At 63.2% G+C, this 56,772-nt stretch carries 52 protein-coding genes and 1 tRNA gene (2 of these 53 cut by a window edge); 22 read left to right on the top strand and 31 right to left on the bottom strand.

The window, feature by feature from the left end; translation table 11 throughout:
• From GEV02_RS15740 to GEV02_RS15780, 9 genes are all read right to left on the bottom strand, one after another.
• Nucleotides 1–1,079 carry the start of a sensor histidine kinase gene (locus GEV02_RS15740; RefSeq protein WP_152838877.1) on the bottom strand. It extends 1,897 nt beyond the left edge of the window, so 1,079 of the gene's 2,976 nt are visible here — the first part of the coding sequence; its start codon is at nucleotides 1,077–1,079; its stop codon lies beyond the left edge, outside the window.
• Between the two features lie 56 nt (nucleotides 1,080–1,135).
• Nucleotides 1,136–2,761 (bottom strand): oleate hydratase, encoded by a 1,626-nt coding sequence (locus GEV02_RS15745; protein WP_408014853.1) that lies wholly within the window; start codon nucleotides 2,759–2,761, stop codon nucleotides 1,136–1,138.
• Nucleotides 2,762–2,881: 120 nt separating this feature from the next.
• On the bottom strand, nucleotides 2,882–4,171 hold the full coding sequence (gene fucP / locus GEV02_RS15750) for an L-fucose:H+ symporter permease (protein WP_152838879.1): 1,290 nt from the start codon (nucleotides 4,169–4,171) through the stop codon (nucleotides 2,882–2,884).
• 22 nt (nucleotides 4,172–4,193) lie between these two features.
• A complete protein-coding gene (locus GEV02_RS15755; RefSeq protein ID WP_152838880.1) occupies nucleotides 4,194–6,719 on the bottom strand; it encodes a glycoside hydrolase family 3 protein in 2,526 nt (841 codons plus the stop codon).
• 99 nt (nucleotides 6,720–6,818) lie between these two features.
• Nucleotides 6,819–8,183 (bottom strand): GH1 family beta-glucosidase, encoded by a 1,365-nt coding sequence (locus GEV02_RS15760; RefSeq protein WP_152838881.1) that lies wholly within the window; start codon nucleotides 8,181–8,183, stop codon nucleotides 6,819–6,821.
• A complete protein-coding gene (locus GEV02_RS15765; protein ID WP_152838882.1) occupies nucleotides 8,180–9,502 on the bottom strand; it encodes a glycoside hydrolase family 5 protein in 1,323 nt (440 codons plus the stop codon). Before GEV02_RS15765 ends, GEV02_RS15760 begins: the two co-directional genes overlap by 4 nt.
• A gap of 77 nt (nucleotides 9,503–9,579) precedes the next feature.
• Nucleotides 9,580–10,605 (bottom strand): LacI family DNA-binding transcriptional regulator, encoded by a 1,026-nt coding sequence (locus GEV02_RS15770; RefSeq protein WP_328595825.1) that lies wholly within the window; start codon nucleotides 10,603–10,605, stop codon nucleotides 9,580–9,582.
• Between the two features lie 75 nt (nucleotides 10,606–10,680).
• Complete coding sequence (locus GEV02_RS15775; RefSeq protein WP_152838883.1) at nucleotides 10,681–11,934, bottom strand: ABC transporter substrate-binding protein; 1,254 nt, start codon at nucleotides 11,932–11,934, stop codon at nucleotides 10,681–10,683.
• A gap of 255 nt (nucleotides 11,935–12,189) precedes the next feature.
• On the bottom strand, nucleotides 12,190–12,561 hold the full coding sequence (locus tag GEV02_RS15780) for a VOC family protein (protein WP_152838884.1): 372 nt from the start codon (nucleotides 12,559–12,561) through the stop codon (nucleotides 12,190–12,192).
• Nucleotides 12,562–12,731: 170 nt separating this feature from the next.
• On the opposite strand from GEV02_RS15780, the gene GEV02_RS15785 reads away from it, so the two are divergent.
• The gene (locus tag GEV02_RS15785) at nucleotides 12,732–14,195 is read left to right on the top strand and encodes a pilus assembly protein TadG-related protein (RefSeq protein WP_152838885.1); all 1,464 of its coding nucleotides are present in this window, start codon (nucleotides 12,732–12,734) and stop codon (nucleotides 14,193–14,195) included.
• Nucleotides 14,192–14,761 carry a TadE family protein gene (locus GEV02_RS15790; protein WP_152838886.1) on the top strand — a complete coding sequence of 190 codons (570 nt, stop codon included), beginning with the start codon at nucleotides 14,192–14,194 and terminating at the stop codon, nucleotides 14,759–14,761. Before GEV02_RS15785 ends, GEV02_RS15790 begins: the two co-directional genes overlap by 4 nt.
• A 4-nt stretch (nucleotides 14,762–14,765) precedes the next feature.
• On the opposite strand, the gene GEV02_RS15795 is transcribed toward GEV02_RS15790, so the two are convergent.
• Nucleotides 14,766–15,089: an energy transducer TonB gene (locus GEV02_RS15795; RefSeq protein ID WP_152838887.1), complete on the bottom strand. Its 324-nt coding sequence runs from the start codon at nucleotides 15,087–15,089 to the stop codon at nucleotides 14,766–14,768.
• Between the two features lie 261 nt (nucleotides 15,090–15,350).
• Between GEV02_RS15795 and GEV02_RS15800 the strand changes: the two genes are divergently transcribed.
• Nucleotides 15,351–16,064, top strand: coding sequence for a substrate-binding periplasmic protein (locus tag GEV02_RS15800; protein ID WP_152838888.1), 714 nt, complete (start codon nucleotides 15,351–15,353; stop codon nucleotides 16,062–16,064).
• Here GEV02_RS15800 and GEV02_RS15805 read toward each other — a convergent pair.
• From GEV02_RS15805 to GEV02_RS15815, 3 genes are read right to left on the bottom strand one after another with little or no spacing between them, the layout of a single operon-like run.
• Nucleotides 16,061–16,474, bottom strand: coding sequence for a MarR family winged helix-turn-helix transcriptional regulator (locus tag GEV02_RS15805; protein ID WP_152838889.1), 414 nt, complete (start codon nucleotides 16,472–16,474; stop codon nucleotides 16,061–16,063). The two genes, GEV02_RS15800 and GEV02_RS15805, sit on opposite strands and share 4 nt — an antisense overlap.
• Before the next feature lie 46 nt (nucleotides 16,475–16,520).
• Entirely contained in the window at nucleotides 16,521–16,886 is a 366-nt protein-coding gene (locus GEV02_RS15810; RefSeq protein WP_152838890.1) for a DMT family transporter, read from the bottom strand.
• Between the two features lie 14 nt (nucleotides 16,887–16,900).
• The gene (locus tag GEV02_RS15815) at nucleotides 16,901–17,218 is read right to left on the bottom strand and encodes a DMT family transporter (protein WP_152838891.1); all 318 of its coding nucleotides are present in this window, start codon (nucleotides 17,216–17,218) and stop codon (nucleotides 16,901–16,903) included.
• A 225-nt stretch (nucleotides 17,219–17,443) separates the two neighbouring features.
• Here GEV02_RS15815 and GEV02_RS15820 point away from each other — a divergent pair, with 225 nt between their 5' ends.
• Complete coding sequence (locus GEV02_RS15820; RefSeq protein WP_152838892.1) at nucleotides 17,444–18,217, top strand: flagellar brake protein; 774 nt, start codon at nucleotides 17,444–17,446, stop codon at nucleotides 18,215–18,217.
• A gap of 146 nt (nucleotides 18,218–18,363) precedes the next feature.
• Here the strand turns inward: GEV02_RS15820 and GEV02_RS15825 are convergent, their stop codons facing one another.
• Together GEV02_RS15825 and GEV02_RS15830 are read right to left on the bottom strand one after the other, a co-directional pair.
• Nucleotides 18,364–19,596 (bottom strand): hypothetical protein, encoded by a 1,233-nt coding sequence (locus GEV02_RS15825; RefSeq protein ID WP_152838893.1) that lies wholly within the window; start codon nucleotides 19,594–19,596, stop codon nucleotides 18,364–18,366.
• Nucleotides 19,597–19,662: 66 nt separating this feature from the next.
• The gene (locus GEV02_RS15830; RefSeq protein WP_174999108.1) at nucleotides 19,663–20,019 is read right to left on the bottom strand and encodes a hypothetical protein; all 357 of its coding nucleotides are present in this window, start codon (nucleotides 20,017–20,019) and stop codon (nucleotides 19,663–19,665) included.
• Nucleotides 20,020–20,565: 546 nt separating this feature from the next.
• Here GEV02_RS15830 and GEV02_RS15835 point away from each other — a divergent pair.
• The 12 genes from GEV02_RS15835 (at nucleotide 20,566) to GEV02_RS15885 (ending at nucleotide 29,266) form a co-directional block, all read left to right on the top strand.
• Nucleotides 20,566–21,879 carry a tyrosine-type recombinase/integrase gene (locus tag GEV02_RS15835; protein WP_152838894.1) on the top strand — a complete coding sequence of 438 codons (1,314 nt, stop codon included), beginning with the start codon at nucleotides 20,566–20,568 and terminating at the stop codon, nucleotides 21,877–21,879.
• 13 nt (nucleotides 21,880–21,892) lie between these two features.
• Nucleotides 21,893–22,258 carry a superinfection immunity protein gene (locus tag GEV02_RS15840; protein WP_174999134.1) on the top strand — a complete coding sequence of 122 codons (366 nt, stop codon included), beginning with the start codon at nucleotides 21,893–21,895 and terminating at the stop codon, nucleotides 22,256–22,258.
• Between the two features lie 1,091 nt (nucleotides 22,259–23,349).
• Complete coding sequence (locus tag GEV02_RS15845) at nucleotides 23,350–23,568, top strand: hypothetical protein (RefSeq protein ID WP_152838895.1); 219 nt, start codon at nucleotides 23,350–23,352, stop codon at nucleotides 23,566–23,568.
• Nucleotides 23,569–23,580: 12 nt separating this feature from the next.
• The gene (locus GEV02_RS15850; protein WP_152838896.1) at nucleotides 23,581–23,958 is read left to right on the top strand and encodes a hypothetical protein; all 378 of its coding nucleotides are present in this window, start codon (nucleotides 23,581–23,583) and stop codon (nucleotides 23,956–23,958) included.
• A gap of 408 nt (nucleotides 23,959–24,366) precedes the next feature.
• Nucleotides 24,367–24,579 (top strand): hypothetical protein, encoded by a 213-nt coding sequence (locus GEV02_RS32915; protein WP_174999136.1) that lies wholly within the window; start codon nucleotides 24,367–24,369, stop codon nucleotides 24,577–24,579.
• A 38-nt stretch (nucleotides 24,580–24,617) separates the two neighbouring features.
• Nucleotides 24,618–25,040: an HNH endonuclease gene (locus GEV02_RS15855; protein WP_174999137.1), complete on the top strand. Its 423-nt coding sequence runs from the start codon at nucleotides 24,618–24,620 to the stop codon at nucleotides 25,038–25,040.
• 356 nt (nucleotides 25,041–25,396) lie between these two features.
• Nucleotides 25,397–25,921 carry a hypothetical protein gene (locus GEV02_RS15860; RefSeq protein WP_152838898.1) on the top strand — a complete coding sequence of 175 codons (525 nt, stop codon included), beginning with the start codon at nucleotides 25,397–25,399 and terminating at the stop codon, nucleotides 25,919–25,921.
• 535 nt (nucleotides 25,922–26,456) lie between these two features.
• Nucleotides 26,457–27,020 carry a recombinase family protein gene (locus GEV02_RS15865; protein WP_152838899.1) on the top strand — a complete coding sequence of 188 codons (564 nt, stop codon included), beginning with the start codon at nucleotides 26,457–26,459 and terminating at the stop codon, nucleotides 27,018–27,020.
• Between the two features lie 368 nt (nucleotides 27,021–27,388).
• Nucleotides 27,389–27,910 carry a hypothetical protein gene (locus GEV02_RS15870; RefSeq protein ID WP_152838900.1) on the top strand — a complete coding sequence of 174 codons (522 nt, stop codon included), beginning with the start codon at nucleotides 27,389–27,391 and terminating at the stop codon, nucleotides 27,908–27,910.
• A 34-nt stretch (nucleotides 27,911–27,944) separates the two neighbouring features.
• On the top strand, nucleotides 27,945–28,328 hold the full coding sequence (locus GEV02_RS15875) for an antA/AntB antirepressor family protein (RefSeq protein ID WP_328595828.1): 384 nt from the start codon (nucleotides 27,945–27,947) through the stop codon (nucleotides 28,326–28,328).
• 129 nt (nucleotides 28,329–28,457) lie between these two features.
• Nucleotides 28,458–28,649, top strand: a complete 192-nt coding sequence (locus GEV02_RS33810; protein ID WP_174999138.1) for a helix-turn-helix transcriptional regulator — start codon at nucleotides 28,458–28,460, stop codon at nucleotides 28,647–28,649.
• Nucleotides 28,650–28,732: 83 nt separating this feature from the next.
• Complete coding sequence (locus GEV02_RS15885) at nucleotides 28,733–29,266, top strand: hypothetical protein (protein WP_152838903.1); 534 nt, start codon at nucleotides 28,733–28,735, stop codon at nucleotides 29,264–29,266.
• Nucleotides 29,267–29,378: 112 nt separating this feature from the next.
• Here the strand turns inward: GEV02_RS15885 and GEV02_RS15890 are convergent.
• Nucleotides 29,379–29,455 (bottom strand) — tRNA-Pro (locus tag GEV02_RS15890).
• Nucleotides 29,456–29,578: 123 nt separating this feature from the next.
• Between GEV02_RS15890 and GEV02_RS15895 the strand changes: the two genes are divergently transcribed.
• The gene (locus tag GEV02_RS15895) at nucleotides 29,579–30,427 is read left to right on the top strand and encodes an SIR2 family NAD-dependent protein deacylase (RefSeq protein WP_152838904.1); all 849 of its coding nucleotides are present in this window, start codon (nucleotides 29,579–29,581) and stop codon (nucleotides 30,425–30,427) included.
• A 16-nt stretch (nucleotides 30,428–30,443) separates the two neighbouring features.
• Here GEV02_RS15895 and GEV02_RS15900 read toward each other — a convergent pair whose 3' ends face one another.
• The 5 genes from GEV02_RS15900 to GEV02_RS15920 all read right to left on the bottom strand — a co-directional run bounded on the left by GEV02_RS15900 (nucleotide 30,444) and on the right by GEV02_RS15920 (nucleotide 37,765).
• Nucleotides 30,444–31,151, bottom strand: coding sequence for a fumarylacetoacetate hydrolase family protein (locus tag GEV02_RS15900; RefSeq protein ID WP_152838905.1), 708 nt, complete (start codon nucleotides 31,149–31,151; stop codon nucleotides 30,444–30,446).
• Nucleotides 31,152–31,237: 86 nt separating this feature from the next.
• The gene (locus tag GEV02_RS15905) at nucleotides 31,238–31,855 is read right to left on the bottom strand and encodes a TetR/AcrR family transcriptional regulator (RefSeq protein WP_152838906.1); all 618 of its coding nucleotides are present in this window, start codon (nucleotides 31,853–31,855) and stop codon (nucleotides 31,238–31,240) included.
• 122 nt (nucleotides 31,856–31,977) lie between these two features.
• Complete coding sequence (locus GEV02_RS15910) at nucleotides 31,978–33,414, bottom strand: efflux transporter outer membrane subunit (RefSeq protein ID WP_152838907.1); 1,437 nt, start codon at nucleotides 33,412–33,414, stop codon at nucleotides 31,978–31,980.
• 2 nt (nucleotides 33,415–33,416) lie between these two features.
• Complete coding sequence (locus tag GEV02_RS15915) at nucleotides 33,417–36,551, bottom strand: efflux RND transporter permease subunit (RefSeq protein ID WP_152838908.1); 3,135 nt, start codon at nucleotides 36,549–36,551, stop codon at nucleotides 33,417–33,419.
• A 20-nt stretch (nucleotides 36,552–36,571) separates the two neighbouring features.
• Entirely contained in the window at nucleotides 36,572–37,765 is a 1,194-nt protein-coding gene (locus GEV02_RS15920) for an efflux RND transporter periplasmic adaptor subunit (protein WP_152838909.1), read from the bottom strand.
• Between the two features lie 198 nt (nucleotides 37,766–37,963).
• Between GEV02_RS15920 and GEV02_RS15925 the strand changes: the two genes are divergently transcribed.
• The 3 genes from GEV02_RS15925 to GEV02_RS15935 all read left to right on the top strand — a co-directional run bounded on the left by GEV02_RS15925 (nucleotide 37,964) and on the right by GEV02_RS15935 (nucleotide 43,282).
• The gene (locus tag GEV02_RS15925; RefSeq protein ID WP_152838910.1) at nucleotides 37,964–40,117 is read left to right on the top strand and encodes a diguanylate cyclase domain-containing protein; all 2,154 of its coding nucleotides are present in this window, start codon (nucleotides 37,964–37,966) and stop codon (nucleotides 40,115–40,117) included.
• A 142-nt stretch (nucleotides 40,118–40,259) separates the two neighbouring features.
• Nucleotides 40,260–41,750, top strand: a complete 1,491-nt coding sequence (locus GEV02_RS15930) for an ATPase domain-containing protein (RefSeq protein ID WP_152838911.1) — start codon at nucleotides 40,260–40,262, stop codon at nucleotides 41,748–41,750.
• Nucleotides 41,751–41,755: 5 nt separating this feature from the next.
• Complete coding sequence (locus tag GEV02_RS15935; RefSeq protein ID WP_152838912.1) at nucleotides 41,756–43,282, top strand: hybrid sensor histidine kinase/response regulator; 1,527 nt, start codon at nucleotides 41,756–41,758, stop codon at nucleotides 43,280–43,282.
• A gap of 13 nt (nucleotides 43,283–43,295) precedes the next feature.
• Here GEV02_RS15935 and GEV02_RS15940 read toward each other — a convergent pair whose 3' ends face one another.
• The 8 genes from GEV02_RS15940 to GEV02_RS15975 form a co-directional block, all read right to left on the bottom strand.
• Entirely contained in the window at nucleotides 43,296–44,039 is a 744-nt protein-coding gene (locus tag GEV02_RS15940) for a hypothetical protein (RefSeq protein WP_235922792.1), read from the bottom strand.
• 101 nt (nucleotides 44,040–44,140) lie between these two features.
• Nucleotides 44,141–46,054 (bottom strand): MFS transporter, encoded by a 1,914-nt coding sequence (locus GEV02_RS15945; protein ID WP_152838913.1) that lies wholly within the window; start codon nucleotides 46,052–46,054, stop codon nucleotides 44,141–44,143.
• 173 nt (nucleotides 46,055–46,227) lie between these two features.
• Nucleotides 46,228–47,790, bottom strand: a complete 1,563-nt coding sequence (locus GEV02_RS15950; protein WP_152838914.1) for a PepSY-associated TM helix domain-containing protein — start codon at nucleotides 47,788–47,790, stop codon at nucleotides 46,228–46,230.
• On the bottom strand, nucleotides 47,787–48,056 hold the full coding sequence (locus GEV02_RS15955) for a hypothetical protein (RefSeq protein ID WP_152838915.1): 270 nt from the start codon (nucleotides 48,054–48,056) through the stop codon (nucleotides 47,787–47,789). The genes GEV02_RS15950 and GEV02_RS15955 overlap by 4 nt, the downstream gene beginning before the upstream one ends.
• Nucleotides 48,046–48,312 carry a hypothetical protein gene (locus GEV02_RS15960; RefSeq protein ID WP_008450782.1) on the bottom strand — a complete coding sequence of 89 codons (267 nt, stop codon included), beginning with the start codon at nucleotides 48,310–48,312 and terminating at the stop codon, nucleotides 48,046–48,048. Before GEV02_RS15960 ends, GEV02_RS15955 begins: the two co-directional genes overlap by 11 nt.
• Nucleotides 48,313–48,323: 11 nt before the next feature.
• Nucleotides 48,324–50,468, bottom strand: a complete 2,145-nt coding sequence (locus tag GEV02_RS15965; RefSeq protein ID WP_152838916.1) for a TonB-dependent receptor — start codon at nucleotides 50,466–50,468, stop codon at nucleotides 48,324–48,326.
• 90 nt (nucleotides 50,469–50,558) lie between these two features.
• On the bottom strand, nucleotides 50,559–51,830 hold the full coding sequence (locus GEV02_RS15970; protein ID WP_152838917.1) for a sensor histidine kinase: 1,272 nt from the start codon (nucleotides 51,828–51,830) through the stop codon (nucleotides 50,559–50,561).
• A gap of 16 nt (nucleotides 51,831–51,846) precedes the next feature.
• Nucleotides 51,847–52,485 (bottom strand): response regulator transcription factor, encoded by a 639-nt coding sequence (locus GEV02_RS15975; RefSeq protein ID WP_328595826.1) that lies wholly within the window; start codon nucleotides 52,483–52,485, stop codon nucleotides 51,847–51,849.
• A gap of 152 nt (nucleotides 52,486–52,637) precedes the next feature.
• Between GEV02_RS15975 and GEV02_RS15980 the strand changes: the two genes are divergently transcribed.
• Both GEV02_RS15980 and GEV02_RS15985 read left to right on the top strand, forming a co-directional pair.
• Entirely contained in the window at nucleotides 52,638–53,270 is a 633-nt protein-coding gene (locus GEV02_RS15980) for an energy transducer TonB (protein WP_152838918.1), read from the top strand.
• A 134-nt stretch (nucleotides 53,271–53,404) separates the two neighbouring features.
• Nucleotides 53,405–53,962 (top strand): outer membrane beta-barrel protein, encoded by a 558-nt coding sequence (locus GEV02_RS15985; protein ID WP_152838919.1) that lies wholly within the window; start codon nucleotides 53,405–53,407, stop codon nucleotides 53,960–53,962.
• Between the two features lie 49 nt (nucleotides 53,963–54,011).
• On the opposite strand, the gene GEV02_RS15990 is transcribed toward GEV02_RS15985, so the two are convergent.
• Nucleotides 54,012–55,082: an ABC transporter ATP-binding protein gene (locus GEV02_RS15990; RefSeq protein ID WP_152838920.1), complete on the bottom strand. Its 1,071-nt coding sequence runs from the start codon at nucleotides 55,080–55,082 to the stop codon at nucleotides 54,012–54,014.
• A gap of 27 nt (nucleotides 55,083–55,109) precedes the next feature.
• A protein-coding gene (locus tag GEV02_RS15995) for an ABC transporter permease (protein WP_152838921.1) crosses the window boundary here: on the bottom strand, nucleotides 55,110–56,772 show its 3' portion. 113 nt of this gene lie beyond the right edge of the window; the window shows 1,663 of its 1,776 coding nt (coding positions 114–1,776); the start codon falls outside the window, past its right edge; it ends in the stop codon at nucleotides 55,110–55,112.

Here is a 56,772-nt window from a genome sequence, read left to right on the forward strand (position 1 = left end):
AAGGCGCCTTGCGTCTTGAGGTTGTTAATCCAGACCATGCCATCGCTGCCGGCCACCACGCTGGGCGCGTCCATGCCGACCGGCAGATCGATCGCCGTCAGCCGGGTCTCCCGTATGCGGTTGATACCGGCCTCGGTGGCCAGCCACATATTGCCTTCACGGTCGTCGAGCATGGAGCTGAAGCCCTTGCCCACCAATCCCTGCGCGGGCGTGAAGGTCTTTTGCGGACGCTGGTCGCGGTCGAGCAGCTGCACTCCGTTGCCGATGCTGACCCACAGCGCGCCGCGCCGGTCGATGGCAAAACCCTGCATCGGCAACTGGCCGTTGTGCAGCGCGAACGGCGCTACCGTACCCTTGGCCGGATCGAACAGCTGCATGCCGTGCAGCTGGCTGTTGATGACCAGCGTGCCGTCCGGCCGCAACTCGCCGCCCTCGACGCCGGGCTGCTCCAGCACGCGCCGGAAGCGGTGCGACTCCGGCTCGCTGCGGTATATCCCATCGGGGAAGTAGACCAGCAGGCTGCCGTCGGGCAGCACGTTGAATGCACTGGTCTGGCCTTCCGGCAGGCCGTCCTGCGGGCCGGCTTGGCGCCAGCGCTCGCCGTCGAGCCAGTGCATGCCCTGGCTGCTGGAGAACCACATCGCGCCCTTCGGCGTTCTGCCGAAATGATGGATGGAGCCTGCCGGCACGCCCTGCGCCTCCCGATAGTGGCGCGCCTTGCCGTGTTCGAAGACGCTGACGCCGCCGAACTGGTAGCCCACCCACAGCGCGTCGCCGTAGGCATCCACGCATAGCGTCACCGGCGACAGCAGCGGATTGCCATCGACGCGGTCGGCGCGCTCGAAGCGGGCGCCGTCGAAGTGATACAGGCCGTCGCGGGCGGCGAACCACAGCACGCCCGCGCTGTCCTGGGTCATCGAATAGACCGAGGACGGCGCGCCGTCCTTCTTGCCCCATCCGGTTTGCAGCAGGCCTGTGCGCCAGTAAGGCAAATCGGCGGCGATGGCGTGGGTGCAGGCGGCCAAGGCCAGTAAGGCGATCGCGCCGGCACGGGCGATACTGCGGAGTTGAACGGGCATTGAAAATTTCTATTCGGGGAAACGCCGAATTTACCACACGCCCGCTCAGTTGTGGCCTACCTGAAGGCCTTCACCAGCGCGTCGAGCTTGACCTTGAGCGACTGGTCATGGTGGCTGACCGGCGGTATCTCGCGCTTGACGTCGAGCAGCTGGTACACCGCCATCTGCGCCGCGCGCACCGAGTATTCGACGGTGAACACCACGTCCTCCGGCACTTCGACGAACTGGCTGACAAAGGCCAGGTTGCGCGAATTGAGCGGCACCGGCAGCGGACGATCGCTGTGATGGCGCGGCATGAACATGCTGGTGATGTAGGGCATGCGGCAAGGGATGCAGTTGGCCTTGGCCATGATCTCCATGTCGAAGTTCAGGTGGCCGCACAACTCGCGCAGGATCTCTTCACCGCTGCAATCGGCCATGGGCTTGGCGACGAAATTGCCGATGCGGTCGGGGTGCAGCGCATAGCCCCAGAATACCTGCACGCCTTCCGGCTGGCCGGCGAAGTGCGGCTGGTGCGCCAGCACGATCGACATCAGCCAGTTCGAATCCTTGAACGTGACCAGGCCACCGGTGCCGGCGACGTTGCCGCTGAACTGCTCCATCTTGTTGAAGAACGCTGGGTCTTTCAGCGTGACGGTGAAGGACTCCCACCACGATTCCGGGATGCTGGAATTGAAGGCGGCCGGGTTGCCGAACTGAGGACGGTCCACCGCCAGCTTTTCCCACAGCGCCCAGCCCTGGCTGTCGCGTTTGTCCAGCTTGGGCGGCGCGCTGTGCATGCTGCCGTGGCTGGAGGCGTCGGTCATCGAGCCGTTCTGGAAGAACACCAGATCCTGGGGGGCGACGGCGACGGTGGTGGCTTCGCCGTTGCGGGTGCAGCGCAGCGCGGTCACGGTCAGCACGCCGCCTTCCTCCATCAATTCGATGTCGTCGACCTTGCAGTTGTGGATGACCTGTACGCCCTGCTGCTGCAGCCAGTGCTGCAATGGCCGCACCAGCGAGTCGTACTGGTTGTAGACAGTGCGCTTGACGCCCGCCAGCGTTTCGATACGCGAGAACTCCATCATGAAGCGGTGCAGGTAGCGCTTGAATTCCACGGCGCTGTGCCACGGCTGGAAGGCGAAGGTGGTGGCCCACATGTACCAGAATTTGGTGTCGAAGAATTCGGGCGACAGCCAGTCGGTGATGGCGCTGTTGCCCAGCTTTTCCTCGTCCGCTTCGGCCAGGGCCAGCAGCTCGGTGCGGTCCTGCATGGTGAAGCCCATCGATGTGACGTTGACGCGGAAGCGGTTGCGGTCCACCAGGCGGGCCTGCGAGTGCGATTTGTGCATGGCGTTGAAGGCGGCGGTTTCGTCGTAGACGCTCTGGCCTTCGTGCTCCAGCGAGGGGATGGACTTGAACAGGTCCCAGGTGCATTCGTAGTTGTCGGTGGTGAGCATGCGGCCGCCGCGCAGGGTGTAGCCGCTGTCGGCATCGCCGCCGCCATCGAGGCTGCCGCCGGCCAGCGGCATGGCTTCGAAGATGGTGATGTTGCGGCCGTCGACGCCGGCGTCGCGGATCATGAAGGCCGCTGCCGACAGCGAACCGATGCCGCCGCCGACCAGATATGCTTTGATAGATTTGCTCATGGCGCTGTCCTTTTCCTTGGAAAGAAGTTGCCATGATAGTGCGGGATTTGTTATCAAAAATGCTGTACGTTACGCTAAAGCACTACTTCCATGCGCTAGATCAAAAATCCAAAAAATATAACTGGTAAAAAAAAAGGGCTCCCCGCAGGGAGCCCGGTCTTACACGACGCGCGCTTACTTGTCCGAATACATGCCGGCGTATTTCAGGCCGAAGTACAGGATGAAGGTGTAGCAGACCGCAGGCACCAGGAAGGACATCTGCAGGCTGATGGTGTCGGCCAGCAGGCCTTGCGCGAACGGCACCAGCGCGCCGCCGACGATGGCCATGCACAGCACGCCCGAGCCCTGGCCGGTCAATGGTCCCAGCTTGTTGAGCGCCATCGAGAAGATGGTCGGGAACATGATGGAGTTGAACAGGCCAACAGCCAGCATCGCCCACATCGCCACGTGGCCGCCGCTGAAGATGGCGGTCAGCACCAGCACGATCACGGCCGCCGAGTTGAAGGCCAGCGCCTTGCCCGGGCTGACGTAGCGCATCGCGGCGAAGCCAATGAAGCGGCCCACCATCGCGCCGCCCCAGTAGTAGCTGACGAACGGCGCCGCGTCGGCGGCCGACAGGCCCGCCACTTTCGGATCGCCCATGAAGTTAATCAGGAAGCTGCCGATACTGACTTCCCCGCCCACGTACAGGAAGATCGCCAGCGCGCCCAGCACCAGATGACGGTGCTGCAGCACGGCCGACCAGCCGGCGCTCTCGCCGTCGGCCTGTTCGGCGTCGACGATCTTCGGCAGGCGCGCCAGCGCGAACAAGACCGCCAATGCCAGCAAGGCCGCAGCCAGCACCAGGTACGGGCCCTGCACGCTGGCCGCCTGGGTCGCGTGGTAAGCCGACAGCTGTTCGGTGGTCAGCTTGGCCAGGTCGGCGGAGCTCATCACGCCGCCGGCCAGGATCAGCATGCCGCCCAGCGCAGGCGCCACGGTCGTGCCCAGCGAGTTGAAGGCCTGGGTCAAGGTCAGGCGGCTGGACGCCGTCTGCGGATCGCCCAGCACCGTCACGTAAGGATTGGCCGCCACCTGAAGAATGGTGATGCCGCCCGCCAGCACGAAGAAGGCGATCAGGAACAGCGTGTAGCCGCTGGTGGCCGCTGGATAAAACAGCGCGCAGCCGGCCGCCGCGATGGTCAGGCCGGCGACGGCGCCGTTCTGGTAGCCGATCTTCTTGATGAGCATACCGGCCGGCAGCGAGACGATGAAGTAGGCGCCGAAGAAGCAGAACTGCACCAGCATCGCCTGCACATAGGTCAGCGTGTAGACCGCCTTCAGGTGCGGGATCAGCACGTCGTTCAGGGAGGTCAGCAGACCCCACATGAAGAACAGGATGGTGACGATAATCAGCGGACCGGTATTGCCGCCGGTCTGCGTCTGGCCGCCCTGCATCGGGACGGCTTGCGAATAGTGTTCCATGCTTTAAGAGTCTCCTGATGTTTTATTTAAAGTCGCCGCACGCCAGCGCATCTTTGTCTTTGGCGGCGCCGCCAACGATCTGGATGTTGGCGAACGTCGCCGCGAACGGCGCATCGGCGGACACGCTGAACGGCGTGCTCAGTGCCGCCATCGACAAGCCCTTGGCGCTGAAGCAGGCCAGCGGGATTTTAACCGTCTGCTTGCCCTTGCCCGCCAAACGCTGGAACACGGCGCTGGCATCCAGCTCCACGGTTTCGATGCCGACGCCGACCTTGCCCTGCGGCGCAGCCGACACGATAGCATCAAATTGCAGCGCGCCGTCAGCCGACGCGAACGCCGGCAGCTTCTGCGCCTGGGACGCCTGCGCTTCCAGTTTGGCCGGGCCGCTCCAGGTCAGGCGCTTGGCGTCCTGCTGGGTGTTGATCTGCGCGGTTTCGACTTTGACGGTCGGCAGATTGAAGACGGCGTTCAGGTCCGCGCCCAGCGCCACCCGCTTGCCGCCGCTGTGGACGTACAGCGCGTAGGTCGAGCGGTCTGCCGGCGCATACACCGGCACCGAGGTGGCCTTGCCGCAGCCGCCGGCCGGATAGCTTGCGTCCAGCAGCGGCAAGGCGCCCTTGCTTGCCGCACCTGCGTAGGTCAAGCCGTAACCATATTTGAACAGCGGATCGTAGGCCGCATCGCCGACGTTGAGCGGCGACTGGCAGGCCGACTTCGGCCACGAGAACGACAGCTTGCCGTGGAAGTCCACATTGACCTTGCCGTCCGCCTTGCGGAACAGGACATCGGACACGCCCTTGCCTTCGGTGCCCGGCAGCCAGGCCGAGACGAAGCTGTCGGACAGGTTGAGCAGGTCGTTGACGAACAGCGGACGGCCGGTCATCAGCACCGTCACCACCGGCTTGCCCTTGCCCGACACGGCCTGCAGCACGGCCAGATCCTCGGGATGGCGGCCGGACAGGCGCAGCGTGCCGGATGGGCCGATGTCGCCATCGCCTTCCGCATACGGCGTCTCGCCGATGACGGCGATGACGGCGTCGAACTTGCTGACATCGACGCCGGCGGCGTTTTCGCTGAAGGTGACGTTGTCCTTGCCGGCGGCATCCTGGATGCCGGCAAGAATGGTGTCGCTGACCGGGTAGTCGCTGTTCTTGTTGTCGGTGCCCTGCCAGGTCAGCGACCAGCCGCCCGACTGGTTGGACATGTTGTCGGCGCTCTTGCCGACGACGAGTATCTTTTTGCCGCGTGCCAGCGGCAGCACGCCGCCGTTATTCTTCAGCAGCACCAGCGATTCGCGCACCGCCTGGCGCGCCAGCGTGCGCGCCTGTAGCAGCTCCTGCTTGCCGGCGTAGATGTTCTGCGAAGGCTTCTTGCCGTCGAACAGACCGGCGCGCAGCTTGACGCGCAGGATGCGGGTGACGGCGTCGTCGATGCGCGACATCGGGATCTCGCCCTTCTCCACCTGCGCGATGGTGTTGGCGATAAAGGCCTTCCAGTGTTCCGGCACCATCACCATGTCGACGCCGGCGTTGATCGAGGCGGCGCAGCTGTCGTTGGCGCAGCCGGGTACTTCGGCGATGGCGTTCCAGTCGCTGACCACCAGGCCGTCGAAGCCCATCTTGGTTTTCAGCGCGTCGGTCAGCAGCTCTTTACTGCCGTGCAGTTTGCCGTGGTCGGCGCCGCCCTTGACGTCGTTCCAGCTGTTGAAGGAAGCCATCACTGTTTGTACGCCCGCTTGCAGCGCCGGGTAGTAGCCCTGGGCGTGGATGTTAATCATCTCGGACATCGTGGACTGGTTCTCGCCGCGGTCCTTGCCTTCGGCCGTGCCGCCGTCGCCGATGAAGTGCTTGGCGGTGGCGACCACGGTGTTGTCCGATTTCAGATCGCCCTGCAGGCCCTTGACGTAGGCGCCGGCGTAGTCCTTGACGATGGCCGGGTCTTCGGAGAAGGATTCGTAGGTGCGTCCCCAGCGGTCGTCGCGCACCACGGCCAGCGTGGGCGCGAACACCCAGTCGATGCCGGTGGCGCGCACCGCCTTGGCGACCGATTTGGCCATCTCGCCGATCAGCTTCGCGTCGCGCGCGGCGCCCAGGCCTATGTTATGCGGGAACAGCGTGGCGCCGTACATATTGCTGTTGCCGTGCATGGCGTCGATGCCCCAGATGACGGGGATCTGCACTTTCATGTCGGTGCCCATCGAGGCGTCGTAGTAGGCGTCGGCCAGCTTGACCCAGTCGGCCGCGCTGGCGTGCTTGTTCCCGTCCGGCCAGCTGCCGCCGCCGTTCAGCACGGAGCCGATGTAGTACTTGCGGATGTCTTCGGGCGTGCTGAATTTGATTTCCGGCTGCGTCATCTGGCCGACCTTCTGCGCCAGCGTCATGCCGGCGACGATCTTGGCGATGCGAGCTTCCATGGCCTTGTCCTGCTTGACGGCGCTGGTGATATGCGGCCAGTCGGTCAATGGTGCGGCGGTGGCGAGGCTGGTGGCGCCCAGCGCCAGCGCGGCGGCCAATACGGCGCGGCGCAGGATGTGGTTATTGGTCTTCATTCGTGTACTTGTCTCCGTTGTTGATATTGTTATCGCGTCGCTCCCGCGCAAGCGGGAGTCCATACTCAGCATGGGTACCCGCCTGCGCGGGTACGACGGCTACTCTGCCTGCAGGAAGGCGCTGTACCACTGGCCGCTCTGCTTGAGGATGCGGCGCTGCGTCGGATAATCGATGTAGGTCAGGCCGAAGCGGCGCAGATAGCCTTCCGCCCATTCGAAGTTATCCAGCAGGCTCCAGGCGAAATAGCCCTTGATGTTGCCGCCGGCGCCGATGGCGTCGCGCATGGCGGCCAGGTGGCGGATCAGGTAGTCGCGGCGCGCTGTGTCGTTCACGGCGCCGTCGGCGGTGAGGTGATCGTCGTACGAGGAACCGTTTTCGGTCACGTACAAATCGCCGGTGGGGTAGTCGCGGGCCACGCGTTCCAGCAGATCGATCAAGCCTTGCGGCGAAACTTCCCAACCGAAGTCGGTGCGCTGGCGGTCCTGCGGATAGACGATGGAAGTGCGCAGCGGGTACTGGTCCGGCGCATGCCGCACCACCTCGGGGAAGTAGTAGTTCACGCCGAGGAAATCCATCGGCGCGGCGATGGCCTCCATATCGCCCGGCAGCACCGTCGGCGCATCCTGGCCGACCAGTTGCAGCGCCAGCTCGGGATAGCCGCGGCCATACAGCGCGTCCAGGAACCAGCGGTTGCGCAGCACGTCGTGGCGCACCACGGCCTGCTGGTCGGCGAGGCTGTCGCTGGCCGCCTGCACCGGATGCAGGCTGAGGGCGATGCCCACCTTCGCGCCCGGCACGTTGGCGCGTATCAGCGGCACGGCCAGGCCGTGCGACACCAGCACGTTGTGGCATACCTGCAGCGCCAGCGGCAGGCTCTTGTTGCCCGGCGCGTGCATGCCGTCCCAGTTGCCGTGCATGGCCGTGCACCATGGCTCGTTGTGCGTGATCCAGTGCTGCACGCGGCCGCCCAGGTGCTTGCTTATCACGTCGACGTAGTGCAGATAGGCGTCGACGGTGGCGCGGTCGGCCCAGCCGCCACGGTCTTCCAGATACTGCGGCAGGTCCCAATGGTACAGCGTGCACCACGGTTGCAGGCCGCGCGCCAGCATGCCGTCCACCAGCTTCGAATAGAACTCCAGGCCCTTGGCGTTCGGCTCGGCGTCCACGCCGTTGAAGATGCGCGGCCAGGAGATCGAGAAGCGGTAGGAGTTCAGGCCCATGGACTGCGCCAGGTCCAGGTCTTCCTCCCAGCGGTGATAGTGGTCGCAGGCCACGGCGCCGGTGGCGCCGTCGCGGATCTTGCCCGGCGTCTCGCTGAAGGTGTCCCAGATCGACGGCACGCGGCCGTCTTCGGCGGCGGCGCCCTCGATCTGGTAGGCCGAGGTCGAAACGCCCCACAGGAAGTCGCTGGCAAAGTCGGAACGCTGGATCGCCGTAGGCAGGTCGGTAAGAATCATGGTCATGGTTTTTTTATTGATGGGGCGAAGGGAGTAGGCGGAACGCTGGCGTTCATCCATTTGATGACGGTTTGCTGCGGCTCGTACGGCACGCTGCCGAACAGGCGGAACAGGTTTTCAATCTCGGCCAGCGAGGCGGCGTTGAAATCGAGCTTGGGGATCTTCGCGCCGGGGGCGTTCGTCACCAGGCCCCAGGTGCCTTTGCCCTGGCCGCCCTGATTGGTCAGCAGCTTGTAGGACCAGGCGGTCGAGGCCCAGCCGTTGGCGACGTAGGTGTCGTAGGTGGCGCGCGTGACCTGGCCGCCCAGCTCCGGCCCCAGGAGGGCCCAGGGCTGGAACTCGCCGATGAAGTAGGCGGTGTTCAGTTGCTGCTGTTGCGCCTTCCACGCGCAGACGCCGCCCTTGCCCGCATCGGCGCCATGACCGCATTGCAGCCAGTCGCGGTGGACATCGGCGCCCGGCTTGCCCCAGCCGAAGTGGCCGGGATACGGATGCATCTCGAAGGCGACATTCACCTGTCCGTGCTCGGACGGTTTGCCGTAGGCGTCTATGCCCTTGCTGTGGCCGGGCAGGATGATGACGTGGTTGGGATCGACCTTGCGGATCTCGCGGTACAGCGTGCCCATGACCACGGCCAGGTTTTCCGGCGTCGTGCCCCACGGTTCATTGAGGATGCTGTAGCCGGCCACCGCGCCGCGGTCCTTGTAGCGCGCGGCGATCTGCTGCCACAGCCAGATGGTGCGGGCCTGGTAATCGGGCGTGTCCCAGTATTTGTTCTTGCCGGCGCAGCCGCTGTGGTGCTCCCAGCCCTGCGAGCCGACCGCGCCGTGCAGGTCGAGGATCACGTAGATGCCGCGCTGCTCGGCTTCATCGATCGCGTTGTCGAGATAGCGCCAGGCGTCGGCGCGCAGGTGGCGCGGGTTCTTTTCATCTTCCACCACGCTGTAGATGAAGGGCAGGCGCACCAGGTTCAGCTTCATCTTCGGCAGCATGTCCCAGTCGCGCGAAGTGATCCAGTTGTCGCGGTACAGCGCGTACAGGCGTTCGCGCTCGGCGTAGCCGAAGCGGCGGTCCAGCACCGCCTCCAGCTTGCACTGGTCGTCGATGCCGGCGCTGCCCTGCCCCATCATCCAGAACTCCTGGATCAGGTAGTTGCCCAGGTTGACGCCGCGCAGCGCCGGCTGGCTGCCGTCGGCCGCCAGCCACTGCGTGCCTTCGGTGTGCAGCATCGGCAGAGCCGGCGCGGGGGCTTGCGCCCGCGCCGCCGCGCCGCCCAGCAAGGCCGCCGCCAGCCGGACCGTACCCAGCAATCTTGTAGTGACCATCCCCGCGTCTCCGTATGTGGAATCGTTTCCAATATACACCAAAAAAAGAGCGTGCGACCAGCGCACACCCTCATTCTTTACGCCTTTTTACCGCCGTCCTGCGCCGGCCCCAGCGAGGCCCGCTGCGTCACATGCAGCGCATACTCGCGCTGCACCGGACGCGCCAGCTCATAACAGTGATTGAGCAGGTAATTCAAGCCGTTCAAGGTCATCTCGCTCCACGGGATATGCACGCTGGTCAGGCGCGGCGCGGTGAATTCCGCGCTGTGCGTATCGTCGTAGCCGAGCACCGACACCTGCTCCGGCACCGCCACCCCGGCCTGCTGGAAGCAGGACAAGGCGCCCACCGCCATCTCGTCATTGGCGCAGAACACCGCCGTGTATTCGTATCCCGACGCCATCAGCTGCTCGGCGCAAGCCCAGCCACCCTCCGGCGAAAACTGTCCATCCTCCATCCACACCGAGGCCGTATCGATGCCCGCCGCCGCCAGCTCCGCCATGAAACCGGCGATGCGCTGCTGGTTGTCCGGCGCGCTGGCGCGGCCGGCGATCACCGCGATGCGGCGATGGCCCTGCTCCAGCAAGGTGCGCGCCGCCAGGCGGCCGCCGGCCTCATGGTCGACGGTGAAGCATTGCCCGGCGATGCTGGCGAAGGCGTGGTTGATCACCACCACCCGCTGCTGGAACGGTCCCAGCGCGACAAAATCCTCGTCCTCCAGCGCATTGCTCATCACGATCAAGCCGTCGCTGCCGCGTTCGATCAGGAAGTTCACGCCCTCGATCGCCTGCTGCCGCGCATCGCCCTCGCCGACGCCGAAGGCCACCACCATGTTCAGGCCGGCGGCCCGCAGCGCGGTGTAGATCGACTGCAGGATAGGCGTGTAAAACGTCCCGCTCAGATAGGGGATGTAGACCCCGATCATCTGCGAACTGCCCGACAGCAGCGTACGCGCCGCGTGCGAGGGGCGGAACTCCAGCTCGTCGATCGCCGCGCGCACTTTTTCCAGCGTCGCCTGCGAGACCGAACCCTTGCCGCTGATCACGCGCGACGCGGTGCCCAGCCCTACTCCCGCCAGGCGGGCCACATCTTTGATGGTTGCCACAAGTCCCCTTATCCGTTCAGTCTATGCGGCGGCAAGCATACCCCATGGCATACGGCGGTGACAAGCGTGGCGGCGTCAGTCGCGCAGCGCGGCGGCGATGCTTTTCTGCGCCTTCTCGACCGGCATCTTGGTGTTCCAGAACGCCGTCAGCACATCCTGCAGCGCGCCGTTCTGGTCCGGCGTCAGGAACACTTCGATCATGCCGACCTGGCGCGACTTGTCCTTCATGATCGCCATGCCGGCCTGGGCGCAGGCGTCCATCGACGCCACATCGATATCGCTGCGCACCGGCAGCGAACCTTTGAGCTTGCTGAACTCCAGCTGCGCGGCCGGCGCCAGCATGGACGTGGCCAGCAGCTTCTGCGCCTTGACGGCGTCGGCGTTGGTGGTTTTCGGGAAGACGAAGGCGTCGCCCTGGATCAGATAGGGCACGGCCGGGCCGAGGCCGGCGATGCAGCCGTAATCCTTGCCGGCGGTCTGCCTGGCGGCGGCGAATTCGCCCTTGGCCCAGTCGCCCATGATCTGCACCCCGGCCTTGCCGCTGATGAGCATGGCGGTGGCGTCGTTCCAGTTGCGGTTGGGCGAGCCGGCGTCGACATAGCTTTGCAGGCGCTTGAAAGCGACCAGCACTTTCCTGAACGCTTCCGAGTTCAGCGCCTTGGGGTCGCGGTCGCGCAGCACCTGCAGGTACAGCTGCTTGCCGCCGACATTGGCCAGCATGGCCTGGAACAGGATGTTTTCCTGCCACGGCTGGCCGCCGTGGGCCAGGCCGACCACGCCGGCCGCCTTCAGCTGGTCCAGCGCGGCGAACAGTTCGTCGGGCGTGGCCGGCTCTTTGGCGATGCCGGCCTTCTTGAACGCCGCCTTCGAATACCAGATCCAGGTCGACATGTGGATGTCCACCGGCAACGCATAGTAGTGGCCGTTGACGCGGATGACGTCGAGCATGGGGCCGGGCATCAGCTGGTCCCAGTGGTCGCGCGCGGCGATGTCGTCGACGTTGTTGAGCGAGCCCTGATCGATCAGGTCGCGGAATTGCTTGGTGGTGTTGAACTGGGCGGCGGTGGGCGGATTGCCGCCGACGATGCGGTTGATCGCCACGGCCTTGGCCTGGTCGGCGCCGGCCACGGCCGTGTCGACCCAGACGCCGCCGGCGGCGCGATAAGCCTCGGCGAATTTGCGCACGGCGGCCGACTCGCTGCTGGAAGTCCACCAGTGCATCACCTCGGCCCTGGGGCCGGCCGGCGCGGCCGCCTGCGCGGCGCCCGCCGTCAGCACCCATGCCGCCAGCCATGCGGCGGCCAGGCCGCCCCTACCCTGCTTAATCATCCTGTCTCCTTGAACGCCGATGTATCCCGGCGCTTGATTATGCATGAGCGCAGCCCGCCCCGTCCCGGTAAAAAATCCGGCGCCGCCCAGGGCGCCGGCAACTTCGATACGAAGAGACGAGGGGTGCGCGTCATGAAGAAACGCATGAATTGGAAACGTTACCAATCCATGTGGACGAATATAGCATTCATTGTTTTTGAGTGTCAACCGTAATTGGCGGAGCAGTGCCGGCCGGCCCTGCTCCGTCAATCAGGCTTACTCGCCTTCGCGCACAAACACGCGCAGGCGGTGGCCGTCGCGGTCGACGGCGACGAAGGTGTAGCCGAAGTCCATCGCCACCGGACGCTGGGCGATGGCGACGCCGCGCGCCGACCAGTCGGCATACATGTCGTTGACCACCGTGCGGTCGGCCACGCTGATGCACAGCTCGCTGCCGCCGCCCGAGGCCAGCGCCTTCGGCTCGACCGTGTGACGCGACCACAGGCCCAGCCTCAGGCCATTCTCCAGCATGAACAGCGAGAAGGTCGGCGCGGTATCCACCGGCTGCTGGCCCAGCAGGTCGGCGTAGAAGGCGGCGCTGGCGACCGGATCGTCGACGTACAGCAAGACATAGTTAGGGCTGATCATGAATGTTCTCCTGGTGGGTTAGCGCGGCGCTCATTTCCGGCGCCGCATGAACACCATGGTAAGACCAGGCTGTGACAGTTTCTGTCAGGAGCGTGGCGCTTGCCTTCGATCAAATTCGAATATTTCCATGTGGATAGAATCGAGCGGTATCGACCACCAGGAGGCCGCGCATGGACACCCACCGCCGCAGGCCGCGCCGGCAGCGCGGCGCGTTTGCCATGATGTTCGGCATAGCCCTGCTCGGCCTGCTGCTATTTGTCGGCATGGCGCTCGACCTCGGGCAGCTGTACAACCGCAAGGCCGAGCTGCAGCTGCTGGCCGACGCCACCGCGCTGGCCGCCGCGCGCGAGCTCAACGGAACCGCGAGCGGTGTCGCCAGCGCGCTGACCAAGGCGGCCACGGCGGCCAGCGAGCTGCATTACCAGCACGGCCAGCTGAGCTTCACCTGGTCCAGCGCCGCCCTGCGCTTCAGCGCGACGCCGGACGCCGCCGGGCCGTGGATGGACGCCGCCAGCGCCCAGGGCGCGCCGGACGGCCTGCTGTACGTGCGCGCCGACACCAGCGCGCTGAACGCCGCCTACGGCCAGGTCGCGACCGTGTTCATGCGCGCGCTATCGAGCACGCTGGCCAACGTCGCCACCTCGGCCAGCGCCACCGCCGGACGGCTGACCATCGCCGCCACCCCGCTGGCCGTGTGCGCGCTGTCGGCCACGCCGGCCGCCGCGCGCCTCAACCCCGGCCCGCCGGCGCAGAACGAACTGGTCGAATACGGCTTCCGGCGCGGCGTCGCCTACGACCTGATGCGGCTCAACGCCAGCGGCCTGACCGCGGAACACTTCGTCATCGATCCGCTGTCGCCGCCCGGCGCCGCCGGCAGCGCCGCCAACACCGCCGACAGCGTGACCGGCCCCTATGTGTGCAGCGGCACGCTGCAAATCCCGCGCCTGCAGGGCGGCGCCGTCACGGTGACGCGCGGCTTCCCGCTTGCCACGCTGTACCAGCAGCTCAACTCGCGCTTCGACCAGTACACGGGCGGCGCCTGCAGCGCCAACGGCGCACCGCCCGACGCCAACATCAAGGCTTATGCCTACGCAACGATCACCTGGATGAGCACGCCGCGCACCATGCAGTCGGCGAAATCGTACAGCGACGCCGGCCACAACAAACTGTGGACCGTGGCCGATCCGCTGCCCTCGCCGGCCGGCACCGTGAACGCCGACTACGGCGCCTTGTGGTCCTACGCCAGGGCCGTGCCCTACAGCGCCTACACGCCCGGCGCGGCCGAGCCGGCGGGCGGCTATACCCCGTTCGCGGCCTCCGCCTGGGTCCAGCTGTACTCGCCCGGCGCGCCGGCGGCGCCCGGCTATCCGGCGCTGCCGCCCTACCAGGCGCTGGGCGGCGCCAACTTCCAGGCGCCGTCCAGCGCCAATCTGCCGGGACAGCGCCTGCGCCGCGTGCTCAACGTGGCCTTGCTGGCCTGCCCGGTGGCGGGCGGCGGCACCGTCGGCGCCAACGTGCTGGCGGTCGGCAAGTTCTTCATGACCGTGCCCGCCACCGCCACCGCGCTGCACGCCGAATTCGCCGGCGCCGTGCCGGACCAGGCGCTGGGCGGCGCCATCGAGCTGCTGCCATGAAGACGCGCGGCGCCGTCACGGTGGAGTTCAGCCTGATCTCCCTGGTGTTTTTTACGCTGCTGTACGCGGTGATGGAAGTGGCGCGCGCGGTGTACCTGCTCAACACGCTGCAAGAGGTGACGCGCCGCGCCGCCGCGATGGCCGCCGTGAGCGACTTCAGCAGCGTGAGCGTGATGGACCAGGTGCGCCAGAAGGCGCTGCTGCGCACCGGGCCCGGCACGCTGATGATGGGGCAGCCGGTGAGCGACGCCCGTGTGCAGATCGACTACCTGGCGCTGACGCGCGCCGGCAACGGCGCCCTGACGCTGACGCCCATCCCCACCGGCAGCCTGCCGGCCTGCGTGGCGCGCGCGCGCCTGAACTGCATCGCCGACCCGAACGGCGCCAGCTGCATCCGCTTCGTGCGCGCGCGGGTGTGCGCGGCCAACGGCAACGGCGGCTGCGACGCGCTGGCCTACCAGACCATGGTGCCGCTGGTCAGCCTGCCCGGCGCGCTGCCGCTGGCGACCACGATCGTCAAGGCCGAGTCGCTGGGCCTGCAGCCGGGCAGTCCGCTATGTCCCTGAGCGCTTACTCCAGTTTCCACACATATTCCATGGTCTGCCACTGCTCGCCGCCGGGCGCCTGGAATTTGCACTTGGTGATGCTGGTGGAGGCGGCCTTGTCCAGGTTCTTGAAGCCGCTGGACTTGCTCACTTTGGACTCCAGCACCTTGCCGTCGGCCGCCAGCTTCAGGCTCAGCACCACAGTGCCTTTTTCTTCATTCATCAGCGAGGCCTTGGGATACTCGATCACGCAGGGCACCTTGGGGTCGAGCGTAGCCATCTTGTCGGCGGCGAAGGCCGGCAGCGATGCCGACAGCAAACTGAGCGCAGCAATGGCGAGACGTTTCATGGGCGTTCCTTATGGTGAGGTAAATGGAATGAACTCTGCCTGCCGCAGCGACGGGATCGCCGCCGCTGTAAGCACTTCGATCCTACGCCTGGCCGCCTGCGCCTGTCGATGCCGGCAAGCCACAGTGTTGCTTTCCTGCAAAAATCCGCAGCGCCTGACGCGGCCGATCCGGATGCTGCCCAGAATCCAATGGCGCATCCGGCGGGCAACGTATATGCTGGTGCTGAGCACCGTGACCATCCACGCACAAAGTACCTGACCATGCGGCGCAGCACCTTCCTACGGCTGGCATTACTGCCCTGGTTCCCCGCCGCCTACCCAGCAGCGCCCGGGAAGCCGGTCATCAACATCTCCACGCTGCTGGGCGTCGACCCCGCCACCGAAATCGCCGAACAAGTGCTGCGCGAAGCCTACGACAGGCTGGGCTATCAGCTGGCGGTGCACCGCCTGCCGGGCGAACGCACGCTGATCTACGCCAACGAAGGCCGCATGGACGGCGAGCTGTATCGCAAGCTGGGCATGGACCAGACCTACGGCAATCTGCTGATCGTGCCGGTGCCGTTGCTGACCTATGAAATCGTCGTGTTCACCCACGGCACCAGCTTCCTCGTCAACGGCTGGGAGAGCCTGCGGCCGTTCACCATCGGCCACGTGCGCGGGATCAAGATCGTGCAGGAGAACACCGCCGGCATGCGGACCGAGGCGGTACCGACGATGGAACAGGCCTTCCAGAAAATGATGGTGGGCCGGACCGACATCGTGGTCGGCAACCGCCTGTCCGGCATAGCGGTCGTCAAGAGCCTGAAGCTGGACGAGGTGCATGTGCTCAGTCCACCGCTGGCCTCGTTCCCGGTGTACCACTACCTGCACAAGAAGCACGAGGATCTGGTGCCCCGGCTGTCCGGCGTGCTGCGCCAGATGCGGGCTGAAAAAGTCATCGAAGCCATACAGCAGCGCGTCGCGCCCGGCACCTAGCCGGCGCCGGTCTCGCCCTGCGCCGACAACAACTGCTCGCCGCCATGCTCCGCCAGCGCCGCATCGAGCGCGCTTTCGTAGTCGGGTAGCGCGCGTTGGAGGCGCGCGCGCCCTTCGCTGGTCAGCACCGTGTAGACCCCGCGCTTGTCCGCGGGGCAGAGATCGCGGATCGTCAGACTGTCACGCTCCAGACGCTCGACCAGGCGCGAAACCGAGCTCTGGTTCAGACGCAGATGCGCGGCCAGTTCCTGCATGCGCAGCTCGGATTTCGGCGAGCGGGCCAGCACTTCCAACGCGCGATATTCCGACAGGCCGATGCCATGGCGGGCTTGAAGAACCGAAGCAAGGGCGGACTCAACATTGGCGACCACTTGGGTCAGGTTGAGCCATGAATCGCTTCTCTTTAACATAAACCAGTCCGTAGTTTCCAATAAGAAATTGCCGGACTATTTTACATCACGGGTTCCTGCGCGCCTGGAGTTTCTCACTGTCCGCCAGCTTCAGCCAGACGACGCCGGCGATGATGAGCGCCAGCCAAAACACCTGGATCAGCGCAAGCGATTGGCCGAACAGAACGCTGCCAAAAACCGCCGCGCCGACCGCGCCTATGCCGGCCCACACCGCATAGCCTATCCCGACATCGATGGTCTTCAGGGCCACGCTGAGCGCATACAGCGTCAGCAGGAAAAACACGACGGCCGAGATCGACCAGCCCGGCAAGGTGAAGGCCTTGCTGCCGCCCACGCTGAGCGCATAGCCGATCTCGAAGACGCCGGCCAGCAGCAGCATGAGCCATGCGCGTTGATTGTCAGTTGTAGTCATGATGGTTGCTTTCCTTATACGCCGCTCAGTTGAAGGCCGACCACGCCCCCGATCACCATCGCGATGCCGACGATCTTTTTCAGGTTGAGCCGCTGCCCGAAGAACAGCGTGCCGAGGACCACGATCCCCACTCCGGCAACGGATGTCCAGATCGCGTAGCCGACGCCGACCGGGAAGGTGAGCAATGCGAGACTGAGGAAATAGGTGCCGATCGCACCGGTGACGAGGGTGGAGACGCTCCACCAGAAGTGCGTGAACCCCTTCGCATTGCCGGCAGAGATAGCGACCGCAATTTCAAAGATCACGGCGATTCCAAGATAGATCCAGTTCATATACGTCCTTGGCTGAAGTTGAGAAACAAATTATATGCATGTGCATGCATTATATTAGCTTTAACGGACATGTCAACAAACAATGGCAGCGTGGCCATCTCGTTGTTCCTATCTCACCATTTCCCTACTCGCAAAATAAATTGCCTTTCGGCAATCTGTGGTCTATGATGAGTTTACAAACAGACCCAAACCGCGTCTGTAGTTGCACTTATCAGGCGAATCGATATGATGCTCAACGAACCCATCGCCGTCCCGATCCGTAAAGGACCGCCACGGCCACAAGATGCAATCACGCCCATCCCGGCGTCGGCCAGCTCCCATGAGATGGCAAGCGAAGACGAGATCGGCGACACGCTAACCCTTCTGGCTTCGCACGGCGACGCGATCTCGATGTACGTGCCGGGCAGCCGCGAACCGGTGCTGGGACGCATATTGTCCGTCGACCCCGAGTTGCCGCATTTCGTGATGGAGCTCAATGAAGGGGCGAGCCTACCTCCAGGCAAGATCACCTTTGTCGCCGTGCTGCGCACCGCGAAACTGCAATTCCGCCTGTCCAACACGGATTGGGATTCGCTGCCCGGCCAGCCGCAGCTGATCCCGATGACCTTCCCGGAAACCTGCGCAGTGCTGGACCGGCGCTCCTCGGAACGCGTGGAAACGCCACTGGGCACGAGTTTCACGGCCGTGCTGGAGCTGCACGGCATCGATCAAGAGTGGTCCATCTATGATTTCTCGCTGGGTGGCGTCGGCCTGCACTGCTCGAAGAGCCAGGCGAAGGGCTTGCTCAAGGGGCGCAAACTGCTGGATGTGCAGTTTGAACTGGATGAGGAAACCGTCATCGTCGCAGAACTGGAAATCCGCTTCACGCGCGCCTTCCGCTCCTTCCTGGCGGGCGAGCAGATCCATCTCGGCTGCATGTTCGTCAACATGACGCCGGAGACCGAAAGCCAGATCAAGAGCGTGATGGATCATTTGAACCATGCCTCGCGGACGCGGTGAAAAATTGCCGCACGGCTTTCGATGACGAGATTACTCAAGCGCTCGTATCCTCCGTGGAGGCACCGAGCCCCATGACTAGCGGGCATTGCCCGCCCGAGGCACTCTTACTCTCAGAATTCTCATGCGCTTTGGGCATGTCGCCACATTCAAGCAGTTTTTTCCTTGCGCCTTGGTGATGGCTTAAACAACTCGAAGTGTGGGGCCAACCCACCATATGCCATATCTTCCAAATCTGGAGAGATAGCCACATTGGCAGCAAAATGCATGCGGTAGTACTGCTCAACAATTCGGAGAGTTGATTCCTTAAAATCGCGATGTCGATCATAAATTACACGCGCAGTTATTTCGATGCCGCGAGCGCTCATGCCTTTACGCACTCGTTCAGTCAAGGTTTCGGCGTTAAAATCGTTGACGAAGATAGCCGTTTTCCTACCGTCGAGTCGGTGAAGTATCTCTACACTACCGCCACAAAGCATTCCTACCCAACTGGCCAGTGAACCTCGGAAAACCCGAAACCGCACAGCATAGGAATTCAGCCTTTTGAAGAAATCTTGAATGCTGGCTGGATCCTCCAGCTTGTCGAGCTGCGCGACGGGGAAGCTGTTCTTCAGGTCAGGCATATTGTTGACGTCCATTACTTTTGCAATCTGGTCTAGCAGCAATCGAATGGTTTTTCGCGAGAGTTTTCTAATTTTTCCGATCTCTTCAATATTGGGCGGAACTTCCCGCTTTCCGGCGCGCCGACAATAGCCCCGGAGCATGTCATACTCGCAAAGCAAGGCAAGGCGAGGAAGAAAGTTCGTGCTGTACTTGGCTGTTAAAGTCCGGCCGGCGTGCTTATCGCTTTTCAGCACTCCCATCTTGCAAAGCCATATGAAACAGTCAAACGGTGCCCCCATGAACTCAAACGAGAACATGCGCTCTACCAACCGATACCGAACCGTAGCTGGTGCCTTTGCGTACTTCGGCAGCAGTGTATTGGTTATCTGAACAACCAGCTGAATGTCGCAATGGTGGACCTTGCTCAGTACGGCAAGCACGATCCCTTGAAACACATGCTTATGATAGGTTTCTACCGATTCATATTGTTCGATCGAAATGCCATCTGGCAGCCGCGGGAGCTTGCCTGGGAAGACATCGTTGAGCAGCATTAGCGACTCAGACAGCTCAGCTTCCATCATGCACAAAACGGCGTGCGAGACGATTTGCTGCCTCAGACCGGAGATGCTTCGCTGTTTCAACTCGCGCTCGAGATCCTCATTGAGATCCAATAGCCAGCAAAGCTCTTCTGTAAATATGCAGTGCACCAGGATTTGGTTAAAGAATAATTTGTCAACCAAATCCAATCCGGCAGTACGAGATGCTGGAATTCGTCCCATGTGTCCACTCTAAAATAGAGGCGGCACAGTCGCCGCCTCGTGTCCAAAGATAAGCAAAGCGGCCGATCAGGCGTTCGAAGTAACCGCTGCAACGCCGCCGGCCACGCTCGCGCCCAACGTTGCGCCAGTTGCGCCCACTACCATCGTACCGGCAGCTATGCCGCCGCCGCCAGCAGCCACTGCGCCACCACCAAGAGCCGCCAACGATGCATTCGCCAGCGCGGCACCGGACAAAGTGCTGATAGCAGTGCCAGTGCTAGCCGCGCCCAGCAAGCCCGTGGCGCCAACCGTTGCCGCAATCGGACCTGCGAATGCCAGGGCGGCACCGCCAGTAGCCACCGTAGCGATGCCAATGGCCAAAGACGTAACGGGGTTTTCTGCGATGGTGTCCACAATATCGCCTACCAAATCAAAAAAGCTCATGACTTTCTCCTGAGTTTGAAGCAGAGAAGACCGCCTTCTCTGCACTTCCTGGGAGGAATTGTAGGGTCAGGGAATTGTTGGGTCTATTGGCCATTCAAGTGTACCGTTTTACACACCGAATTTACCAGACCTGATTGTTCCGGTCATGAGCACTTGATGATGCGAAAACTAAGGCGGCGGCCGTTGGGTTGGCGCCTTCCCGGGATATGCTTTTGGAGAGTCGGGCGGAATCGAACCGCCGATACAGGGATTTACAATCATCGGCCCGAGACACAACAGGGGGATTTTTTCTTACCAAATTCAGAAAAAGAAAAAGCCGGGTTTCCCCGGCCTCATCTAACTCTTTGATTCTATTGGTCGGGGCGAGAAGATTCGAACTTCCGACCCCTTGCACCCCATGCAATTCACCATTCATCCAATACTGTCCACATCAATCTAACAATCCTGTAGAATCATACACTTACAGGTTGCATTCGTCCTGATGTGTCCAGACGAAAACAGCTAAATCCAACTTTTTTCGGTGCATGAACGGTGCACAGGGATGATATGGCAGATATGACAGTGCAGGCTATCCAAGCCTTGAAACCAGCAAGCAGCTACACGAAAACACAGGTCAGCCGTGGCCTGTACATCGGAGTAGCCACCAACGGCGAGAAGGTTTTCTTTGTCCGGTACACGGTCAACGGGAACAAGAACCGCTCCGAGTACCGCCTACCCAAGCTGTTCGGCCTCAAGTCCGGGCCGGGACATATCTCCCTGACAGACGCCAGAGCAAAGGCAACCGAGATACAGGCGCTTGCCAAGCAAGGCATCGACTATCAGAAGAAGCTGGAAGACGACGCCAAGGCCACAGAAGCCCAGACCGCCCAGCAGGAGGCCCAGAACGCCACCGTGCAAGACCTGTATGACGCTTGGTTCCCTACCACCCGACGCAAGGACGGCGGCGCTGAACTGAAACGCTCCTTCGGTCGTGACGTACTGCCTGCCATCGGCACCAAGCCACTGCGCGAACTGGAAGAAGGCCACATCAAGGCACTGATACAGCCCATCTCTGACGCTGGCACCAACCGCAAGGCCGTAGTCATCCTGAACAACCTGAAACAGATGTTCAAGTGGGCCAACGGCCGTCGCCCGTGGAAGCTGCTGGTAGACGATCCTACGCTGAACTTGAAGCCCGAAGACATCACCCAGCCCGACTACGAGGAAGTGGAGCGTGACCGCGTGTTGTCGCAGGACGAAATCAAGGCACTCACTGCCAAGCTGCCTGCGGCCCGACTGGTCAAGACCACGGAGCTTGTAATCTGGCTCACCCTGTCCTGCTGCACCCGGATAGGTGAAACGGTCAAGGCCGAATGGCAGCACGTCGATCTGGACAAGGGTGAATGGTTCATCCCCGCAGAGAACACCAAGGGCAAGGCACCAGAACACACGGTTTTCCTGTCCGACTTCGCCAAGCGTCAGTTCCTGGCCCTCAAGGCCATCACCGGCGATAGCAAGTGGTGCTTCCCGAACGAGGACGGCACCGACCACCTGAACACCAAGGCACCGACGAAGCAGATTGGCGACCGTCAGGCGTCACTCAGGGATGCGAAACCACTCAAGAACCGGAGCAAGGCCGGTGATTCGTTAGTCCTGTCCAGCGAGAAGTGGACACCGCACGATCTGCGCCGCACCGGGGCAACCCTCATGCAAAGCCTTGGAGTGGAACAGCATGTCATCGAACGAATCGCCAACCACGCCGAACAGAACCGCATGCAGCGCATCTACCAGCGATTCGACTATGCAGCAGAGCAGCGGGAAGCATGGGCCAAGCTGGGCGCACTGCTGACCGAACTCACCGCACCACCAACTCAACCTTAACCTTGGAAATCAAATGGACGCACTGTTACCGTTCCTCGTCGTATTCTTCATCGCCTTCTACATGCTGCCCCTGATCGTCGCTATGAACAGGAAGCACACCAACACTACGGCCATCGCCGTCCTGAACGTGCTACTGGGCTGGACCTTGCTGGGCTGGGTTGGTGCGCTGGTGTGGGCGTTCTCGTCCCAGCCTGCGGCAGAGGAAGCAGCTACGGATGGGCAGGCAGCGCTAGCACCGGAAAAAGCCGTTCCTAAAAATTTGGGAGCCGCTTCCAGTGACCTGAAAGACTGCCCGTTCTGCGCTGAACCGATCCGGGTTGCTGCTATCAAGTGCAAGCACTGCGGTAGCGACCTGACAGCCGTAGCACAGCCAGCCTGACCCCGCCATACAGCTACGGGGCCATCCGGCCCTGTACGCTTCTCGCAGCACCCCGCCCCTATTCTTGAGTTCCTGAAAATTCAGGAGCTAATCGACACTTGCTCGCAGTCATCAAAGGCTCAGAAAGGCACCTTACAGGCCCGTAGCGACGACTTCTCGACCCACTGGCTACCCTCGTATACCCTTGGCACGAAAATCGCTTACAGAGCCTCTAAATCGTTCTTGATGGGAAGGTGTGTTGGTTGGCAGGAATGCCGGGGATGGTGGAGCGTAGGGAGTGGATGCGGTAGCAACCTGCGCCGGGATAGCTCTTGAGTAGTACGACCACTGTAGCTACTCATGTTGTACAACCTTGGTATATAACTAGGCTCTCTATACAACTACACACTACCACTCTATAAAATAACTAAGAGTTATACCTTATGTAGTACAACTTATGCATAAGTTATATAACATAAGTATTACCCTACACTCGCTGCGCTCGTTCCGGGGTGAAGTTTATCATGCCGATAGGATTTTGTCAATTAAGCAGTTCATGAGCTTGACTATCATAGCATGCTGGAACTGGATCGAGCAAGACCTCAGCCCCTGCCAATCGGAGTTTTCCGGCCAGAGTTACTAAATAGGCAATCATCGACACACAGAAGGCCAGAGTTCGTAAGGCGAAGCCAGCACCCAGTTTGCTAAGCAAGCTCGTGCGAGAAACCGCAATTTCCCCGCAACCGCAAAAATGCACCATAGCTGGTTACGTGGACCACTACCGGGTAGCAAGAAACCCCTCACCTCACCCCACAAAGCCCCATCAGGCTTCGCAGCAAAAACCCGGCGAGTTGCAGCACCGGCACCAGCTCAAACCCCTGCAAACACCCCCCCCCCAAACCACCCGAAAACACCCACCCCTACCAAGCTCATCAAAAAGTCAAAAATAAAACTTGACACATCGGTTTGTATGTGATCCTTATTTGACAAAAGCACTCCCTCGTGCCATAATGGCGGTATCTGTCGGATGAAGTAGGAAGCTATCCGGTACGACCTGAAGAACAACTCCCACAAGAAAATTTGATTAATCCTGAACCATAGGAGCTATAGCCATGTCCGCACTACATGCACCGCCTACGTTCGGCGGCAAACTGAACAACGACCGTTACTACGAAGCGGTCATAAGCACCATCAGCGCGCTACGCCCAGCCTCATCGCTGCGCACTATCGCCGATCACCTGACCACAGCCGGTTTCCTGACCCCTAGCGGGTTGCCATGGAACCGTCGCCGGGTATCAGACTTCATTCGCAACACAACAACTCAGAGTTAAAGGAACGTAATAATGACCGCATCAACAAAGCCTTACGCAGTTACCATCAACGAACACAGCAGCACCGCCTTTGCGCAGGCCGCTGCCCTGATCCGTCAGGGCTACGTGTTCACAGAAGCTCCACCAGTTATCTACGAGATTAACGGTCAAGCATCAATCAATCTGGTTCTGGGGGCACCCACCCCGTACGCGATCAAAGCGGCGGAAGCGACCATCAAGCTGTACACCGATCTGGCAGAAGCTGCCGATCAACGTCAAGTCGAGGCAGCAGCACGGCTGACCGCCGAAGCCGTCGAGAAGCAGCAGAAGAAAGCGGCGCTGGACGCCCAAATTGACGAGCAAACCAAAGCGCTGCGTAAGCTGCGCGACCAAGCCGCCAAACTGAAGTAAGCCCACCCAGCCGCCATCCGGCGCGCTTCGGGCCTCCTGGCCCTCGTCGCACAAACACAAACAATTACCTGCCGCAGTCGCTCCCGTCAACCCGGTGCGTTCATCACGTCCGCGTGTTTCGTCGCGTCTGCGCGTAGGCCAACAATAGGAAAACAAAAATGAGTTTTACCACCTCGCGCAGTACGCCGAAGGCACCAGCGCAACTTACCCACGCAGGCCAACGCGCCTACCTCCCATCGGGTGTCGCTCTTGAGAAGCGCCTCCTGTACATGACTCGGACGGCATGGAAGGCAGTTGAGTGCCTGAGCCAAGCACGTCACACCGGAAACAGCGAGGTAATTCAGTCTCTCGTACTGCGCGCCCACCGTAATCACCGGGCCGCACAGGCAACAAGCAAGGGAGTGTCCAATGTTCGATAAGTACACATCGTTCCACGAGCCGAAGCCTCAGCGCCGCACCATTCAAGGCGACACAGGCCCACTTGAGCGAGGCATCGTCCTGCTTCCGCCTGCCACATGGCGCACTCTGAACCAGCTTGCCAAGGCCCAGCAGCGCACCGGAAGCGACATCATCACCTCGCTTATCCACTTGGCCGACAAGGCGCAGGGAGGTGTGCGGTAATGGCATCACTTCGGAAGAAACGGGCATCAAAGTGCGCCTTGTGTGACGCCACCACCGGCCTGCAAGTGCATCACATCAAGCCCCGGTCGCTTGGTGGTAGCAATGACCCGGACAACCTGATTACGCTCTGCGAACAGCATCACGAGGCCGTACACGACTTGGATGACGAGTACAACCACGCCAACCTAGTCAAGATCGGGCAGGCAAAAGCCAAGGCCAAGGGCGTTGTGTTCGGGAACCCCACCAACCTGAAGGAAGCGCAGGCCAAGGGTACAGCAACCCTCAAAGCCAAGTCCCAAGCCTTCACCAAGCGCTTTCAACCGAGCATCCAGCGGTTGCGAAAGGCAGGCATGACCTTCCGTGAGATTGCCGAACACTTCAACCTCATGGGCGTCCCTACCGCGCTGAACGGTTTGTGGCACGCAAAGACAGTACACACACTCGCTCACCGTCCGGTGTAGTACACAATGGGTAGTGCAGAAACAGCTACAAACCACAACATATTGCGCTTTTTCCGTAAGTAGGTAAGTAGGTAAGTAAGTAAGAATCACAGAAAACGCAATCCGTCAATACTTTTATGAAAAAACCTTTGACGGTTTACAACCTTGTCATTTAGAATGACTTCATCAGTGCAGCAACACCGCTCACTGATGCTTGCCAGTCCTGTAGCTCCCCGCTTCATCTGCCTGCTTCTGCCAACTTCCCGGCATCGCTGTACCTCTATCACGTCCCGTACACAACTGAACCTTGCACAGCCCACTGTGGGACTCTGCACGCCTGTACGGGACGCTTTCAACCCAAACTAGGAGAATCAAATATGACCAAACACATCACCCCTGCTATCGTCGCCACCTTCGCCGCTCTGGGCTTCACCCCAGTAGACGCAAGCAAGGTAATGACCTTCGATGATGCGGAACCACTGGCCGACGCTGACACGCCTGCCATCTTCTACCATGTCGGTATCGACACCTATGCTGCTTACGCCCCGGAAGTCGTGGACGGCATGTATGACGGTCAACTGGAAGGACTGCGCGCAATCGCTGTTGTTGATAACGACGTGTCAGCAGCGAACATCACCCACTTCCGGGATGTCCCGCTGGAAGTGATTGCGGTAGGCGACCTCGCAGAGTTCGTTGCACAACGCGCCTTCAGTCCGAAGTTCTTTGACCTGCGCATTGCAAAGCAGTGCGTAGCTCACGCTAAGCAGGCATTGAGCGATTTGGAAGGCGATGATTGCGCCGACCCTGACGAGTTCGACCTGTGCAGTAAGAACGTGCTAGACGCTGCAATGCACTTGCGCGCCATGCCTGTAGCGTACTTCCGCCCAGCAGCGATGATCTAACCCAGTAGCACCCAGCAAGGCCGGACCATGACCTATCAACGGTTGTGTTCCGGCCTTTGTCGTTTCTACCCTCTGATAACAGGCCAGTGCCAGCCTGCTACCATCCCGGCTATCTGCAACAGCAGCAGCGCATCAAACAGGATAGGCCGCAGCAGCACGGCCTGCCTACTCAGTTCTTCCAGCATCGTAGATTCCTTTCAGTGGTTGGTTGGTCGCTGTGATCCGGCGACTAGACGCATACGACCATCACCTGACCCAGTGTGCAAGCAGATGACTGGGCCGAACGGTAGCCCCGACCACTTCGGGGAACCTGAGCAGCCGTGTAGCACCGACCACGGCACGGGCCTGAGCGCTTGCGCTGTCGGTCAGTCTGTGCTTACCCGGCTGTCCAAGAAGGTATACTTTCCAGCCACCACTACCACCTCCCCGCAAACCCGCATAACACCGTGTCCAGAAAGTATCGACTCAACACTTTCTTTACACATTCCGAGAAGTCCTTTATACTTCTCGCACACATTCACACATGGAGCAGGTTATGAGCAAGGGTCAGACGGTCGGTTATGTACGGGTTAGCTCGGTAGGCCAGAACACTGTGCGTCAGTTGGACGGCATCGAACTGGACAAGGTGTTCACGGACAAGTGCAGTGGCGGCGACACCAACCGTCCTGCCCTGCAAGCGATGCTGTCGCACGTTCGTGAGGGTGATACGGTTGTGGTGCATGAGATTAGCCGACTGGCACGTAACACCGCTGACCTGCTGGCACTGGTGCAGCAGTTGACCGGCAAGGGCGTAACCATCAAGTTCCACAAGGAGCAGCTTACCTTCACCGGCGACAAAGAGAACCCGATGAACAAGATGCTGCTGACCATGCTGGGCGCTGTGTCTGCCTTTGAACTGGCAATGATTAACGAACGTCGCGCAGAGGGGCAGGCCAAGGCTAGAGCAGCAGGCAAGCACATGGGCCGCAGCGCCAAGCTGGACAAGGACATGCAAGAGAAGCTACGCAAGGAGGCGGCAGACGGTGCAAGCAAGACCAAGCTGGCAGAGGACTACGGTATCAGTCGCGCTACTCTGTACGCCATTCTCAAGGCAGCATAAGGCGCGATAGGAGGCCGTAGGAGCCTCCTTCATCCGTGAGCAGTGCAACGCTGCCTACCGAGCGCCAGCAGCGCCCCACAGATATTTTAAAAAGCTGTCTGGCGCAATCTCCCGGCCCCGCAACGTGTTAAGCGATCCGCTGAACCTCCCAGCTTCCCAGTCCGTACCGACACCCTACGAGATATTCCGCTGGCTTCAGCGACGGTTTCTGTGCGGACGAAGGGGTGTTAAGCGATCTGGTGGACCTCCCGCCATTTCCCTTCCGCAGTTCCTGGCACTGCCAGCAGCCCCACCTTCACGGAATTTTTTTTGGTCAGCACCCACCACGATATACTGTCCTGACACCAACAAACTACGGGGCTGAACCGATGTACGACAACGTTGTTTTGGAGAGCAAGAGCGGCACCCGCTACGGAGCGTTTGAAACGGTAATGGAGGATCGCAAGGCCACGATCTTTGATGAAACAGTCAGGATCAGCGTAGGCGACACTCTAATCTGGCTGCATCCCAGCCTTGGGGAGCGGCGCTACCTTATTGAGAGTGTAGACGTAGGGCGTGGCCCCGGAGCGCCGGGAAGGCCCGGAACCATCCGGCAGCACCTGACCTTTCGCCCAGCCGACTCCATGCCCATCACGGCACCGCCACCAGTGACCAAGAACACCACCGTGAACATTCATAACTCGTCCGGTGGGTTCCAAATAGGAGACAACAACACGCTTGCCATCCACAACGCGCTAAATGACCTTGTGCAAAGGATCAACGACGCCGACGCTTCGCCGAAAGAGAAAGTAGAAGCCAAGGAGAGCTTGATGGGCTTACTGCGCCTGCCGCTTGTCGCGACGGTCCTTGGTAGCGCTGTGAAGGCACTAATCGAAATGCTGAGTCAGTGACGCTGGCGCCGCAGTAGCTCCGGGCCAAGGTACCATCCAGACCGTTAACGCTCGTCGCCTGCATGGCTTCTTGCAGAGCGCACAAGACTTCAGTACATGGATCAAAAACCGTATCGAGAAGTACAGTTTCGAGGAAGGTAAGGACTTCGCAATCACCAAGAATAGCGCTCCACAAAATTATGGAGCGGGGTTCGTGGGACAAAACAGGGTTGATTACCACGTATCACTCGACATGGCTAAGGAACTTGCGATGGTGGAGCGTAGCGACAAGGGCCGGGAGGCACGGCGCTACTTCATTGACTGTGAACGCAAGGCGGTGCAAGCTGCCCCGGTAGCCGTCATCCCGAACTTCGATGACCCGGTGGCTGCTGCCGAAGCATGGCTGGCGGAGCGTAGCTGTTGCGTTCCAACGTCGTGACAACTCCAGACGGGCTTGTGCGCCCTGTAGCGCCCCGCTATGATGGCATCCGCTCGGCAGGCACCTGCCTACCAGCGCAACCCCAACCACTCTCAAGGAGCCGATAAACACGTATCAGAAGGAGATTCAATGCACCACAATCAATTACTCAAAGTCGAACAAGTAGCAGGCATCCTGTGCATGAGCAAGTCCCACGTATGGGCGCAAGCCAAAGACGCACCGGAGTTCCCGAAGCCGTTCAAACTTTCAGCGAAGCAGACACGATGGAAACTTTCAGAGGTAGACGCTTACATCAATACCATGTCAGCCACACGTCACTGACCTAGAAGCCGCAATCAGAAATGACTGCGGCTTTTTTCATGGGCCGGTGATAGCATGGATCGTCCCCACTGCCACAGCCTGCCATGCCATCGTTTGCCGACACACTCACTTTCCTCACCTCGTTCAAAGATGTAGTGCCGTGGATCGCCATCCTGCTTTCGATTGCAGCGTTCTGGATATCCATCCTCAACTACCGACGCGACCGGGCCATACTTCAAGCCACATCAACCTACGTCGAGGACTGGGAAGGCTTCAATGCTTGCCTGCGAGTCGATATCGTCAACAAGGGCCGCAGGCCCATCATCATAAGCACATGGGTGGGTGCAGCGACAGAGCGGAAGTTCTTCCGTCGTACCGCTGGAAGCAACTGGGTGGGCCACTGCTTCGTCAATCATAAGGAAGGGATCACCCTGACCGAGCGTCAGACGCACTCGTTCCAGCTTGAGCCATCGGAATTGGATTTTGAGTTGCAGAACGGCGTAGAAGTGATCTACGACGATATGTGGATCACTGACACACTGAATCACAAACACAAGATCAAGGGCATACGGGAAGACCTTGCATCCCTCAAAAAATGGGCTGCGAAACAGTCGCCACAGGTTCAGGCAAGCAAATAGTCGTTGCGGTGCAGGAAAAGAAATCGGTGCATGAACGGTGCACAGACCCAGAAAAGAAAAAAGACCTACGATCCAGATGAATCGTAAGTCCTTGTTCTTACTACGTTTTCTTTGGTCGGGGCGAGAAGATTCGAACTTCCGACCCCTTGCACCCCATGCAAGTACGCTACCAGGCTGCGCTACGCCCCGACGAATTTGGAATTATAGCAGCCGCTTTAAGTATTTGTCATGTTTGCTTTTGACCCGCGCTGCAACCTCCACCACCCTCCGCAGGAGTAAGATGAGCCTTTCCGCTCGCCACCGAAAACCCGCATGTCCGTCCCCAGCAACCTCGCCGCGCTGCAGCAAGCCGCCGACCTCGTCCATCAAGCCGACGCGCTGATCGTCGCCGCCGGCGCCGGCATGGGCGTCGATTCCGGACTGCCCGATTTCCGCGGCAACGACGGTTTCTGGAAGGTCTACCCAGCCCTCGGCCGCGCCGGCATGGCGTTCTCCAGCGTCGCCACGCCCTACACCTTCCGCTCCGATCCCACCCTGGCCTGGGGCTTCTACGGCCATCGCCTTCAGCTCTACCGCGACACGCCGCCACACGCAGGCTTCGCCCTGCTCAAGGCCTGGGGCGATGCGATGGACGGCGGCTACGGCGTCTTCACCAGCAATGTCGACGGCCACTTCCAGCGCGCCGGCTTCGACTCGCAGCGCATCTACGAATGCCACGGCTCCGTCCATCACCTGCAATGCATGCAACCCTGCGGCCCCGATATCTGGAGCGCCGACCACTTCATCCCCGAAGTCGACACCGAAGCCTGCCGCCTGCTGAACGAGCCGCCAAACTGCCCGCACTGCGACGGCATGGCGCGGCCGAACATCCTGATGTTCGGCGATTGGGGATGGAATGAGCGCCGCGCAGTACTACAGGAAGCCCGCCTGCACGCCCTGCTGCAAAAGGCCGAACGCCCGCTGGTGATTGAACTGGGTGCAGGCTCGGTGATACCGTCGGTGCGCAATTTCGGCCAGCGCGTGGTCATGCACCACAACGGCCGCATGATACGGATTAATCCCCGCGAGCCGAATGTCGCCAACCCGCTCGACGTCGGCCTGGCGATGGGCGCCCTCGCCGCCCTGACCGGGATCGCGGAGCTGCTGCCAGCCCGCAGCTAAAATATAGCTAAACTGTTTACACCAATTTGACGGCGATACCCGGCAGACCATCAACCTTGCCCACCAGCGTCTGGCCGCGCACCACCGCCCCCACACCCTCGGGCGTGCCGCTGAAAATCAGATCCCCCGGCGCCAGCGCGAACAGCGTGGACAAGTTGGCGATAGTCTCGCTGACCGACCAGATCAGATGCGCAATGGTGGCCGACTGTTTGGTCACGCCGTCCACATCCAGCTGGATCGCCGCGTGGCCGATATCGCCCGCTTCGGCCGCGCGCTGGATCACGCCCACCGGCGCCGAATAGTCGAAGGCCTTGCCGATCTCCCAGGGCCGGCCGGCATCGCGCATCTTGAACTGCAGGTCGCGCCGCGTCATGTCCAGCCCCACGGCGTAGCCGAAGATATGCTGCGCAGCGTCTTCCACCGCGATATTGCTGCCGCCCTTGCCGATGGCGACCACCAGTTCGCACTCGTAGTGCAGGTTGGCGGTGGCCGGCGGATACGGCAGGTCAAGCACCTGGTCCGGCGCGACGGCGATCACCGCCTGAGCGTCATTCGGTTTGCAGAAGAAGAACGGCGGCTCGCGATCAGGGTCGAAGCCCATCTCGCGCGCGTGCGCCGCGTAGTTGCGGCCGACGCAGTAGACGCGGCGTACAGGGAACAGATCGGCGGTGCCTGCAACCGGCAGGCCGACGATGTCGTGGGCGGGAATTACGTAGGATGTCATGATGCTCCGATCAGCTGAAACGGCAGATCGGTCATGGTACAACAGCCTCCGCCCGCGTGCAGCGGACGGAAACAATACGAGACAAATCAGGTCATCAGCAGCGCGCGCATGGCGACGCGGAAGGCGTCCACCAGACTTGCGCGGTTCATGTTCGGCCGGTACAGCGCGCGAATCGACAGGCCCTGGAAGTACGAAATCATCGTGTCGAGGCGGCCATCCAGCAGCACATCATCCACCGGCAACTGGCGGCTTTCGCGGCCGCTCTTGACCAGCGCCCGCAGCTGCGCGCGAGAGACTTCTTCGTTCTCGCGCAACTTGGCGGCGATCACCGGATTGCGCGACGCTTCGGCAAACATCTCCAGCGGCACAGTCCATGGCTGCGGGTCGAGCGATTCGTCGATGTGGATGGCGGCATCTTCCAGTATCGCCTCCAGCGGATCCTCGCGCGTCGCCAGGTCGCGCAGCAATCCGGACACGTATTCGGCCTCGCGGTCGACAAAGGCCAGGATGATGGCGTCCTTGCTGTCGAAGTAGTTGTAGATATGGCCGGCGCTCATGCCGGCCTGCTTGGAGATTTCCGACATGCTGGCCCCGTGGAAGCCGCTGCGCGCGAAGCAGACAGCGGCCGCCTCCAGCACCTGGTTGCGCCGGTTCTGCGCCCGTTCCGGGTCGGTGCGTCGTTTTGCGGTGGGGGCTGTGGTCATGGGGTCTTCCTTGGGAATCGGGCTTGCCTGAGGCGGTACTGTGGCGAAGTGGGCTACTTTTGTCAATTAACCAGCAGTCAAAGGCGGCGGGCGCGCAACAATCCACGCCCGCCGCCGCCGATTTAGCCGCGCTGCGGCGCGACTTCCGGCTGCCAGCCGCCGCCCAGCACCTTGTACAGGGTGACGGCGTTGCTGGATTTACCCAGCCGCGCCGTAATAAGGCCCTGCTGCGCCGCGTACAGCGCGCGCTGCGACACCAGCGCGTTCAGGTAGGAGTCCGCGCCCTTGCGGTAGCGCGCCTCGTGGATGCGGAAGCTCTTGTCGGCCGCATCGACCAGGGCCTGCTGCGCGGCGATGCGCTGGTCCAGCGTACCGCGCTGGGCCAGTGCGTCGGCCACTTCGCGGAACGCCACCTGAATCGCCTTCTCGTACTGCGCCACCGAGATGTCGCGGTTAGCCTTGGCGATATTCAGGTTGGCGCGATTGACGCCGCCGTCGAAGATCGGCAGGTTGACCTGCGGGATAAAGCTCCACGTCGACGAACCGGCCTTGAACAATCCGGACAAGGTGCTGCTCGCGCTGCCGCCCGAAGCCGTCAGCGAGATACTCGGGAAGAAGGCCGCACGCGCCACGCCGATGTTGGCGTTGGCCGCGCGCAGCGCGCGCTCCGCTTCCTGCACATCGGGACGGTCTTGCAGCAGGTCGGACGGCAGGCCGGCGGGAATCGCCGCCATCTGCGTCACCGCGCCAGGCTCGCCGACAGGCAGCAAGTCCGCAGGCACGCTGCCGCCGACCAGCAGCGTCAGCGCATTCTTGTCCAGCGCCACTTGCGCGGTGTAGACCGCCATGTCGCCGCGCGCCGCTTCCACGCTGGTCTGCGCTTCATACATGTCGACGCCGGAAGTGACGCCGGAATCGAAGCGCTTCTTGCTCAGGTCATAGGAGGTCTGCTGGCTGCGCAGCGTTTCCGCCGCCAGCTTCAGGCGCTCTTGATCGGCGATCAGCGTCACGTAGGCATTGGCCACTTCGGCCACCAGCGTGATCTGCTGTGCGCGGCGCGCTTCCTCGGTGCCGAGGTAGGTCTGCAAGCCGGCCTCCGACAGGTTGCGCACCTTGCCGAAGAAGTCCAGCTCATACGACGCCATCGCCAGGCCGCCGCTGTACTGGCGGTTGATGGCCCCCTCGCCGGTGCCGGTCATGGTGGACGGCGTGCGCGATGCATTCTGGCCGACGTTGGCCGACAGCTTGGGCAGCAACGCCGCGCTGTCGATGTTGTACTGCGCCTTGGCCTTCTCGATGTTGAGCACAGAGACGCGCAGGTCGCGGTTGTTGGCCAGCGCCAGCGCGATCACCTTGCGCAGGCGTTCATCGGCAAAGTATTCGCGCCACTGGATTTCGGATACCGGCTTGGCGTCGGCCGCCGCAGCAGGCACGCCTTTGTAGGCGTCGCCGGCCGGCCAGGCTTGCGCCACCGGTTGCGCCGGACGTTCATACACCGGCGCCAGGCTGCAACCGGCCAACATCGCCAGCGCCGCCATTGTGAGTAAGGATTTTTTCATGATTAATGCGCCTCCACAGCAGCAGCTGGAGCGGCGGCCTTTTTACTAAAGAAACCGCGCACCAGCACAAAGAACACCGGCACAAAGAAGATGCCCAGGAAGGTGGCCGACAGCATCCCGCCCAATACGCCGACGCCGATCGCATTCTGGCTGCCGGAACCGGCGCCGCTGCTGATCGCCAGCGGCAGCACGCCGAGGCCGAAGGCGATGGACGTCATCAGGATAGGACGCAAGCGCAGACGCACGGCCTGCAAGGTCGCCTGCTTCAGTTCCACGCCCTGCTCCTGCAACTCCTTCGCGAACTCCACGATCAGGATCGCGTTCTTCGCCGCCAGGCCTATCACGGTCAGCAAACCAACCTGGAAATACACGTCGTTCGACAGCTTGAACACGAACGTCGCCAGCACCGTGCCGATCACACCCAGCGGCACCACCAGCAGCACCGAGAACGGAATCGACCAGCTTTCATACAGCGCGGCCAGGCACAGGAACACGATCAGGATCGAGATCGCATACAGCTGCGTGGTCTGCGAGCCGGAGTCGCGTTCTTCCGTCGACAGGCCGGTCCATTCGAAGCCGATGCCCGGCGGCAGCTGGGCCGCCATCTTTTCGATCTCCGCCATCGCGGCGCCCGAGCTCTGGCCCGGCGCCGGCATGCCGAGGATCTCGGTGGACGGCAGGCCGTTGTAACGCTCCAGGCGTGGCGATGCAAACACCCACTTGCCGCTTGAGAAGGCCGAGAAAGGCACCATCTCGCCGTCGGCATTCCGGACGAACCATTTGCCCAGGTCTTCCGGCGACATGCGCGAATCGGGCTGGCCCTGCATGTACACCTTCTTCACGCGGCCACGGTCGACGAAGTCGTTGACGTAGGCGCTACCCCAGGCGGTGCTCAGCACCTTGTTCACATCGGCGATGGACAGGCCGAGGGCCGTGGCCTTCTGCTGGTCGACGGTGATCTTGTACTGCGGCGTATCTTCCTGTCCGTTCGGACGGACCGCCATCAGCACCGGATTTTTCGCGGCCATGCCCAGCATCTGGTTACGCGCAGCCATCAGCGCATCGTGGCCGACGCCGCCCTGGTCCTGCAGCTGCAAATCGAAGCCGCTGGCGTTACCCAGTTCCAGCACCGCAGGCGGCGCGAAGGCGAACACCATCGCATCCTTGATCTGCGAGAAGCTGCCCATGGCGCGGCCGACAATCGCCTTCACGCGCTGGTCGGCGCTCTTGCGCTCCGCCCAGTCCTTCATGCGGACGAAGGCGATACCCGTGTTCTGGCCGTTGCCGCTGAAGCTGAAACCAGCCACCGCGAACACCGACGCTACCGAATCCTTCTCTTCATTGAGGAAGTGCTGCTCGACTTTTTCAATCACCTTCAGCGTGCGCTGTTGGGTCGCGCCGGTCGGCAGCTGAATTTGCGAGAACAGCACGCCCTGGTCTTCTTCCGGCAGGAAGGAAGTCGGCAGGCGCATGAACACGAAGGCCAGCACCGCCAGCAGCAACGCGTACATCACCAGCGAACGTCCGCTGCGGTTCAGCAGTGCGCCAACCCAGCCCTGGTACTTCACGCTGCTGCGTTCGAAGCTGCGGTTGAACCAGCCGAAGAAGCCGGTGTTGATCGCCGTATGGCCCTTGGCCACAGGCTTGAGCAGCGTCGCGCACAAGGCAGGCGTGAAGACCATCGCCACCACCACCGACAGCACCATCGCCGAAACGATGGTGATCGAGAACTGGCGGTAGATCACGCCGGTGGAGCCGCTGAAGAAGGCCATCGGCACGAACACCGCCGACAGCACCATCGCGATACCCACCAGCGCGCCGCTGATCTGGCCCATCGATTTGCGCGTGGCTTCGACAGGCGACAAGCCCTCTTCCGTCATCACGCGCTCGACGTTTTCCACCACCACGATGGCGTCATCCACCAGCAGGCCGATCGCCAGCACCACCGCGAACATGGTCAGCGTGTTGATCGAATAGCCCAGCGCCGACAGGATGGCGAAGGTACCCAGCAGCACAACCGGCACCGCCATCGTCGGGATCAGCGTGGCGCGGAAGTTTTGCAGGAACAGGTACATCACCAGGAACACCAGGATCACCGCTTCCACCAGCGTCTTGACCACTTCTTCGATCGACAGCTTGACGAACGGCGTGGTATCGAACGCCACGACGGCCTTCATACCGTTCGGGAACTGCTTCTCCATCAATGCGATCTTGGCCTTGACGGCGTTGGCGGTTTCCAGCGCGTTGGCGCCGGTGGCCAGCTTGATCGCCACACCGGTGGCCGGCTTGCCGTTGTAGCGCGCCAGCACGTTGTAGTTCTCGCTGCCCAGCTCCATGCGGGCCACGTCGCGCAGGCGCACGGTGGCGCCGTTGGACGCGGTCTTCAGCAGGATCGCGCCGAACTGCTCGGGCGTCTGCAAGCGGCTCTGCGCCGATACGGTGGCGTTGAGCTGCTGGCCTGGCACGGCAGGTGCGCCGCCCAGCTCACCGGCGGATACCTCGGTGTTCTGCGCGGTGATCGCGGCGGTGACGTCGGCCGGCGTCAACTGGTAGCTTTGCAGCTTGGCCGGATCGAGCCAGATGCGCATCGCATACTGGGCGCCGAACAGCGTCACGTCGCCCACGCCTTGCACGCGGCTCAGCGGATCGATGACGTTGGCGGCCACGTAGTCGCCCAGGTCGGCCTGCTTCATGCTGCCGTCTTCGGACACGAAGCCCAGCACCATCAGGAAGTTCTTGGTGGCCTTGGCCACCACCAGGCCTTGCTGCGTGACGATGGCGGGCAGCAGCGGCGTCGCCAGTTGCAGCTTGTTCTGCACCTGCACCTGGGCGATGTCCGGGTTGGTGCCGCTCTTGAAGGTCAGCGTGATGCTGATGCCGCCGGTGCCGTCGCTCGACGAGGACATGTAGCGCAAGCCGTCGATGCCCTTCATCTTCTGTTCGATGACCTGGGTGACGGCGTCTTCCACCGTCTTGGCGGAGGCGCCCGGGTAGGAGCCGCTGATCGAAATCGACGGCGGCGCAATGCTTGGATACTGCGATATCGGCAGGCCGAGAATCGCGATCACGCCCGCAAGCATGATGACGATGGCGACGACCCACGCGAAGATCGGGCGGTCAATAAAGAAACGTGACATGACGATGCTCCTTTATTGAATTATTGGGCGCTCTTGGCGTTGGACGGCATGGCGCCGCCAGCGATGGCAGCCGGCGCCGCGACAGGCTTGGCTGCGTTGGCCGGCGCGCCTGGCTTGACCTTCTGCACGCCTTCGACGATCAGCAGATCGCCCGCGTTCAGGCCCGACTTGACCAGCCACTTGTTACCCAGCGTGCCGCCGGTGACCAGCGTGCGCTGTTCGACCTTGCCTTCCTTGTTCAACACCAGCGCGGTCGCCTCGCCTTTCGGATTGCGGGTCACGCCCTGCTGCGGCACGGCGATGGCCTGCTCATTGACGCCGGATTCCAGCACCGCGCGCACGAACATGCCGGGCAGCAGATCGTGCTTAGGATTCGGGAACAGCGCGCGCAGCGTGACGTTGCCGGTGCCCGGGTCCACCGTCACATCGGAGAACTGCAGCTTGCCGCTTTCCGCGTACTTGCTGCCGTCCGCCAGCAGCAGCGTGACCTTGGCCTGGCCGCCGGACTGCTTCAAACCGCCGCTTTCCATCTCGCGCTTGAGGCGCAGCAGGTCTTCGCTCGACTGCGTCACGTCGACGTAGATCGGGTCCAGCTGCTGCACGGTGGTCAGCGCGGCGGCCTGGTTGGCCGTCACCAGCGCGCCCGGCGTCACGGCCGAGCGGCTGATGCGGCCACTGATCGGCGCATCGACATGGGTGTATTTCAGGTTGATCGACGCCTGCTCCAGCGCGGCGGCGGCCGATTCCACATCGGCCTTGGCCTGCTCGTTGGCGGCGACGGCGTCGTCGTAGTCCTGGCGGCTCACGCCTTCGATCGCCACCAGATCCTTGTAGCGCGCCACTTTCGGGCCGCTGGTCATCAGGTTGGCCCTGGCCTTCGCCAGCGCGGCCTTGGCCGAGTTGTAGGCAGCCTGGTAGCTGGCCGCGTCGATCTGGTACAGCGCGACGCCGGCTTTGACATCGGCGCCTTCGACAAACAGGCGTTTTTGAATCAGACCGCTGACCTGCGGGCGCACTTCGGCCACCTGGAAGGCGGCGGTGCGGCCCGGCAGTTCGGTCGTGATCTGCAGCGCTTCCGGCGCCACTTTAAAAACGCCCACTTCCGCCACCGGTGCGCCTTTAGCGCCCGGTGCTTCGGCCGTGGATTGGGAGCAACCGGCGACGAGCACGGTTGCGGCGATCAGGGCAGCTGTCCTGCAGAAAATAGCTTCCATAGTGGGACTTTCTGTATAAAAAATGTGCATAAAGCGTAGAATGAACGATCATTCTAATTAAGTCAAGCAACTTTTTTGTGCAGTGCAAGGTAAAGCGTGGCTCCCGGCAATCAATTTCTTTGGGTGACAGAGGCACGCGCCATAGCCGGTGCTACAATCAATTAATTACTTCAGGACATCATTTTTCGGCCCGCGTACATGATTTCGCCGCTTACCCAAAGCACGGCACGGCCTCGCCTCACCACGCTGGTGACGGTGGGCGTCGCCGCGACGGTGCTGATGTCGGTGTTGTCGCTGCTGGTGCTGGTCGATCACTTCGCCATCGACTACGCCGAGCGCGAAGCGGGCCAGCGCTTGCAGCAGCTGTCTTGGCAGATGCGCGATTCGCTCAACCGCGTGGTGCAGAAGGCCACCGGCGATGTTCAGCTGCTGACCGAGCTGCCACAGATCCGCGACGCCAAGTCCCCCGCCGACATCCGCCAGGTGCTCGAAAGCCTGCAAAAAACCTTCCCCGACTATGCCTGGATCGGCCTCGCCAATCCGGACGGCAGCGTCTACGCCGCCACCCAGGGCCTGCTCGAAGGCCAGGACGTCAGCGGGCGCGCCTGGTTCAAGGGCGGCCACGACAAGCTGTACGCCGGCGACTTCCACCCCGCCACCCTGCTCGGCAAGAAGCTGCCCTACAGCGCCGACCCGTGGCGCTTCGTCGACGCGGCCGGCCCGGTGCTGCGGTCGGACGGCAGCTATCGCGGCGTGCTGTGCGTGCACATGAGCTGGGGCTGGGCGCGGCGTCTGGTGCAGACCATCCTGGCGCCGGCCGACAAGCAGTACTCGGCCGACATCTTCGTGGTGCGCGGCGACGGCACCGTGATGCTCGGCCCCAAGGGCATGGAAGAGAAAACCCTCAACAGCACCAGCCTGGCGCTGTCGCAGTCAGGCGTGCCGGGGTCGCTGAAGGAAACCTGGGCCGACGGGCTAAGCTACCTGACCGGCTTTTCGCGCACCGGCAATCCGAACGATCCCGCCACGCTGACCTGGTCGGTGCTGGTGCGCCAGTCGGAAGACGTGGCGCTGGCCGGCGCGCGCGCGCTGGAACGCCAGATCCTGCTGCTGGGCGCCATCCTCGGCGGCGCCATGGCGCTGGCCGCGTCGGCGGCGGCGCGGCGCCTGACGCGCCCACTCAATGCGCTCAGCAAGAACATCGAGGAACGCTCCGCCGCGCCGGCCGATACCGCGCCGGAATCGCTGCCGGCGATCCCGCTGGTCGACAGCTTCCACGAGGCGCAGGTGCTGTCGCGCGCACTGGCCGACCTGGTGCGCAACGAGCAAAGCCACCTGTCCACGCTGCGCGGCATGAACGAGCAGCTGGAATCGACGGTGGCCGAGCGCACCCGCGAAATCGCCCGCAAGGCGCTGCTGCTGGAACGCGCGCTGGCGCAGGAACAAAGCACGCAGCTGCTGCTGCAGGAACGCGCCGCCGAGCTGCGGGCCATTCTCGACAACGCCCACGACGCCTTCATCGCCCTCGATCCGGGCGGCGTGGTGCTGGACTGGAACCGCCAGGCCGAGAAGCTGATGGGCTGGAGCCGCGCCGAAGTGATCGGCCAGCCGCTGGCGGCGATGGTGCTGCCGCCGCTGCTGCGCCGCGCCTACGAACGCGACATGCGCCAGCTGGCCGAGAGCGACGCCGACACGGTGCTCAACCGCCGCATCGAACTGACGCTGTACAACCGCGCCGGCCAGGAGCTGCCGGTGGAAGTGTCGCTGGCCTATGTGCCGCGCAGCAGCGGCCACCTGTTCATCGCCTTCCTGCACGACATCAGCGAGCGCAAGTCGCTGTTCGCGTCGATGGAGGCGATGGCGCTGCGCGACACGCTGACCGGCCTGCCCAACCGCCGCGCGCTGATGGCCGCGCTGACCGAGGCGATCCAGCGCGCCAACCGCCTGCGCCAGAGCTGCGCCGTATTCTTCCTCGACCTGGACCGCTTCAAGCAGATCAACGACCGCTACGGCCACGAGGAAGGCGACGAGCTGCTGCGCCAGTTCGCCGACCGCGTGCAGCACATCGTGCGCAAGACCGACACCGTGGGCCGGCTGGCCGGCGACGAATTCGTCGTCATCCTGGAGAACCTGCACAGCGACACGGCCGCGCAGGAAACCGCCGACAAGCTGCACCCTGCCCTGCAGCAGCCGTTCACGCTGAAGACCGCCACCGTCTCGCTGAGCGCCAGCATCGGCATCGCCATCCACCACCCGGACGACCCGCAGGACATCGAAATGCTGCTCGGCCGCGCCGACCGCGCCATGTACATCAACAAGCAGCAAAGCCTGCAACAACGGGCGCGGCGCTGACCTGCCGCCACCGCAGAACCCATATGTACGCCAGCGTACGCACGTTTGATATCGAAAATCCCGCGTCGCTCAATTCAGGTAGTATCAGCCGAAAATCAGCCATGGCATCGGGCCAGCGGCGCCTCTCTTTCGGATCGCGGATATGCAAACCCAGAACAGCGTCACCAACCTCTTTCTCTCGTCCGGCGTACCCGGCCTGGATGAAGTCCTGGCCGGCGGCCTGACCCGCGACCGCCTGTACCTGGTCGAGGGCGAACCCGGCACCGGCAAGACCACGCTGGCGCTGCAGTTCCTCAACGAAGGCGCGCGCCTGGGCGAATCGGTGCTGTACATCACGCTGGCCGAAACCGCCGTCGAACTGCTCAGCGTCGCCAACTCGCACGGCTGGACCATGGAAGGCATCCACATCGAAGAGATCCTGCCCAACGAGGACGTGCTCGACCCCGCGCAGCAGTACACCATCTTCCACCCGTCCGAGATCGAACTTGGCAACACCACCCAGCGCATCGTCAACGCCATCGACAAGTACAAGCCGCGCCGCGTGGTGCTCGATTCGCTGTCCGAGCTGCAGCTGCTGGCGGAAAGCCCGCTGCGCTACCGCCGCCAGGTGCTCGCGCTCAAGCAGTATCTGACCAGCCGCAGCTGCACCACCATCTTCCTCGACGACCGCACCGCCCTCAGCACCGACCTGCAAGTGCGCAGCGTGGCGCACGCGGTGCTGACGCTGGACCTGGCCGACCAGGCCTATGGCTCCGACCGGCGCCGCCTGCGCGTGGTTAAGTACCGCGGCATCGCCTTCCACGGCGGCGCCCACGACTACAAGATCATCAGCGGCGGGCTGCAGATCTTCCCGCGCCTGGTGGCGGCGACCACCCGCGTGGCCAGCAAGCGGCGCCAGTTGTCCAGCGGCCTGCCGGCGCTGGACCAGCAGATCGGCGGCGGCCTGGAAGAAGGCATGAGCACCCTGATCTCCGGTCCGCCCGGCACCGGCAAATCGACGCTGGCGGCGCAGTTCGTCCACGCCGCCACCCAGCGCGGCGAGCCGTGCGCGATGTTCCTGTTCGAAGAGGCGCGCAACAATATGCTCAACCGCGCGGCGGGCCTGGGCATGGACCTGGCCGGGGCCATCGACCGCGAGCTGCTGACGATCCAGCAGATCGACCCGGCCGAGCTGGCGCCGGGCCAGTTCTCGCACGCGGTGATGCAGGCGGTGGAGCGCGGCGCGCGCGTGGTCGTCATCGACAGCTTGAACGGCTACCTGAATGCGGTGCCGGACGAGCGCTTCCTCGCCATCTATTTGCATGAGCTGCTGACCTACCTGGGCCAGCGCGGCGTGGTCAGCATCATCGTCGGCGTCCAGCAGGGCATGTTAGGCAGCGGCATGACCACCAGCGTCGACGCCAGCTACATCGCCGACAACGTCATCATGCTGCGCTACTTCGAGGCGCAGGGCGAGGTGCGGCAGGCGATCTCCGTGTTCAAGAAGCGCGGCAGCGAACACGAACGCACCATCCGCCGCTTCCAGATCGGCAGCGGCGGCATCGAAGTGGGCCCGGTGCTGAAGGATTTCCACGGCATCCTGACCGGCGTGCCCACCTACGACGGGCCAGGCGCCGGTCGCTCGGCCGGTTGAGCGCGATGGAGACGCGCATCCTGATCTACGCCCCGACCGGCCAGGACGCGCCGCTGGCGGCCAAGGTGCTGGCGATGGCGTCGATCGACAGCCATGTCTGCCGCACGCTGGCCGAGCTGGCGGCGCAGCTGGAGCTGGGTGCGGGCGCCGTGCTGACGGTGGAGGAAGCGCTGGCGCCAGGCGGCTACAAGCTGCTGCTGGAATGCGTCGCCCACCAGCCCGACTGGTCGGACCTGCCGATCATCCTGCTGACCCATCGCGGCGCCGATTCGTCGGCGGTGCGCCAGGCCGTGGCGGGCCTGGGCAACCTGAGTTTGATGGAGCGGCCGGTGCGCTCGCTGGCGCTGATCACCGCCCTGCACGCGACGCTGCGCGCGCGCAAAAAGCAGTATCAGGTGCGCGAGGCGGCGCGGCGCAAGGATGAATTCCTCGCCAGCCTGGGGCACGAGCTGCGCAATCCGCTGGCGCCGATCCGCACCTCGGTCTCGCTGCTGACCCATATGTATCCCGACGCGGCGCCGGTGGCGCGCATCCGCGACATGGTGGAGCGCCAGGTGCGGCTGCTGACACGGCTGGTCGACGACCTGCTGGACGTGGCCCGCATCACCAGCGGCAAGATCAAGCTGCAGCGCCAGCTCGTCGCATTGAGCGCGGTGATGAACCACGTCAGCGAGCTTTGTCTGCAAGCCGCCAACGCCAAGCGCATCCACATCGCCTGGCAGCTGCCGGCGGAAGAGATCATGCTCGATGCCGACTACGCGCGCGTGGTGCAGATCTTCGCCAACATCCTGTCGAACGCGGTCAAGTTCACGCCGCAGGGCGGCAACGTGGTGGTGCGCGCGGAGCGCAACGGCGACGAGTTGCGGGTGACGCTGCGCGACAGCGGCATCGGGCTGGAAGCGGAAGCGATCGCGCGCATCTTCCGCATGTTCGAGCAAAGCAAAACCGTCTCAGGCCAATTCTCCAGCGGCCTGGGGATAGGCCTTAGCCTGGCGCGCCAGTTCGCCGAGATGCACGGCGGCTCGGTGGAGGCGCACAGCGAAGGCCCGGGGCACGGCAGCGAATTCGAAATCCGCCTGCCGGTGGTCAGCAGCGCGGCGCGCGAGGCCTCGCTGCAGCCGGCCACCAACGGCGCCGATGGCCGCAAGATGCAGGTGCTGGTGGTGGACGACAATCGCGACGCCGCCGATTCGCTGGCGGCGCTGCTGGAGATCGACGGCTTCGATGCGCGCGCCGTGTACGACGGCGCCAGCGCCATCGCGGCGACGGCCGAGGCGATGCCGGACGTGATCGTGATGGACCTCGGCATGCCCGGCATGGACGGCTACGAAACCGCGCGGGCGATACGCCAGCGGCCCGGCACGGAACGCATCCTGATGATCGCGCTGACCGGCTGGGGCCAGAACGACGCCCGCCGCCGCACCGGCGAGGCGGGCTTCGACCATCACCTGGTCAAGCCGGTGGAGCTGGAGCAGATCATCCGCCTGGCCGGCGCGCGCCAGAACCGCGAGCAGGTGCAGGCGGCGCGCTGACGGCGGCGCTGTATCAGAGCGGCTTGATGTTGACGGTGGCGCCCTGCAGGTAGAGCGCGTTGGTGCCCTCGAAGCCGGAGTCGGTGCCCAGCATGATCCAGATGCGGCCATCCTTGTCGGCGGTGACCTCGATCGCTTCGCTCGACTTGCGCGTGGTGCTGGCCCACTTGCCGCCGGAGCAGCTCAGCCCCTCGATGCCCTGCGTGCCCAGCACCTTGCCCTGCGGGCCGGAGGCGGCCTGGTTGCCGCGGTCCACGTTCACGCGATAATTGCCGTTCGGCTGCTGCACGGTCTTGATGTAGTCGTAGCTGGCCGCCGCCACCATCCACACGCTCTCGCCGCGCGAGCCGCCGACGCCCATGCAGCCGGTGGCCGCATCGGTCGCGTAGCGCATCTCGAAGGTGACGAGATACTTCGCGTTCTTCACGAAGCCGTCCAGCTGGCGCCTGACGTAGGTCAGCACGTCGTCGCTGTTGTTATGCGAAATCAGGTAGTAGCCCTTGCCGCTCAAGGGCGCCGGCAGATCCTTCCAGGCCGACGCCACTTCGGTCGGCCGGTCATGTTCGGTGTAGTCGGCGACGTCGGCGGTCCAGCCGTCGATGCCGTTGTTGAAGTCAATCGTCACCGTCGATGCCGTCGGCGTCCCGTTGTCCGGGAACAGCTTCGGGACGGGAATGAAGTCTCCACCGCCGCAGCCGGCCAGTGTCAAGGCGCCGGCGACAGCCAGTGCGGTAATGAGTTTTTTTTGTGCTTGCATAGTTTCCCCTAGAGTGTGCAATGTCTTGGTAAGACAGCGGCTTATTCTAATGAAAACTTATATCTTTAAATAACTACTTTGTAACCACCCGTAAGTAAACGCTACTTCCAGTCGCCACGCAGCGCCAGCACGCGTTCCTTCAAACCTTCCGGCGTCACCTCGTGCGGCGCCACCGGCTCGCCGACCGCCAGCGCCAAGCGCGAACGCAGGCCGGTGTGGAAGGCGCGCTCGAACACGTTCTCGCCGCTGCGGCTCAGCAGATGGCCCCACAGCCCGCGCAGCGCCATCGGTATCACCGGCACCTTGGTGCGCTCGACGATCTTGGCCACGCCGCCCTTGAACTCATTGATCTCGCCGGTGGTGGTCAGCCGGCCTTCGGGGAAGATGCATACCAGGTCGCCCTCGTGCAGCGCCTGCGCGATGTCGACGTAGGCCTTCTCCATCAGCCACGGGTCTTCCTTGGCCGGCGCGATCGGGATCGCGCGCGCGGTGCGGAAGATCCAGCCCAGCAGCGGCAGCTTGAAGATGCGGTGGTCCATCACGAAGCGGATCGGGCGCGGGCTGGCCGCGCCGATGACGATGGCGTCGACATAGCTGACGTGGTTACACACCAGCACCGCCGCGCCTTCGGCCGGAATGCGGTCGGCGTCGATGGTGCGCACGCGGTGCACGGTGTGGATCAGCATCCACGCCAGGAAGCGCATCAGGAACTCCGGCACCAGCGAGAAGATGTACACCGCCACCACCGCGTTCAGCAGCGCCGTCACCAGGAACAGCTGCGGAATCGTGAAGCCCTGCCCCAGCAGCACGATGGCCAGGCCGGCCGCCGCCACCATGAACAGCGCGTTGAGGATGTTCATGCCGGCGATGGTGCGCGACATGTGGGCGGGATCGCAGCGGGTCTGGATCAGCGCGAACAGCGGCACGATGAAGAAGCCGCCGAACATGCCGATCATCAGCACGTCGAACAGGATGCGCCACATGCCGTGCTGCGCCATCATCGCGAAGGCGTCGAGATGCGGGCCGGCCGCCAGCGCGGCGCTGCTTGCGGCGGCGGCAAAGCCGTTACTGGACAAGTACAGGTCGGCGCCGAACAGCGACAGGCCGATGGAGCCGAACGGCACCAGGCCGATTTCCACTTTGCGGCCGGACAGGCGCTCGCACAGCAGCGAGCCGCTGCCCACGCCCAGCGAGAACACCGTCAGCAGCAGCACGAACACGCTGTGGTCGCCGTGCAGGTAATCCTTGGCGTACACCGGGAACTGCGCCAGCACCAGCGCGCCGTAGAACCAGAACCACGAGTTGCCCAGCATGGACAGGAACACCACGCGGTTCTTGCGCGAGAAGTTGATGTTGCGGATCGATTCGCCGACGAAGTTCCAGCTCACCTTAAGTTCAGGTACCGGCGCCGGCGCGTTGGGGATGCGGTAGCTGGCGATCAGGCCAAGCAGCGCCACGGCGATGGTGGCGACGGCTTCGAAGACGATGCCGTTCGGCTTCTGCACCACCAGCACCGCGCCCAGGATCTCGCCCAGCAGGATGCCGACGAAGGTGCCCATCTCGGTGACGCCGTTGCCGCCGATGAGTTCATCGGGCTTGAGCTGCTGCGGCAGGTAGGCGTATTTGACGGGGCCGAACAGCGTGGAGTGGATGCCCATGCCGACCACCGCCGTCACCAGCAGCCACAGGGTGTGCGTCATCCAGCCGACGCCGGCGATGCACATGATGGCGACCTCCAGCCACTTGACGAAGCGCGTCAGGCCGGACTTCTCGAACTTGTCGGCCAGCTGGCCGGCGGTGGCCGAGAACAGCACATAGGGCAGGATGAACAGGCCGGGGATCAGGTTGGTAATCAGCGATGGCGACAGCGTGGTCCAGCTGAGCGCATCGAAGGTCAGCATCACCACCAGCGCGGTCTTGAACAGGTTGTCGTTGAACGCGCCGAGGAACTGGGTCCAGAAAAACGGCGCGAAGCGGCGTTGCGTCAACAGGGAAAACTGATTGGGCTGGCTCATATCGTGCGGGATCCGTTCTGGTGGATGTTACGAAAAGATTGAGCGGATTATAACCTCATGCCGTTCTGCACGAACATGCCAACGGGCAATAAGATAGCGGCAGATCAATCCAGCCAGGCATTCAGGATATCTTCCGCGCCGCCGCTGGCCAGGGCAGCAGCGGCACCTCAAATTCAGGCGGCTTGCCGCGCCGCCGCCTCGCTGGCCGGCGGTGCGCGCAGCGACCATACACTGTAAGCATCGCCTTGCAGGCCGCGCTTCAACACGGCGCGCGCCATCTTCCAGTACAGCGCGGCGAACAGCAGCGCCACCAGCGCGACGCCCACCGCCACGCCGTCACCGTTCAACAGCGACATCGCGGGATTGACGCCGCTGCCGTACCAGTGCGCCAGCGGCACCGCCGCAGCCAGGCCGGCGCACAGCATCAGCAGCTCGTGCGCGGCGCGCGCCGGCGGACGCGCAAAGGCCCACGCTACGCACAGCAGGAACACGCCGTAGTAGCCGCGCTCCTCCCACAGCGGCACATCGCCCGGCGCCAGCTTATTCATCAGGAACACGGTCGACACGCCCGCGATGCAGCCGAGGCATACGCCCAGCGTGGCCTGCGCCATCAGCCGTCCGCTGCGCGGCTGCGCCAGCGTGCTGCGCTTGCGGCGCGCTTCGATCCACAACAGGTTCCCGCTGTAGAACAGGAAGGCGCCCGCCATGCCCAGCACGAAGTATGTCCACTGCACCGCCGCATGGCCGTAGTTGGCAAAGTGCAGCGTCTGCAGGCTGCGCATGAAGCGCGTGCCGGGACTGAAGTGCTCCGGCGTCATCACGCGTTCCACCTTGCCGCTGCTGGCGTTCAGCACCACCGCCGCCATGCTGGCCACCGTGTGCTGCTGTATCCGGCCATACGCCTGCAACTGCGCGTTGGCGCCGCCGGCCTGGTTGTAGACCAGCGTGGTGAACTCCATGCCCGGCGCGGCGCGCTGCGCCGTCGCGATCAGCTGCGAGGCCGGCACCAGCGGCGCAGCGGCGCCAGGTACGCGCGGCGGCGCGGCGGCCGAGATGTCCGGCCCGATCACGTCGATCAATTTGCCGTCGAAGATCAGGTACTGGAACGGCGCCAGCAACAGCACGCCCAGCGCCAGCACCGCGCTGCTCCACGCGTACATCAGGTGGAACGGCAGCGACAGGATGCCGATGGCGTTGTGCGCGTCCTGCCACATGCGCTTGATGTTCCTGCCGATGCGCAGCGCGAACAAGTCCTTGAAGAAGGATGGCGCGTAGATAATCACGCCGCTCGCCAGCGCCAGCCCATACAGCACGCAGACCACGCCCAGCACATAGATGCCCCAGCTGCGCGGCAGGCCCGCCGTGTAGTGCAGCCGGTAGATGAAATCCACCAGCTGCGACGCTTCCTTGACCTCTTCCAGCTTGCCCGCCGCATCCAGGCGGAAACTGCGCTCATCCCATTCCAGCGTGGTGCGCGGCTCCTCCGGCGACGCCAGGCGCACATAGAAGCTCTCACTGGCCTTCGGATGCGCGGCCAGCACGGCGTCGATCAGCGGCTGCGTTTGCGACAGCGGCGTCTGCGGAACGGACTGCGAGGCCGGCGTCTCCCAGCCATGCAGCTCGTCGTGAAAAATAGTGATGGCGCCCGCATAGAAGGCGATGAACAGGCAGAAGCCAGCCACCAGCCCCACCCAGGTATGCACCGAGATATAGGTGCGCAAGGTGGACGACTTCATGCCGCCACCCCGACCAGGCCACCGGCCTTCAGAAAATACAGCAGCGCGTAACCGGCCACCGTCACACCGCCCATCCACAACCAGGCGCGCAGGCCGGTGCGGAACATGAAGGCGCCGGTCATCACACCGACCCACACCAGGAAGAACAGCAGCAGCAAAGGCAGCGTAGTGCGCGCCTGGTCGCCGCTGAGCAGCGCCACGAAGCCCACCATCAAAGCCGCCAGCGGCAAGCCGAGAAACGCGGCCGCAGTCGATTTACCGAGCATGGCGCGCTCCCAGCCAGGCGTCCAGATATGGCAGCGCCACCAGCGCCGCCATGAAGCCGGACATGGCAATGAACAAACCGCACCAGCCGCCATATGACTCCATCGCCGAGGCGATGGCGCCCGCGCTGACCGGCGCCGCCAGCCAGTTAAGCGGCCTGGCGTACTTCAACGCAGCGGGCCACAGCTTCTGGTGCGGCGACGCCAGGTACAAACACAGCGCCGCCAAGGCGGCGATGCCGATGCAGATCCAGTTCATGGCCAGCCTCCTTAGATATTGCCCTGCGCGCCGAAGCCGAACTGGCGCGCGTTACCCAGCGTGACGTTGTAGCGTCCCGTCACCGTGTCCAGGTGGTTGTTGGTGATGTAGGTGCGGTTGGTCAGGTTGCTGCCATACGCGAACAGCGTCACGCCATTGGCCAGCGTGTACGACGCCTTGCCGCCCAGCGTGGTGTGGCCGTCGTTGCGGTCGACGTTCTCCGGACTGGTGTAGGTGCCGCCGGTGTGCACCAGGTTCGCGTTCACCATCCAGCGTCCCGGCTTCCAGCTGAAGCCCACCGACTGCGTCTGGCGCGGCGAGCGGGAGAACTCCTTGCCGCTGTAGTCGGCCTGCGGTCCGACGAAATTGACGAAGCGCGAACGCGCCACGCCCAACGCGCCGAACAGCTCCAGATCCCTGGACACCTTGCCGCGCACCTCCGCCTCCAGCCCTTTCAGGCGCGAGCTGCCGGCGTTGATGAAGTAGGTGTCGAGCGAGTTGCGGCCGATATCGACCTGCTGGTCCGACCAGTCGACACGGTAGGCGTTCAGCGCCACGATCAAGCCGTTGTCCAGCGCCCCCTTGAGCGAAGCCTCATAGTTCTTGGTGAACTCCGGGCCGTAGGCGTGCGAGCCGCGCTGGTAGCTGTAATCGACGCCGCCGGTGCGGTAGCCGCGCTGCGCCGTCAGGCCCGCCATCCACTCCGGCGCCAGCGCGTAGCGCAGGCCCAGCTTAGGCAGCCATACCGAGTTGTCGGTGTTCAGGTTCTGCACGCCGTCCTGGCTGAACGCACCGGCGCCGATCAACTGGCCGATGATCGTGTTCGCCAGCGGCGACGTGCCGGCGGTGTGGCCGGTCAGTATGCGGGTCTGGCGCTCGCCGTCGAAACGCACGCCGGCCGTCAGCGTCAGTTTGTTGATCGAGTAGTCCATCTCGGTGTAGGCGGCGCGGGTCTTGGTGCTGCGCTCTTCCAGGTTGCCGCGCTTGATGAATTCCGCACTGTAGGCCGTGTCGCAGGCCGCCTGCGACGGGCACTGGCCGGTCAGCCCCAGCACGTAGGACACCGGCACCGTGAACAGGTCATCGGCGCCGTAATGCTGGCTCGAATAATACAGTCCGGCCACGCCCTTGAGCGGATGGCCCAGCAGCGTGGTGTCGAAGTTGGCGCGCGCTTCCTGGGTCCACTGGCGGTCGACGTTTTCGCCGGCGCGGAAGCCCTGCTTCAATTCCGTCTTGTCGTAATCCTGCACGCGCTCGTAACGGCTGTGTGCATAGGTCGACAGCAGCGTGACGTTGGCGCCGCCGACAGCGAAGGTCTGCTCCAGCGCGGCCGAACGGGTGTGGTTGCGATCCTGGTTCAATTCATTCGACAGGTTCTGGCGTGCCGACGCCGGCCGCGCCGCCGCCTCCACCGCGCTGGTGCCCGACACCTGCACGTCATCGACCAGCGTCACCAGCGCCTGATAGCGCTCGCCCCACGGCGTCACGCGCAGCTTGGCGCGCAGCGTGTGGCCGTCGTCGCGGTTCTCGCGCTTGTCGTCGCGGGTCGGATTGAACACGTCGCCGTCGCGGCGGCGCTGTTCCAGCGTGACGCGGCCGGCCAGCACCTGCTCGACGATGGCGCCGCCGCCGGCCAGCGCCACGCGGGTGGCGTTCTGGTTGCCGGCGCTGACGCGATAGCTGAAATCGCGCGCATCCTGCGGATCGCGGGTCTTCATCACCACCGCGCCGGCCAGCGAGTTGCGGCCCTGGTTGGTCGACTGCGGACCGCGCAGCACTTCCACGCGGTCGGCGTCCCACACGCTCAGGTTCTCGATCGACTGGCCGAAGCCATCCTGCGGCACGCCGTCCACGACGATCGTGATGGTGCGCCCGCCGCCACCGCTGGTCGGACCGTTGGCGTTAATGCCGCGTATCGACAAGCCCGACGCGGTGCCGACGTTGGCCATCTGCGTGGCCACGTCGTCCAGCGTGGTGATGCCGGATTCGGCGATCTGACGGCGGTTGCGCGAGCCCACGCTGGCACTGCTGTCCAGCTCCGTGCGTTGCAGCTTGTCGCCGGTAATCACCACCTGCTCCAGCACCGGCTCCTCCGCCGCCGCCTGCCATGCCGCCGTCGCTCCAGCCAATGCCAACACCATCACTTTGATACGCATTACTCTTCCCCCGTCGCCGAATATGAATGAGACCTATTCTCAAAAACTCAATATGGTAAATGAGAATCGTTTACATTCAAAGGGAAATTTTTACATGAATGGCAAGAAAATGACGATGCGCGTGCCGGCGCCGATGGCGGTGGCGACCTCGATGCGGCCGTCGAATGCGGCCACCCGCTCGCGCATGCCGACGATGCCGATGCCGGGCGAAACCAGGGCCGCGTCGAAGCCGATGCCGTTGTCGGCGATCTCCATGCGCAGCCCTTGCGCGTCCAGCGACAGCGCCACCGTCGCCTGCGTGGCGCGGGCGTGCTTGGCGATGTTGGACAGCGCCTCCTGCATGATGCGGTAGGCCGAGATGCCGATGCCGTTTTCCAGCCGCGTGAAATCTCCCTCGGCCTGGAAGGTGATGCGGCAGCCGGCGCGGTCGTGGTGGCGCACCATCTCCTCCACCGCGCCGTCCAGTCCCAGCATGTCCAGCACCTCGGGGCGCAGGCGGCGCACCAGCGTGCGGCCGCTGTTGTAGAGCCCCAGCGCCAGCGTGATGATGGACTGCGCGCGCTCGCGCACCTCGCCCGCCGGGCTGACGTCGACGATGCGCTGCGCCTCCAGCCGCGCGGCGATCAGCGTCGCGTTCAATTCATCATGGATCTCCAGCGCGATGCTCTTGCGCTCATCCTCGACGGCGGTGTTGACCTTGCGGATCAGGCGGCGCTTCTCGGCATCGGCCACGCGCAGCTTGTGCATCGACGCCTGCAGCGACTCGTTCAGCCCCTGCGACAGCTGCCACGCCAGCAGCGCGCACACCAGCAAGCCCATACTGGCCACCAGCAGCTCGACGTAAAAGCGGCGCGTCTGCTTGACCAGCAGCGCCGACGGCGACATCGTCACCCGCACATAGCCCATGGTCTCGACGGCGACGCTGCTGCTGCCGGCCGGCTTGTCCTTCAGATAGGGCTTGCCGTCGGCCGCCAGCATGGTGACGAACATCAGCCGCTTGAGGATGGGCGCCTCGTAGTAGCGGGCGTCCGGCCGGCCCGGTGCGCGGGTCGAGGCCTGCACCAGCTCATGCCGTTGCGCGTCCAGCACTTCGATGCGGTCGATGCTGGCGTCCGATTGCAGCAGGCCGTTGATGGTCAGCCGCAGATCATCGTAGCGGCGCGACACCAGGCTGAATTCACTGCTCTCGGCCAGCACCTTGGCCACCAGCGGGCCGCGCTCGGCCATCTCCTCGCGCACTTCGGACAGCCGCGAATGATAGGCGTACCAGACGAAGGTGCAGAACATATAGGCCAGCGGGATGACGGTGACGCACAGCAGCCGCGCGCGCACGCTCCAGTGGCGCCAGAAGTCGAAGCGCATACCGGGTCGCATCCGCTTACGGCTCGATCAATCCGTGCTTGACGGCCAGCCGCGTGATGGAGGCCGGCCGGTGCACGCCCAGCTTCTCCTTCACCGCCTGGCTGATGTTGCTGATGGTCTTGGTGGAGACATCGAGCTTCTCGGCGATCTCCGCGTTGGTCAGGCCTTCGGCCATCAGCGTGAAGATTTCCAGCGCGCGCTCGTCCAGCTGCGACTGCGGCGACGCATCGCCGCGCACCGACAGGTTGGCCAGGCGCTCGGCGATATGCGGCAGGAAGTACAGCTCGCCGTCGTGGGCGCGGCGCACGGCCGCAGCCAGATCGGCCGGATCGCAATCCTTGGTCATGAAGGCGCGGCCGCCGAGACGGTAGGTTTCCTTGATCAGGCTGTCCTGGTCGAACTGGCTGAGGAAGACGATGGCGGCGTCCGGCGCGTGCGCCAGGATCTGCTTGGCCGCGTCCAGGCCGGTCAGCTGTTCGCCGAAGCGCAGGTCGAGCACGGCCACGTCCGGCCTGTGCTCGCGGTACTGCGCCACCGCCTCTTCCGGCGTGCGCGCCTGCGCCACCACGTCCAGCCCCTGCCCTTCCAGCGACATCGCAAAGCCCGTCATCACGATCGGATGGTCGTCCGCCAGCATCACCCGTATTTTCTTCACTACTACCTCCTGGAATATTTACTACCCGATGATGGAAGCATAACACACTAGTGCCGGGCAAAATATTCCTCAAATTTCCTTTTATTTTGCTATTACATGGAATAGTATACTTCCAATACATAGCAATACTCACCACCACCAAGGAGCACTGTATGCACCAGAAAAAGAATCTCACCGGTCTGACGGTCGTGGCCGTTCTGCACGTGGCGCTGCTGGCCGCCTTCCTGCATGGCTCCAAGCTGACTGTGTTCAAGGTCAAGGAATCGGTGATCGACCTGATGCCGACCGCGCCCGTGCCGCCGCCGCCCAAAGTGCTGCCGCCCGACGTGCCGCTGCCCAAGCTGGCTCCGCCGGATATCTTCGTGCCGCAGATGGAAACGCCGGTGGTGCCGACCAACCCGCCGCCAGTGACGGCGCACCCGCTGACGGATCAGCCGCCGGCCCGGCCGGCGCAGGCCGGGATCGCCGAACCTGGCGAGAAAACAGTGGTCAAGGCGGCGCCGCTGCTGGTGGCGGCCGTGGTGGATAGCAAGGCCTGCGCCAAGCCGGACTATCCGAAGAGCGCGCTGCGCAACGGCGACACCGGCACCGTCACCCTGGCCCTGCTGATCGGCACCGATGGCCGCGTGGCTGATTCGAAAGTGGAGAAATCCAGCGGCTTCCGCGACCTGGACCGCGCCGCCCAGGTCGGCCTGGGCCTGTGCAAGTTCAAGCCCGGCACGCTGGACGGCGTACCCCAGCAATCCTGGACCAGGATGCAGTACGTCTGGAGCCTGGATGATTAAGCTAGTTTGAGACGACTTGCCGGATTTAGTACCAAACTGTATAATGTTGCCCTTGCGAAACGAAATGCCCGGTTTTGGCCGGACATTTCGTTTCGCTTTTTTAGCCACTCAATTTAGCCACTACAGGAAACACAATGAAAAAAATCACCATGATCGCAATGATCGCAGCTCTGGCCGCTCCACTGGCAGTTCAGGCTGAAGGCTACTACGTCGGCGGCAACATCGGCCGTGCCGAACAAAAAGCGGACGTCGGTATCGCATCGTTCAAAGAAAGCACCACCGCTTACAAGCTGGTCGGCGGCTTCAACTACAACACGAATTTCGGCGCAGAAATCGGCTACGCAGACCTGCGTGAAGTATCGGTTTCGGGCAACGGCGCAACGCTGGCCTCCAAGCCATCCGCTCTGTACGTCGCCGCCACCGGCACCCTGCCACTGAACGAACAGTTCTCGCTGTTCGGCAAACTGGGCGTTGCAACCGCCCACGAAAAAGTGACCGCCAAATACGGCAATACCTTCGAGTCCGGCACCGAAAACCGCACCACGCCATACATCAGCGTCGGCGCAGCGTTCGCGCTGAACAAGCAAGTAAGCTTCGTTGCTGAATACGAAAACTTCGGCAAAGTCGCCAAAGACGGTTCGGCCAACATCAAAGCCGACATGTTCTCGGCCGGCGTGCGTTACAGCTTCTAAGCTACCCCGCAGCGCATAAAAAAAGCCGGCTGATGCCGGCTTTTTTTCGTTAGAACACCCAGAGCTTGTCGGCCGGCAGTTGCAGCCAGTACTTGCCCGCCTCCAGCCTGTGCTTGGAATAGGCGCGCAAGCTCATCTCCGGCCCGCCCTCGCTCTTGAACAGGCACTCGAAGCGGTCGCCCAAGTACATGCAGGTCAGCAGCGGCAGCTCGATCGCGTTCTCCACCGGCGTGGCGCTGACCTTCACTTCCTCCACGCGGATGATGGTCGACGGCTCGCCGCCGCCCACGCCGCGCGCGACGCCCTGCAGCTTTGCGCCGCCGATATCGAGCATGACGTTGGCGCCGTCGCGCTGCACCACCTTGGCCGGCAGGCGGTTGTTACTGCCCATGAATTCGGCGGTGAACAGCGTGTCCGGCGTTTCGTACATGCTTTGCGGCGTGCCTTGCTGTTCGATCTTGCCGTTGTTGAGCAAGAGGATGCGGTCCGAGATCGCCATCGCCTCGGCCTGGTCGTGCGTGACCATCAGCGCCGACAGGCCCAGTCGCACGATCAGCTCACGCAGGAAGGCGCGCGCTTCCTCGCGCAGCTTGGCGTCCAGGTTGGACAACGGCTCGTCCAGCAAAATCACCGGCGGGTTGTACACCAGCGCGCGCGCGATCGCCACGCGCTGCTGCTGGCCGCCCGACAGCTGGTGCGGGAAGCGCTCGGCCAGATGGCCCAGGCCCAGGTTCTTCAACACGTCCGCGACCTTGTCCTTGATCTCGCTGCTGCCCATCTTGCGCAGCTTGAGGCCATAGGCGACGTTGTCGAACACCGTCTTGTGCGGCCACAGCGCATACGACTGGAACACCAGGCCCAGGTTGCGGTGCTCGGCCGCCATCTCGAAGTTTTTCGCACCGTCGAACACATTGCGGTCACCGATGGCGATGGTGCCCTGCTTCGGACTTTCCAGACCGGCCACCGCGCGCAGCAGCGTGGTCTTGCCGCTGCCCGAAGGCCCGAGCAGCGCCACCACTTCGCCCTTTTGCAGGTGCATGGACACGCCCTTCAGAATCTGGTTGGCGTGGGCGCCGGTGCCGTAGTCCAGGTGCAGGTCGTTGACGGTCAGTTCATTCATGATGAGGTCTCGTTTCATAATTTTTTATTAGTTATGCAGCTTCACGCCAAAGCGCAGGGCGACGCCCAGGCCGATGGCCACCAGCGAAATATTGATGAACGATAGCGCCGCCACCAGGTCGGTGGAGCCGGTGGCCCACAACGACACCAGCATCGCGCCTATCACCTCGGTGCCCGGCGACAGCAGGTACACGCCGGTGGAATATTCACGTTCGAAGATCAGGAACACCATCAGCCACGCGCCCAGCAGGCCATACTTCACCAGCGGCACGGTGACATCACGCGTGACCTGGCTGCGCGATGCGCCGACCGCGCGCGCCGCTTCCTCCAACTCCGGCCCCACCTGCAGCAGCGCGGTGGAGATCAGGCGCATGCCGTAGGCCAGCCACACCACCGAATACGCCAGCCACAGGGCGAAGATGGTCGAGCGCACGGAGCGCAGCAGCGGTATCGCATGCTCGCTCAGCCACAGCGCCACGCCGTTGTCCATGCCCTTCAACATGCCATCGAGCCAGCTTGGGACGAACAGGAACACCCACAGGAAGGACAGGCCGGCCAGCAAGCCAGGCACGGCGCGCGGCACCAGCACGCTGTAGTCCAGGAAGCGGGTGATGCCGTCCGGCTTGCGGTGCATGGCCAGCGCGATGGCGCAGTAGCAGATCACCGCGCAGGCGCCGCCGATCACGCCGATCAGGATGGTGTTGAGGATGCCGCGCATCAGCGCCGGCTGCTCCATGATTTCGCGGAAGTGCTGCAAGGTCAGCACGTCGCGCAGGTTGACGCCCTCGCCCCAGTACTGCACGAAGGAGCGCAGCACGATGCCCGACATCGGCATGATGATGGTGAACATCAGCCAGGCGAAGATCAGCGCGAAGGCCAGCCATTTCCATTTACCGAGCGGCATGGCCTTGGAACGCGCGCCCTTGCCCTTGATCGAGACGAACTTGTTGGCCGACTTGAGCAGCCAGCGTTGTATCATCACCAGCGGCATCGTCACCATCACCAGGCAGACGGCGACGGCGGCCATCAGGTGGTAGGACGGCGTGCCCAGTTTGTTGGTCAGCTTGTACAGATAGGTCGCCAGCACCAGGTGGCCTTCAGGATCGCCCAGCACCAGCACCAGGCCGAACACCTCGAAGCCGAGGAAGAACACCAGCACGGCGGCATAGGCCAGCGCCGGCGTAATCATCGGCAGCGAGACGTTGAACATCACCTGCAGCGGCGAGGCGCCGGTGACGCGCGCAGCTTCCTCGACGTCGGAGCCCAGGCTTTTCAGCGCGGACGAGGCGTACAGATAGACGTGCGGCACATGGGTCAGACCGGCGATCACCACGATGCTGGTGAAGGAGTAGATATTCCACGGGATGAAGCCGAGGATGTCCTTGGCCCACAGCGAGTAGAAGCCGACAGGCCCCATCGACACCACGTAGCCGAAGCCCATCACCATCGGCGAGACGAAGATAGGCACCAGCAGCATCGGCGTAATGAAGCCGCGCCCCGGCAGGTCGGTGCGTATCATCAGGAAGGCCAGCATGCCGCCCAGCGGCACGGCGATGGCGGTCAGGCCTGCGGCCAGCAGGAAGGCGTTCTTGAACGCCACCGAGAAATCGGGGTCTTCAAAAATAAAACGGTAGGCGTCCAGCCCCAGCTCCTTGGCGGGCATGAAGAACGGCGCGTTCAAAAAGCTTTGG

It is taken from the genome of Rugamonas aquatica (genome assembly GCF_009380215.1).
In the GTDB taxonomy this organism is placed as follows: domain Bacteria; phylum Pseudomonadota; class Gammaproteobacteria; order Burkholderiales; family Burkholderiaceae_D; genus Rugamonas; species Rugamonas aquatica_B.

Coding starts and splice junctions, on each gene's coding strand:
- GEV02_RS15990 (WP_152838920.1), bottom strand. CDS start 55,082: ATGAATGAACTGACCGTCAACGACCTGCACCTGGACTACGGCACCGGC.
- GEV02_RS15965 (WP_152838916.1), bottom strand. CDS start 50,468: ATGCGTATCAAAGTGATGGTGTTGGCATTGGCTGGAGCGACGGCGGCA.
- GEV02_RS15940 (WP_235922792.1), bottom strand. CDS start 44,039: ATGCAAGCACAAAAAAAACTCATTACCGCACTGGCTGTCGCCGGCGCC.
- GEV02_RS15840 (WP_174999134.1), top strand. CDS start 21,893: ATGGACGCACTGTTACCGTTCCTCGTCGTATTCTTCATCGCCTTCTAC.
- GEV02_RS15870 (WP_152838900.1), top strand. CDS start 27,389: ATGTACGACAACGTTGTTTTGGAGAGCAAGAGCGGCACCCGCTACGGA.
- GEV02_RS15905 (WP_152838906.1), bottom strand. CDS start 31,855: ATGACCACAGCCCCCACCGCAAAACGACGCACCGACCCGGAACGGGCG.
- GEV02_RS15865 (WP_152838899.1), top strand. CDS start 26,457: ATGAGCAAGGGTCAGACGGTCGGTTATGTACGGGTTAGCTCGGTAGGC.
- GEV02_RS15790 (WP_152838886.1), top strand. CDS start 14,192: ATGAAGACGCGCGGCGCCGTCACGGTGGAGTTCAGCCTGATCTCCCTG.
- GEV02_RS15860 (WP_152838898.1), top strand. CDS start 25,397: ATGACCAAACACATCACCCCTGCTATCGTCGCCACCTTCGCCGCTCTG.
- GEV02_RS15980 (WP_152838918.1), top strand. CDS start 52,638: ATGCACCAGAAAAAGAATCTCACCGGTCTGACGGTCGTGGCCGTTCTG.
- fucP (WP_152838879.1), bottom strand. CDS start 4,171: ATGGAACACTATTCGCAAGCCGTCCCGATGCAGGGCGGCCAGACGCAG.
- GEV02_RS15985 (WP_152838919.1), top strand. CDS start 53,405: ATGAAAAAAATCACCATGATCGCAATGATCGCAGCTCTGGCCGCTCCA.
- GEV02_RS15945 (WP_152838913.1), bottom strand. CDS start 46,054: ATGAGCCAGCCCAATCAGTTTTCCCTGTTGACGCAACGCCGCTTCGCG.
- GEV02_RS15805 (WP_152838889.1), bottom strand. CDS start 16,474: ATGTTAAAGAGAAGCGATTCATGGCTCAACCTGACCCAAGTGGTCGCC.
- GEV02_RS15815 (WP_152838891.1), bottom strand. CDS start 17,218: ATGAACTGGATCTATCTTGGAATCGCCGTGATCTTTGAAATTGCGGTC.
- GEV02_RS15820 (WP_152838892.1), top strand. CDS start 17,444: ATGATGCTCAACGAACCCATCGCCGTCCCGATCCGTAAAGGACCGCCA.
- GEV02_RS15755 (WP_152838880.1), bottom strand. CDS start 6,719: ATGAAGACCAATAACCACATCCTGCGCCGCGCCGTATTGGCCGCCGCG.
- GEV02_RS15925 (WP_152838910.1), top strand. CDS start 37,964: ATGATTTCGCCGCTTACCCAAAGCACGGCACGGCCTCGCCTCACCACG.
- GEV02_RS15955 (WP_152838915.1), bottom strand. CDS start 48,056: ATGCTCGGTAAATCGACTGCGGCCGCGTTTCTCGGCTTGCCGCTGGCG.
- GEV02_RS15900 (WP_152838905.1), bottom strand. CDS start 31,151: ATGACATCCTACGTAATTCCCGCCCACGACATCGTCGGCCTGCCGGTT.
- GEV02_RS15830 (WP_174999108.1), bottom strand. CDS start 20,019: ATGAGCTTTTTTGATTTGGTAGGCGATATTGTGGACACCATCGCAGAA.
- GEV02_RS32915 (WP_174999136.1), top strand. CDS start 24,367: ATGTTCGATAAGTACACATCGTTCCACGAGCCGAAGCCTCAGCGCCGC.
- GEV02_RS15895 (WP_152838904.1), top strand. CDS start 29,579: ATGTCCGTCCCCAGCAACCTCGCCGCGCTGCAGCAAGCCGCCGACCTC.
- GEV02_RS15950 (WP_152838914.1), bottom strand. CDS start 47,790: ATGAAGTCGTCCACCTTGCGCACCTATATCTCGGTGCATACCTGGGTG.
- GEV02_RS15810 (WP_152838890.1), bottom strand. CDS start 16,886: ATGACTACAACTGACAATCAACGCGCATGGCTCATGCTGCTGCTGGCC.
- GEV02_RS15970 (WP_152838917.1), bottom strand. CDS start 51,830: ATGCGCTTCGACTTCTGGCGCCACTGGAGCGTGCGCGCGCGGCTGCTG.
- GEV02_RS15780 (WP_152838884.1), bottom strand. CDS start 12,561: ATGATCAGCCCTAACTATGTCTTGCTGTACGTCGACGATCCGGTCGCC.
- GEV02_RS15785 (WP_152838885.1), top strand. CDS start 12,732: ATGGACACCCACCGCCGCAGGCCGCGCCGGCAGCGCGGCGCGTTTGCC.
- GEV02_RS15960 (WP_008450782.1), bottom strand. CDS start 48,312: ATGAACTGGATCTGCATCGGCATCGCCGCCTTGGCGGCGCTGTGTTTG.
- GEV02_RS15775 (WP_152838883.1), bottom strand. CDS start 11,934: ATGATTAAGCAGGGTAGGGGCGGCCTGGCCGCCGCATGGCTGGCGGCA.
- GEV02_RS15885 (WP_152838903.1), top strand. CDS start 28,733: ATGCCATCGTTTGCCGACACACTCACTTTCCTCACCTCGTTCAAAGAT.
- GEV02_RS15935 (WP_152838912.1), top strand. CDS start 41,756: ATGGAGACGCGCATCCTGATCTACGCCCCGACCGGCCAGGACGCGCCG.
- GEV02_RS15850 (WP_152838896.1), top strand. CDS start 23,581: ATGACCGCATCAACAAAGCCTTACGCAGTTACCATCAACGAACACAGC.
- GEV02_RS15835 (WP_152838894.1), top strand. CDS start 20,566: ATGGCAGATATGACAGTGCAGGCTATCCAAGCCTTGAAACCAGCAAGC.
- GEV02_RS15825 (WP_152838893.1), bottom strand. CDS start 19,596: ATGGGACGAATTCCAGCATCTCGTACTGCCGGATTGGATTTGGTTGAC.
- GEV02_RS15795 (WP_152838887.1), bottom strand. CDS start 15,089: ATGAAACGTCTCGCCATTGCTGCGCTCAGTTTGCTGTCGGCATCGCTG.
- GEV02_RS15920 (WP_152838909.1), bottom strand. CDS start 37,765: ATGGAAGCTATTTTCTGCAGGACAGCTGCCCTGATCGCCGCAACCGTG.
- GEV02_RS15760 (WP_152838881.1), bottom strand. CDS start 8,183: ATGACCATGATTCTTACCGACCTGCCTACGGCGATCCAGCGTTCCGAC.
- GEV02_RS15845 (WP_152838895.1), top strand. CDS start 23,350: ATGTCCGCACTACATGCACCGCCTACGTTCGGCGGCAAACTGAACAAC.
- GEV02_RS15915 (WP_152838908.1), bottom strand. CDS start 36,551: ATGTCACGTTTCTTTATTGACCGCCCGATCTTCGCGTGGGTCGTCGCC.
- GEV02_RS15930 (WP_152838911.1), top strand. CDS start 40,260: ATGCAAACCCAGAACAGCGTCACCAACCTCTTTCTCTCGTCCGGCGTA.
- GEV02_RS15765 (WP_152838882.1), bottom strand. CDS start 9,502: ATGGTCACTACAAGATTGCTGGGTACGGTCCGGCTGGCGGCGGCCTTG.
- GEV02_RS33810 (WP_174999138.1), top strand. CDS start 28,458: ATGCACCACAATCAATTACTCAAAGTCGAACAAGTAGCAGGCATCCTG.
- GEV02_RS15910 (WP_152838907.1), bottom strand. CDS start 33,414: ATGAAAAAATCCTTACTCACAATGGCGGCGCTGGCGATGTTGGCCGGT.
- GEV02_RS15800 (WP_152838888.1), top strand. CDS start 15,351: ATGCGGCGCAGCACCTTCCTACGGCTGGCATTACTGCCCTGGTTCCCC.